At 40.3% G+C, this 57,671-nt stretch carries 54 protein-coding genes and 1 tRNA gene (2 of these 55 running past the window's edge); 18 read left to right on the forward strand and 37 right to left on the reverse strand.

From position 1 onward, the window contains the following. Nucleotides 1–1,149, forward strand: partial view of a PQQ-binding-like beta-propeller repeat protein gene (locus tag BUA11_RS01035; protein WP_072757400.1) — the 3' portion only. Its footprint begins 1,557 nt before the window's first position; only the last 1,149 of its 2,706 coding nucleotides appear in the window; its start codon lies off the left edge, out of view; the stop codon is at nucleotides 1,147–1,149. Between the two features lie 14 nt (nucleotides 1,150–1,163). After that, a complete protein-coding gene (locus tag BUA11_RS01040; RefSeq protein WP_072757401.1) occupies nucleotides 1,164–1,769 on the forward strand; it encodes a hypothetical protein in 606 nt (201 codons plus the stop codon). A 72-nt stretch (nucleotides 1,770–1,841) separates the two neighbouring features. On the opposite strand, the gene BUA11_RS01045 is transcribed toward BUA11_RS01040, so the two are convergent. From BUA11_RS01045 to BUA11_RS01055, 3 genes are read right to left on the reverse strand one after another with little or no spacing between them, the layout of a single operon-like run. Further along, nucleotides 1,842–2,945 carry an MFS transporter gene (locus BUA11_RS01045; protein ID WP_245789417.1) on the reverse strand — a complete coding sequence of 368 codons (1,104 nt, stop codon included), beginning with the start codon at nucleotides 2,943–2,945 and terminating at the stop codon, nucleotides 1,842–1,844. A 14-nt stretch (nucleotides 2,946–2,959) separates the two neighbouring features. Further along, nucleotides 2,960–4,663 (reverse strand): sigma-54 interaction domain-containing protein, encoded by a 1,704-nt coding sequence (locus BUA11_RS01050; protein ID WP_072757405.1) that lies wholly within the window; start codon nucleotides 4,661–4,663, stop codon nucleotides 2,960–2,962. Nucleotides 4,664–4,693: 30 nt separating this feature from the next. Further along, entirely contained in the window at nucleotides 4,694–5,104 is a 411-nt protein-coding gene (locus BUA11_RS01055; RefSeq protein ID WP_072757407.1) for a secondary thiamine-phosphate synthase enzyme YjbQ, read from the reverse strand. Nucleotides 5,105–5,336: 232 nt separating this feature from the next. Here BUA11_RS01055 and BUA11_RS01060 point away from each other — a divergent pair, with 232 nt between their 5' ends. Genes BUA11_RS01060 through BUA11_RS01080 form a run of 5 tightly spaced genes read left to right on the forward strand, consistent with a single transcriptional unit; the run spans nucleotide 5,337 to nucleotide 12,384 of the window. After that, nucleotides 5,337–7,310, forward strand: a complete 1,974-nt coding sequence (locus tag BUA11_RS01060; RefSeq protein ID WP_072757409.1) for a CHASE2 domain-containing protein — start codon at nucleotides 5,337–5,339, stop codon at nucleotides 7,308–7,310. Nucleotides 7,311–7,334: 24 nt separating this feature from the next. After that, nucleotides 7,335–8,270, forward strand: coding sequence for an HD domain-containing phosphohydrolase (locus BUA11_RS01065; RefSeq protein WP_084634287.1), 936 nt, complete (start codon nucleotides 7,335–7,337; stop codon nucleotides 8,268–8,270). A gap of 6 nt (nucleotides 8,271–8,276) precedes the next feature. Beyond that, the gene (locus tag BUA11_RS01070; protein ID WP_084634288.1) at nucleotides 8,277–8,912 is read left to right on the forward strand and encodes a DUF3307 domain-containing protein; all 636 of its coding nucleotides are present in this window, start codon (nucleotides 8,277–8,279) and stop codon (nucleotides 8,910–8,912) included. Then, the gene (locus BUA11_RS01075; protein ID WP_245789419.1) at nucleotides 8,909–11,077 is read left to right on the forward strand and encodes a FecR family protein; all 2,169 of its coding nucleotides are present in this window, start codon (nucleotides 8,909–8,911) and stop codon (nucleotides 11,075–11,077) included. The genes BUA11_RS01070 and BUA11_RS01075 overlap by 4 nt, the downstream gene beginning before the upstream one ends. A gap of 44 nt (nucleotides 11,078–11,121) precedes the next feature. Next, nucleotides 11,122–12,384, forward strand: coding sequence for an HD domain-containing phosphohydrolase (locus BUA11_RS01080; protein WP_072757411.1), 1,263 nt, complete (start codon nucleotides 11,122–11,124; stop codon nucleotides 12,382–12,384). 73 nt (nucleotides 12,385–12,457) lie between these two features. Here BUA11_RS01080 and BUA11_RS01085 read toward each other — a convergent pair whose 3' ends face one another. From BUA11_RS01085 to dnaA, 10 genes are all read right to left on the reverse strand, one after another. Next, the gene (locus BUA11_RS01085) at nucleotides 12,458–12,751 is read right to left on the reverse strand and encodes an HU family DNA-binding protein (protein WP_281246558.1); all 294 of its coding nucleotides are present in this window, start codon (nucleotides 12,749–12,751) and stop codon (nucleotides 12,458–12,460) included. Between the two features lie 106 nt (nucleotides 12,752–12,857). Further along, nucleotides 12,858–13,340, reverse strand: coding sequence for a shikimate kinase (locus BUA11_RS01090; RefSeq protein ID WP_072757415.1), 483 nt, complete (start codon nucleotides 13,338–13,340; stop codon nucleotides 12,858–12,860). Nucleotides 13,341–13,346: 6 nt separating this feature from the next. Further along, a complete protein-coding gene (locus BUA11_RS01095) occupies nucleotides 13,347–13,745 on the reverse strand; it encodes a secondary thiamine-phosphate synthase enzyme YjbQ (RefSeq protein ID WP_072757417.1) in 399 nt (132 codons plus the stop codon). 24 nt (nucleotides 13,746–13,769) lie between these two features. Next, nucleotides 13,770–14,723, reverse strand: coding sequence for an ABC transporter permease (locus BUA11_RS01100; protein ID WP_072757419.1), 954 nt, complete (start codon nucleotides 14,721–14,723; stop codon nucleotides 13,770–13,772). Continuing rightward, nucleotides 14,720–15,754: an ABC transporter permease gene (locus BUA11_RS01105; RefSeq protein ID WP_072757861.1), complete on the reverse strand. Its 1,035-nt coding sequence runs from the start codon at nucleotides 15,752–15,754 to the stop codon at nucleotides 14,720–14,722. The genes BUA11_RS01100 and BUA11_RS01105 overlap by 4 nt, the downstream gene beginning before the upstream one ends. Nucleotides 15,755–15,762: 8 nt before the next feature. Continuing rightward, nucleotides 15,763–17,277, reverse strand: coding sequence for an ABC transporter ATP-binding protein (locus tag BUA11_RS01110; protein ID WP_072757863.1), 1,515 nt, complete (start codon nucleotides 17,275–17,277; stop codon nucleotides 15,763–15,765). A 206-nt stretch (nucleotides 17,278–17,483) separates the two neighbouring features. Continuing rightward, on the reverse strand, nucleotides 17,484–18,584 hold the full coding sequence (locus BUA11_RS01115; protein ID WP_072757421.1) for a BMP family lipoprotein: 1,101 nt from the start codon (nucleotides 18,582–18,584) through the stop codon (nucleotides 17,484–17,486). Continuing rightward, on the reverse strand, nucleotides 18,581–20,461 hold the full coding sequence (locus BUA11_RS01120) for a hypothetical protein (RefSeq protein WP_072757423.1): 1,881 nt from the start codon (nucleotides 20,459–20,461) through the stop codon (nucleotides 18,581–18,583). Before BUA11_RS01120 ends, BUA11_RS01115 begins: the two co-directional genes overlap by 4 nt. Nucleotides 20,462–20,717: 256 nt before the next feature. Continuing rightward, complete coding sequence (locus BUA11_RS01125) at nucleotides 20,718–20,900, reverse strand: ferredoxin (RefSeq protein WP_072757425.1); 183 nt, start codon at nucleotides 20,898–20,900, stop codon at nucleotides 20,718–20,720. Between the two features lie 102 nt (nucleotides 20,901–21,002). Next, nucleotides 21,003–22,334 carry a chromosomal replication initiator protein DnaA gene (dnaA, locus tag BUA11_RS01130; RefSeq protein ID WP_072757427.1) on the reverse strand — a complete coding sequence of 444 codons (1,332 nt, stop codon included), beginning with the start codon at nucleotides 22,332–22,334 and terminating at the stop codon, nucleotides 21,003–21,005. A 375-nt stretch (nucleotides 22,335–22,709) separates the two neighbouring features. Here dnaA and BUA11_RS01135 point away from each other — a divergent pair, with 375 nt between their 5' ends. The 10 genes from BUA11_RS01135 (at nucleotide 22,710) to BUA11_RS01180 (ending at nucleotide 38,939) form a co-directional block, all read left to right on the forward strand. After that, nucleotides 22,710–23,537: a M55 family metallopeptidase gene (locus BUA11_RS01135; protein WP_072757429.1), complete on the forward strand. Its 828-nt coding sequence runs from the start codon at nucleotides 22,710–22,712 to the stop codon at nucleotides 23,535–23,537. 43 nt (nucleotides 23,538–23,580) lie between these two features. Continuing rightward, nucleotides 23,581–24,462: a bifunctional enoyl-CoA hydratase/phosphate acetyltransferase gene (locus BUA11_RS01140; RefSeq protein ID WP_072757431.1), complete on the forward strand. Its 882-nt coding sequence runs from the start codon at nucleotides 23,581–23,583 to the stop codon at nucleotides 24,460–24,462. A 50-nt stretch (nucleotides 24,463–24,512) separates the two neighbouring features. After that, the gene (gene arcC, locus BUA11_RS01145) at nucleotides 24,513–25,448 is read left to right on the forward strand and encodes a carbamate kinase (RefSeq protein ID WP_072757433.1); all 936 of its coding nucleotides are present in this window, start codon (nucleotides 24,513–24,515) and stop codon (nucleotides 25,446–25,448) included. 276 nt (nucleotides 25,449–25,724) lie between these two features. After that, complete coding sequence (gene rsmH, locus BUA11_RS01150; RefSeq protein WP_072757435.1) at nucleotides 25,725–26,609, forward strand: 16S rRNA (cytosine(1402)-N(4))-methyltransferase RsmH; 885 nt, start codon at nucleotides 25,725–25,727, stop codon at nucleotides 26,607–26,609. A 165-nt stretch (nucleotides 26,610–26,774) separates the two neighbouring features. Beyond that, a complete protein-coding gene (locus BUA11_RS01155) occupies nucleotides 26,775–27,041 on the forward strand; it encodes a hypothetical protein (RefSeq protein ID WP_072757437.1) in 267 nt (88 codons plus the stop codon). Further along, nucleotides 27,038–28,807, forward strand: a complete 1,770-nt coding sequence (locus BUA11_RS01160; RefSeq protein WP_072757439.1) for a peptidoglycan D,D-transpeptidase FtsI family protein — start codon at nucleotides 27,038–27,040, stop codon at nucleotides 28,805–28,807. The genes BUA11_RS01155 and BUA11_RS01160 overlap by 4 nt, the downstream gene beginning before the upstream one ends. 251 nt (nucleotides 28,808–29,058) lie before the next feature. Next, nucleotides 29,059–29,601, forward strand: coding sequence for a 50S ribosomal protein L10 (rplJ, locus tag BUA11_RS01165; RefSeq protein WP_072757865.1), 543 nt, complete (start codon nucleotides 29,059–29,061; stop codon nucleotides 29,599–29,601). A 56-nt stretch (nucleotides 29,602–29,657) separates the two neighbouring features. Beyond that, nucleotides 29,658–30,044, forward strand: a complete 387-nt coding sequence (gene rplL, locus BUA11_RS01170; RefSeq protein WP_072757441.1) for a 50S ribosomal protein L7/L12 — start codon at nucleotides 29,658–29,660, stop codon at nucleotides 30,042–30,044. A 283-nt stretch (nucleotides 30,045–30,327) separates the two neighbouring features. Beyond that, on the forward strand, nucleotides 30,328–33,876 hold the full coding sequence (gene rpoB / locus BUA11_RS01175) for a DNA-directed RNA polymerase subunit beta (RefSeq protein ID WP_072757443.1): 3,549 nt from the start codon (nucleotides 30,328–30,330) through the stop codon (nucleotides 33,874–33,876). Between the two features lie 110 nt (nucleotides 33,877–33,986). After that, entirely contained in the window at nucleotides 33,987–38,939 is a 4,953-nt protein-coding gene (locus tag BUA11_RS01180) for a DNA-directed RNA polymerase subunit beta' (protein WP_072757445.1), read from the forward strand. Nucleotides 38,940–39,016: 77 nt separating this feature from the next. Here BUA11_RS01180 and queD read toward each other — a convergent pair whose 3' ends face one another. The 4 genes from queD to BUA11_RS01200 all read right to left on the reverse strand — a co-directional run bounded on the left by queD (nucleotide 39,017) and on the right by BUA11_RS01200 (nucleotide 41,955). Continuing rightward, nucleotides 39,017–39,373, reverse strand: a complete 357-nt coding sequence (gene queD, locus BUA11_RS01185; RefSeq protein ID WP_072757447.1) for a 6-carboxytetrahydropterin synthase QueD — start codon at nucleotides 39,371–39,373, stop codon at nucleotides 39,017–39,019. Next, on the reverse strand, nucleotides 39,357–40,457 hold the full coding sequence (locus BUA11_RS01190; protein ID WP_072757449.1) for a Gfo/Idh/MocA family protein: 1,101 nt from the start codon (nucleotides 40,455–40,457) through the stop codon (nucleotides 39,357–39,359). Before BUA11_RS01190 ends, queD begins: the two co-directional genes overlap by 17 nt. Nucleotides 40,458–40,616: 159 nt before the next feature. Continuing rightward, nucleotides 40,617–41,258: a 16S rRNA (guanine(527)-N(7))-methyltransferase RsmG gene (gene rsmG, locus BUA11_RS01195; protein ID WP_072757451.1), complete on the reverse strand. Its 642-nt coding sequence runs from the start codon at nucleotides 41,256–41,258 to the stop codon at nucleotides 40,617–40,619. After that, entirely contained in the window at nucleotides 41,212–41,955 is a 744-nt protein-coding gene (locus BUA11_RS01200; protein ID WP_072757453.1) for a WecB/TagA/CpsF family glycosyltransferase, read from the reverse strand. The genes rsmG and BUA11_RS01200 overlap by 47 nt, the downstream gene beginning before the upstream one ends. A gap of 239 nt (nucleotides 41,956–42,194) precedes the next feature. Between BUA11_RS01200 and BUA11_RS01205 the strand changes: the two genes are divergently transcribed. After that, nucleotides 42,195–43,412, forward strand: a complete 1,218-nt coding sequence (locus BUA11_RS01205; protein WP_072757455.1) for an RNA-guided endonuclease InsQ/TnpB family protein — start codon at nucleotides 42,195–42,197, stop codon at nucleotides 43,410–43,412. 58 nt (nucleotides 43,413–43,470) lie between these two features. Here the strand turns inward: BUA11_RS01205 and BUA11_RS01210 are convergent. The 20 genes from BUA11_RS01210 to mfd all read right to left on the reverse strand — a co-directional run. Beyond that, nucleotides 43,471–43,555: transfer RNA gene (locus tag BUA11_RS01210), tRNA-Leu, on the reverse strand. Between the two features lie 109 nt (nucleotides 43,556–43,664). Then, nucleotides 43,665–44,174 carry a hypothetical protein gene (locus tag BUA11_RS01215; protein ID WP_072757457.1) on the reverse strand — a complete coding sequence of 170 codons (510 nt, stop codon included), beginning with the start codon at nucleotides 44,172–44,174 and terminating at the stop codon, nucleotides 43,665–43,667. A gap of 35 nt (nucleotides 44,175–44,209) precedes the next feature. Further along, the gene (locus BUA11_RS01220) at nucleotides 44,210–44,854 is read right to left on the reverse strand and encodes a hypothetical protein (protein WP_072757459.1); all 645 of its coding nucleotides are present in this window, start codon (nucleotides 44,852–44,854) and stop codon (nucleotides 44,210–44,212) included. A 57-nt stretch (nucleotides 44,855–44,911) separates the two neighbouring features. Continuing rightward, a complete protein-coding gene (locus BUA11_RS01225; protein WP_072757461.1) occupies nucleotides 44,912–46,087 on the reverse strand; it encodes an LCP family protein in 1,176 nt (391 codons plus the stop codon). A 1-nt stretch (nucleotide 46,088) separates the two neighbouring features. Further along, nucleotides 46,089–46,610 carry a hypoxanthine phosphoribosyltransferase gene (hpt, locus tag BUA11_RS01230; RefSeq protein WP_178137731.1) on the reverse strand — a complete coding sequence of 174 codons (522 nt, stop codon included), beginning with the start codon at nucleotides 46,608–46,610 and terminating at the stop codon, nucleotides 46,089–46,091. Nucleotides 46,611–46,655: 45 nt separating this feature from the next. Beyond that, nucleotides 46,656–47,720: a tRNA 2-thiouridine(34) synthase MnmA gene (gene mnmA, locus BUA11_RS01235; RefSeq protein ID WP_245789421.1), complete on the reverse strand. Its 1,065-nt coding sequence runs from the start codon at nucleotides 47,718–47,720 to the stop codon at nucleotides 46,656–46,658. Further along, a complete protein-coding gene (locus tag BUA11_RS01240) occupies nucleotides 47,717–48,145 on the reverse strand; it encodes an RrF2 family transcriptional regulator (RefSeq protein WP_072757463.1) in 429 nt (142 codons plus the stop codon). The genes mnmA and BUA11_RS01240 overlap by 4 nt, the downstream gene beginning before the upstream one ends. 25 nt (nucleotides 48,146–48,170) lie before the next feature. Then, the gene (locus BUA11_RS10525) at nucleotides 48,171–49,604 is read right to left on the reverse strand and encodes a 3D domain-containing protein (protein ID WP_072757466.1); all 1,434 of its coding nucleotides are present in this window, start codon (nucleotides 49,602–49,604) and stop codon (nucleotides 48,171–48,173) included. Beyond that, nucleotides 49,583–50,254: a DUF2225 domain-containing protein gene (locus tag BUA11_RS01250; protein ID WP_072757468.1), complete on the reverse strand. Its 672-nt coding sequence runs from the start codon at nucleotides 50,252–50,254 to the stop codon at nucleotides 49,583–49,585. The genes BUA11_RS10525 and BUA11_RS01250 overlap by 22 nt, the downstream gene beginning before the upstream one ends. Then, entirely contained in the window at nucleotides 50,220–51,149 is a 930-nt protein-coding gene (ftsY, locus tag BUA11_RS01255; protein ID WP_072757470.1) for a signal recognition particle-docking protein FtsY, read from the reverse strand. The genes BUA11_RS01250 and ftsY overlap by 35 nt, the downstream gene beginning before the upstream one ends. Before the next feature lie 29 nt (nucleotides 51,150–51,178). Next, complete coding sequence (locus BUA11_RS01260; RefSeq protein ID WP_178137732.1) at nucleotides 51,179–52,009, reverse strand: class I SAM-dependent methyltransferase; 831 nt, start codon at nucleotides 52,007–52,009, stop codon at nucleotides 51,179–51,181. After that, nucleotides 51,984–52,304 (reverse strand): hypothetical protein, encoded by a 321-nt coding sequence (locus BUA11_RS01265; RefSeq protein ID WP_072757472.1) that lies wholly within the window; start codon nucleotides 52,302–52,304, stop codon nucleotides 51,984–51,986. Before BUA11_RS01265 ends, BUA11_RS01260 begins: the two co-directional genes overlap by 26 nt. Nucleotides 52,305–52,340: 36 nt before the next feature. Then, nucleotides 52,341–53,084 (reverse strand): hypothetical protein, encoded by a 744-nt coding sequence (locus BUA11_RS01270; RefSeq protein WP_072757474.1) that lies wholly within the window; start codon nucleotides 53,082–53,084, stop codon nucleotides 52,341–52,343. A gap of 29 nt (nucleotides 53,085–53,113) precedes the next feature. Further along, on the reverse strand, nucleotides 53,114–53,389 hold the full coding sequence (locus BUA11_RS01275) for a trigger factor (RefSeq protein ID WP_072757476.1): 276 nt from the start codon (nucleotides 53,387–53,389) through the stop codon (nucleotides 53,114–53,116). A gap of 5 nt (nucleotides 53,390–53,394) precedes the next feature. After that, complete coding sequence (minD, locus tag BUA11_RS01280; protein ID WP_072757873.1) at nucleotides 53,395–54,204, reverse strand: septum site-determining protein MinD; 810 nt, start codon at nucleotides 54,202–54,204, stop codon at nucleotides 53,395–53,397. Between the two features lie 34 nt (nucleotides 54,205–54,238). Then, complete coding sequence (gene prfB / locus BUA11_RS01285) at nucleotides 54,239–55,348, reverse strand: peptide chain release factor 2 (protein WP_072757478.1); 1,110 nt, start codon at nucleotides 55,346–55,348, stop codon at nucleotides 54,239–54,241. 67 nt (nucleotides 55,349–55,415) lie between these two features. Continuing rightward, the gene (locus tag BUA11_RS01290) at nucleotides 55,416–56,369 is read right to left on the reverse strand and encodes a T9SS type B sorting domain-containing protein (RefSeq protein WP_245789423.1); all 954 of its coding nucleotides are present in this window, start codon (nucleotides 56,367–56,369) and stop codon (nucleotides 55,416–55,418) included. Between the two features lie 23 nt (nucleotides 56,370–56,392). Next, nucleotides 56,393–56,719: an EscU/YscU/HrcU family type III secretion system export apparatus switch protein gene (locus BUA11_RS01295; RefSeq protein ID WP_084634290.1), complete on the reverse strand. Its 327-nt coding sequence runs from the start codon at nucleotides 56,717–56,719 to the stop codon at nucleotides 56,393–56,395. After that, complete coding sequence (locus tag BUA11_RS01300; protein ID WP_072757483.1) at nucleotides 56,712–57,443, reverse strand: hypothetical protein; 732 nt, start codon at nucleotides 57,441–57,443, stop codon at nucleotides 56,712–56,714. The genes BUA11_RS01295 and BUA11_RS01300 overlap by 8 nt, the downstream gene beginning before the upstream one ends. Before the next feature lie 32 nt (nucleotides 57,444–57,475). Continuing rightward, nucleotides 57,476–57,671: the 3' end of a transcription-repair coupling factor gene (gene mfd / locus BUA11_RS01305; RefSeq protein WP_072757485.1), read on the reverse strand. 2,564 nt of this gene lie beyond the right edge of the window; only the last 196 of its 2,760 coding nucleotides appear in the window; the start codon falls outside the window, past its right edge — the gene reads right to left on this strand; the stop codon is at nucleotides 57,476–57,478.

Genomic DNA, 57,671 nt, shown 5'->3' on the forward strand with positions numbered 1-57,671 from the left:
GTAACTCCAAAAGGCGGCAGCTATCCAACAAGGGATGCCACATTCACGTTCAAGTATTGGAAAGTCATGCCACCGGATAATTATGAAGGTGCTGATGATGATAATCCAGCTACGTTGACATTCAAATTCAGCAATAGAACTGTGAAGTTATACACAAATGCCACATATACTTTCTACATATATCATAAGTACGCAACTGACGAAGCCACAGAAGAAAATGACGTGTTCTTTGACTATGAACAATACATAAACAATCCTTCTTCGGCTCAAACAACGATTAATGCTTCGCCAAATCAAGGTGGAGAAACGTGGTTCGCATACAAGTGGAAGATTTATCAGTGGAATCCAACTGCAAGTAGTAAATACAATTACACTGAAATAATTAATCAAGATAGAGATAGTGTAACGCTATATAGGAGTGGGCCTGCATACATCGAGATTTACTACGCTCAACTTAACGCTACTTTAACTTTGGTCGTCCCAGAATTTGCATACGGAAAGACAATGGCTTATATGTTCTTAGATGTTGCACCAAATTCGCTCGCTCAATTAATGAATATTAAGACAAAGAATGGTGTAACAATCGACAGAGTTGTTTCTGAAGAGTATGACGATTCTGTGTTGAAAATTGCTAACTTGTCCAAAACTTCGTCTACGGAAGTGAAAATCGCCATGAGGAGCTTTGAAAATCCTCCAGCTGTTGTGACAAGAGTTGCAACCATTGCTTTGTATTTAATGTTCCCAGAACAAGCAATGTTCCAGGGAACTGATCCTGAACAGTATGAAGAGTATTTTGACCTGTATGGTTATGCGCAAGTTTCTGGTCAACAAGTCGATCCTCAGTATTTGAGAGCTAAGATCGTTTACAGTGCAAATAAGTATCTGTATTTGGTGGGTGATTTCGATAATAATTATGCTGTTGATATTAATGACTGGGACATGTTTGCAACTGTCTTAGGATCGGAAGTAAGCGGTGAGAATATTAAGTACAATATTGGGCCACGCGAAGGTTTCAATTCGCCATATCCACTTACAAGCTACTCAGCTGGATACCTTACAGATGAAACAAACCTTGTAGATACCGATGACTTGTGGTACTTTGTTAGTATGTTCGGCACAGTTGTTCCAGAATCCGATAGGATCCAGTAATGGAGGTGATTGATATGAGAAAATTCTACCTTCTTTCCTTTATATTAGTTATTGTTCTTATAGTTTCAAGTTGCGGAATATTCAACCCAGGAGCTAATGGTCCTAAGGTCCGTACTAATGTAAACATCATCGATCCGTACGGAAATAAATTATTCGTTGATGGTACGATAAATGGGTTACCGTTGAAAGCTGATAAGAACGGTGTTCATGTGGAAGGAAAGATTGAAGCAATCAGAGAAGTCAAACTCGGCGAGGGAATAAGAGATGTCTTCTCAATGGAACCGCCAGAATTGGATAAAGATGTCATCACAATTTTCCTTGAGAAGAAAGCTGATAAGTTCATAAGGCTTTACAGAACAGCAGATGGTAAAGTTGTTTTCTATGCCGTCGGCTACGGAGATACTCCAAGTTTCCAAGTATGGCTCAAGGAACCTTTGGCCGGTTCGTTCTTTACTGAGCTCAATCCGAACCAAGTATTAATCGCCGGAAATTATCTCGTCGGAGTTGGTAAAGGTCTTGGAAAACCCGGGCTCGGTATTTCACCAAATGAAATCGTTGTTAAACTAAATATCCCAGCTACAAAAGTTCCACAGATTATAAAATTCGAAGAGGTTAAATAGTAACACTATCCATATAAAACAAAGGGGCAGGTTTAATAACCTGCCCCTTAATATTTTCGAATTTTAGGACTCTTATTTCACTGCTTTGGTTTTAAGACTTAGAGTTGTAATTAGACCTATTATTATAACAGGCACAAGAAGTGCTAATACAAAACTCTTTCCAATCAGCACACCTATCAGCGTACTTGCGATGTTTCCCCCAAGCGATGTGAACGCGTACGTAGCACCGTTGAAGAGCGGGATTATGTTATTATGAATGTTTCTCAGTGCATGTTTTTGTATGTAAGGAAAGAGCGGACCAAATAGGAAACCCGAAATAATGAAGTAAATGGGATTTTTTGTTGTAAATAAAAGAACTGTTGATACGATTAATAACAATGTGTTCGTTCTTAAAAGGTATCTGAATGTCTTTTCTAAGTATTCTACCGGGAACCTGCTAAGTGTAAATAACGCCCAGAATATCATGTACGCAGTGTATGTGCTTATAACTTTTGAATTCGATATCGTTCCTGCCCAGGTGATGACGCCGATTTCAGCCGAGGAATAGAGTATCAGCAACAACAAGAATATCCTAAACGAGTCAATCTTAAATGCTTGCCGAATTTCAGACAGCGAGAAACTTTCTCTTTTCTTTTCCGCTGAGAGCTCTTCTATCTTCAACAGTGTGTATGTTAAAAGGGATAAGAAGAGTGCACTGTAAATCAAGTACACAAACCTAAAGTCTTGCCATTTTCCCTGCACGACTTTTATCAAGAGCGGTGCGATTATGCCACCCAGTCCATACGCTCCGTGAAAGAGTCCAAATTTAGGTTTTTTGCTCTGCACAAGTAATGTTGTCGACGCTGTGAATCCAAAACCAGTTGAGAGACCAAAAAAGAAAAGTCCAACAAGCGATAAGAAAAGCCTGCCTGAAAAGGCAATGATCAAAGAGCCTAAGATTGTGAGTAAGTATCCAGTCATAAGGGCTCTCTTTAATCCCAGTCTGTTTAAATAAATACCTACGAAGATGTTTGAAAGCACCGTTCCCGTAAGTGAAAAGAACGGCAAGAGAGAGGAAAGCTCAACTGATATGTGGAACAGCTCGCGGAAAGATGACAAGAGCGGTGCCATGGAGTTCAGAACAAGCGAGTATGAGAATATAATGATCATTGGAAGAAGAGAAGACAATTTCTTCACACCTCCGTCTTTTGTTATTCTTCTATTCCATATCTTTCCATCTTATAATAAAGCGTCCTCACGCTTATATCCAACATCTTTGCTGCTTTCATTTTGTCTCCGCCGGATTGTTTGAGGGCATTTATGATTATCTGCCTTTCGTATTCTTCAACCATGTCCTTGAGAGGTCCAATCTTGTCTTGTCTATTCTCTGGCTCTCCAATTTCAGGCTTTTCAGTAGAAAACTCAGGAATGTGCTTGGGCTCGATGTATCTTTCTTCAGGTCCCATGTTTATCATGACTCGCCCGATGAAGTTTTCAAGTTCCCGCACATTCCCGCTCCAATGCTTTGAAACGATGTATTTTATTACCGCAGGGCTTATGCCCTCCACCATCCGTCCGTATTGCTGGTTGAGTTTTTTAACTATGTGAATCGCTATCTTTGGTATGTCTTCTTTTCTGTCTTTCAGCGACGGAAGGTATATCGGGAATACGTTCAGCCTGAAGTAGAGATCCGGTAGGAAGTCACCGTTTCTCATCATCTTTTCAAGGTCTAAATTCGTCGCCGCTATGATTCTCACATCGACTTTCTTTACGCTCCTGCCACCAACAGGTACGAATTCTTTGCTTTCGATAAATCTTAGTAATTTCGGTTGTAATGACAACGGCAGTTTGCCAACCTCGTCGAGGAACAGGGTTCCACCGTCCGCTTCTTCAACAAGCCCTCTTTTACCTTCTTGGAGTGCACCGGTGAATGAGCCACCCTCGTAGCCAAATAATTCTGCTTCCAAAATCGTTTCAGGAATCGCGGCACAGTTGACGCTGACAAATGGTTTGTTCTTCCTTGGGCTTGAATTGTGAATAGCGTGTGCGAAGAGCTCTTTTCCTGTTCCGCTCTCTCCTCTCAGTAAAACTGTTGCTGGAGTCTGAGCTACTTTTTTTGCTTGCTCTTTTGCTATTTGTATTAGCCTGCTTTCGCCTATGATATCATCAAATGTGTATTGAGCTCGCATGTGCCTTATTAGTCTTTTGACTTCTTCAAGCTCGTTGTTTAATTTCAGTATCTCTGAGACATCGTGGACAACTGCAACACTTCCTTTGAAAACACCTTTAACAAAGAGGGGCGTTGCATTTACGATCACATCTTTTTTCGCAGGTCCAACTTTAAGCCTTGCATTATAGATAGGCTGTCTGATTTTAGCAATAAGCATGTGGATACTCTCGCCTTCAGCTATGTCAACGGTTGCGGGTTTCCCAACTACTTCCTCAGGCGAATACCCTGTTATCTTTGTGTAGGCTTTGTTGACCAATCTCACAATACCGTTTTCGTCAGCTACGCTTATCGCATCGTTAGTGGAATCTATTATCGCCTTGAGTTGTGCTTCTATCTCTTTTAGGTTCGTAATTTCTTCCGCAAGCTTCCTGAGGCTTGTTATATCTCTGAAAACAGCAACCGCGCCTATTATATTGCCGTTTTCGTCTCTTATGGGAATGCGAGATGTTATGATAACAGCGTTTTCCGTGTGCTGGACTTGGTCGATTTCTGGAAGTCCCGTGCGCACAACGATGTGCAGTCTTGTGTTTTTAACTACTTCATCCACCTTTTTCCCAACAATGTCAGAAGGCAATCCGAGAAGTCGCTGTGCGTTTTTGTTGACGTATACAACACGAGCTTCTTTGTCAACTATTATTATTCCCTCTATAATAGAATCAAGAACTATTCTGAGAATTCTTTCCATAAAATCATCTCCAGCAAATTAAATCGCTTATCATTCACCTATTACCTTCACCACAACCCTTTTTCTCCTCTGCCCATCGTACTCAGCGTAGAATATCTCCTCCCAAGGTCCGAGGTCAAGTTTTCCGTCCGTAACAGGCAAGAGCACCTGATGATGCGTTAGGATTCTTTTTAAATGAGCATCTCCATTCGTTTCCCCCGTCCAATGATGTCTGTAATTTCCAGCTGGTGCGAGTTTTTCGAGCCACTCCCATATGTCTTGGTGTAGACCTGACTCGTTGTCGTTAACGATGATACCCGCCGTTATATGCATTGCTGAAACGAGGCAAAAGCCTTCTTTGATGCCACTTTTTTTGACAATTTCTTCTATTTTATCGGTGATTTGAACGAGTTCTCGCTTTTTGGATGTGTTGAACCAGAGATATTCTGTGTATGACTTCACAAAAACACCCCCATCTTGTTATTTGTATGTATCTTTGCTTAGTTTTAAACGTTTTCAAATTAAACGCAGTCTAAATACGTAGAATACATTTGTTAATTATAATTATACACGACTGAATGCACTTTTTGAATATCAACAAGCATTTTGAAATTTATGGAATTTTATTCTTACTTTGGTGGTAGAATAGGAACATAACTTTTGAAGCCTATAATAAAAGATATTGGAGGCGAAGATGAAAAAGATTCATATCCTTACCATATTTCTCACAGTCTTTATGGTTTGGGCTATAATGTTCAGGCTTGAGTTTACTAATGTGCCCGATTTGAAGATTATGGACATTTTTTATAAATTACGCGGTGAGATCAGAATCAACCCGCATGTTGTTATAGTTGGTATAGATGAGTATTCTTTGAGCACGTTGGAAGTGGAAGGCGATACTTGGCCCTGGAATCGGGAAGTTTATGGAAGACTCCTTGAGAAGGTTTTCGAGGATGGTGCGAAGGTAGTTGCCTTCGACGTATCGTTCACAGAACCAAATGAAGAGGAAGGGGATAGCTATTTTGCAAGCACTCTTTTGATGTATGGAAATGTTGTGCTCGGAACATACCTGATTAACGAAAAGCAGACTTACTTTCTTTATAACGAAAATCTCAGGAAAATAATCGAGGAGAACGTATCGTACCTCGATTATGCATACAAAATGAAAAATTTCAAAGAACTCGCACTTTTGAAACCATTCAAAGTTTACAAGATTAGGCCTATATATGAACCTTTTTCAGTCTCAGCATACAGCGCAACTTACGAAATTGGAAGCTTGGATGCGGATGGTGTTGTGAGAAGAATTCCTTTGCTTGTGATAGAAGAATGGGCAGTCGAGAATGGCGTTTCTTCCGGAATATTGCCACACATGAATGTTATTGCCGCTGCTTTGTATTTCGGTATATCGCCAAGTGATCTACTTTTGGATTTTTCTAAGAAGGTTATTGAAATGGATTCACAAAAGATTCCGTTTGATAACTCAGGATACATGCATTTATGGTATTACGGGAAAGGACCAAAGATCTTTAAAGAAGTACCATTTTACGATGCTTTAAATGGAAAATATGAAAAGGGAACTTTCAAAGACAAAGTCGTGCTTGTAGGTTACACCGCAACAGCTAAGGGGCTTTACGATCTAAGAATAACACCGTTTTCAAGCGAAGAAGCTGGAGTTTATGTCCACGCTACAGCGATAGAAAATATGATAAGCGGTGATTTTGTTAAGAGCCTAACACCTTTTTACAATGCATTGCTGGTTGTGATTATAATGGTCGGAATTACACCGCTTATGCGCTATAGGAGCAAGGTGTTTAACACGATTTTGGTGTTCTTACCAGTCGTTTATCTGACAGTATCGTACGTGCTATTCTTAAGGCACATTTATGTGACAACATTCTACCCTATTTTAGGATTAGTTGTCATTGGCTCAACAAAAGTCTTAGGAGACTTCCTTGCTGAAAATGCTGAAAAACGAAGGATGCGAGAATTCCTTTATAGATACGTGCCTGATAGGGTGGCGGATAATCTACTAAGCTCCGGCGAGCTAAAACTTGGTGGAGAGACAAAAGAAGTCGTTGTGCTTTTTTCTGATATTAAAGGGTTCACAAGCCGTTCGGAAAAGCTTTCACCTGAAGAGGTTGTTTCATTTTTAAATGTTTACCTTACAAAGATGAGCGAAATTATACGTTATAAGTACGACGGAACGATCGATAAATTTATCGGAGACGCGATAATGGCGATTTTCGGTGCCCCTGTTTCATACGAAAACGATATAGAGAGAGCGTTAAGGTGCGCATTAGATATGCGAAAAGGGCTCAAAGAACTTAATAAGGAGTATGGCTATAACCTCGACAGTGGAATAGGAATTCACTTCGGACCAGCAATTGTAGGAAATATAGGTGCGCCATTTAGAATGGATTACACTTGTATTGGCGATACTGTCAATACTGCCTCAAGGATTGAGCATCTCACAAGAGAACTTGACGCTGAAGTTATAGTGTCAGAAGAGGTAATGAAAAGGTCAAAAGAATTTGAGTTTGAGTATCTTGGAGAATATTCTGTGAAAGGAAAGAGCGATAAGTTAAAGCTATATAAGTTGTTGGGTGAAAAATCAACTGTTCAGAGCGAAGATAAGATCTCCGCATCGACGGAAGATAAAGATGTCTGAAATTTCGAATGGGGGTAGGATAGCTTGAAAGGAATTTCTATAGATTTTGACGGTACTATATGTGAAGTAGATTCTACTGGAAATTTCTATATATACGGTCAGTTACCATCGCAAGATGATGTTTATGAGATGGCTATTGTTTACGAACTGAAGATAGCAGAGAGTATTTTTGACTTAACGCATAATCTTCTGACCGCTGTTTCACTTGAAGAAATTCCAATAAAGGTAAGTACTTTTTTCAGGGAGAAATTCAATAAGAACGTAACCATGGAATACGATGAGGAATTGCACGAGTTCAGGATGAATAAGCAACAACTTGTTGTTCCGATAGTAAGTAAAAATTCCGGTACTCTCGGAAGTACAATAATAAAAGGAGATTTTTCTCTAGAAGAGGCGCTTGGATTCTTAGCTTTCTATGATTCTTTTGTTTCAATTGTTGAGGGGATGATTATAAGTCACAGGTTGGAGAACCTTTTGAGAAGTGCACTTGATACTATGTTTGTTACGTTAAACAAACGTGTTAAGTTGGAAGAAAGTGACTTAAAACTTATGGAAGAAATAGTTTCAAAGTTATCTGTTGTTGAAAATGTCAACCTTGAAGAGGCGAAGCTTGCACTTAGAACTATCAATGTAGGATTCGTGGGCTTGAAAGACGAACTCTTTGACAGGATAAAATCTGGTGCTGTGCGAGACGGAGATTACGAAGAGTTTTTGAAACACGTACAGTACGGATATGAGATTCTGAAGGATATGGACGCTCCGAATTTCATAATCGAAGCTTGTTTATACCATCACGATTTCGTAGATGGGAGTGGGCTAAGTAAATTAAGAGGGACTGAAATACCCAAACTGGCTTTAATTGTAGGTTTCGCAGAGAATGTTGTGTTGTTAGGAAAGCATAAGGAAGAAATGAAAGGGAAGTACCCTGATGAATACTTTAGGATAATATTTGAGGAGTGATTCAGATTGAGTGTTATCGACATTTTTCCTTATCTTTTTCTTGGACATCTTTTTGGCGATTATGTGCTTCAAACAGGATATATAGCGGCCAAAAAGTCAAAGGATATTAAAGTGCTTGGGATACATATTGGACTGCTCTTTTTGTCACAATTAGTCTTTGTTTTTGGGGAAGGATTTGGTATTAAACACTTTTTGGCTATTGCCATGCTTTCTGGAATACATTTCCTTATCGATTTGATAAAGTTTCACTGTAAAACAGCCTTTTGTAATTCTTGGAAGTATTACCTCATAGACCAGTTGTTTCATTTATTATCTTTGTTATCTGTTGCCCCATTTTTCGACAAAGTAGTCCCATTTTTACCTCGCACTGTGGTTACTGTAGGTGCGATCATGATTTTCAATGCATATTTTATCGGAATTCTATCTCATCTGATAGCAAGAAACGGTACTTACAAGAGAGACTACATCGGATATTTCATGAGGATGGTCGCACCAATAACTTATTTCATCTCTGTATGGTCTTTCTTAATCTATGCATTGCTATGCGGATTCTTGATATACAAGAAGAGATCTATGTTTAACTTACTTAATTATGTATTTACCATAATTGCGACAATAACCTTATTGGAGGTGATGTTATGATGTTCAAAAGTTTATTACGGTTGCTAACAACTCTTTTTGTTATGGTAACAATTATCGCCTTTGCTGAATTTAAGGTTGTGTCATCATCTGAGAGTGTCGTTATGGGTGGGAAGCTGCCTATCAGCATTGAGCTGACAGATAAGGACAACAAACCCCTCAGTTTCTCCCTAAAAGCGAAAGTTTCGCTAGGTGGTTTTGATAAGCCAGAAGTCTTGACAAAAGGCTTAGCAGTTAACGGAAAAATAACGCTCAACTTCCTGGCCCCAAAGAAAGTGGCTGAAGTAAAGGTTACTTTCACAGCAGAAACTCCTCAGAAAGAAGTTTTCACTCAAGAAATAGTCATAAAAGTCACTGAAAAGGACGAGAGCGAATTCTCAGAAGAGATGAAAGCATCTATCGACTCATTCAGGGGTAGTGTTGCCGTTAAAAAAGTCGGGAAGAAGGCATGGGAGTCCATTAAGAAAGATACGCTGCTTCAAGAAGGAGACGAAGTTTTAACACTTGAAAAATCATATATTATAGTCAAATTCCCTGACGGCTCAATGACAAAGATCACAGAAAACACGCAGGTACTTTTTGAAAAGCTGAGAAGATCCAAGGATGGAAAGATACTTGTTTCGATCGTTATACAAAAAGGTGGCACGTACAACGTTGTTCAAAAGATGGTTGCAGGTTCTTCATTTGAGGTCAGAGCGGGAAGCGTTACTGCTGGGGTGCGCGGTACAACTTTCGGTGTTGAGAGTTTCGATGATAAACCTGTTGTAAAGGTTTGGGAAGGCGAAGTGTTTGCGTTCTTTGGAGAGAATTTTGTCATACCTGTCTTTGAAGGTCAATCCTTAGCATACGAACTTGGTATGGAACTTGTTGAAGATGTATCACAGTTATTCGATGCTGCTGAGTTTGAACCTTTAAAAGAAAAATTGCCAGATTTAGAAAAGATGTTCGAGGAGATAGAAGTTGAACCTGAGAAGCCAACTGAACCGGAAAAGCCAAAACCTGAGCAAGAACCAACACCTCAGCAACCAAGCCAACCAAAGGCATTCATACCACCACTTGGCGTTGAAACAGCCCAGAAGGATAATCAAAAGTATATCGTGTACTCTATTTCGCCTGAATTTACCATTGGTCCTGTTACGTTAGGTGTAGGCTTGACAGCTTATGCGACAGAAGTTGGCGGTACGTTGTATTACGGTGTTCCTTCCACAGAGCCGAGCACAAATATCATCAACATGATTACTATCAATCATGTTGCCTTAAACCTCGGAAACTTCTATCTGAGGTATGGTAATATGCCGCCTATATCCTTAGGAATGGGATTTTCAGTTAGGGATTACTTCAAACCATATGCTAAATCGATCGATACGAGACTCGGCTTTGGAAATGTGCGATTGTATCTCCACTTACCATATGAAATCACAAAGATTTGGTTCCCAGAAGTTGTTCAGTCCGACTCAGTCTTTGCAGGTGAATTCGAGCTGAAATCAGTTTTTGCTGGTATGGATCTCGGAATTGGTGCTCTGTATGACACGGAAGTATCCACAACAAATACTCTCGGAAATGCGACACCAGTCAATCTCTCGCTTTCTGGTTTCGTACGCTATCCTCTCATGAGCAACTTCTATCTCGGTGCTGAAGTAGGTGGGCAATTCTTAGAAGATATGTCCAAGTATGGTTTAGGAGCATTCGTAGGCTTGAGCGGTAAAATCGCGGTTTTTGATGTAATAGCAGGTGCGTTTGGAACATGGAACGGCTTCAGACCTTTCCATTTCGGAAGAATATACACCGTTCAAAAGCTTAAGAATGAGTTACCTACTCTTGAAAGTGAAGAAATCTCATTCGGTTTCTTGATCGGAACCAGCCTTTACACCGATATAGCAACCGGTAGGTTATACCTGTACGGAAACTTCGAAGGAGATATGAATGCTCTTGGAGAAATAAGAGTGGTTATACCACAGATAGGAGCATTAGCAGGATTGTTCATCTACGGTTATTATTTCGACTCAACGCCATTTTCAAACAACACAGTTCTTGATAACGATACGATATGCTTCTTGAGAATTACATATCCTGTTATGGAACAGAATCTTGTCGCTGGCATGGTGTACACTTGGGATGGAACTCAATGGATCCAAAGCGTTTATATTGGAAGTGAGTCGAGCTGGTAATTAAATTGGTAGTTCAGTCGTAATTTAAAAGGAGCGTGCTAAGTTTGAATATTTCTCAGAAAAGGATTGTAGAATCACCAACTTGGCTGAGCGGATATTTGTATGAAGGGAATTTGTTCGGCAGACCTTCAAAGATCAAGCTCAGCATTGAGAACATAGAGTTCTATGTTCTTGAAGGTTATTCTGACAAGTTCTTGAAAAAACTTGCAAATCTTATAAAACAAGGTGTATACGTGAATCCGGCAAATTTACGTGACCAAGTTGTGTACATTGCAGCAAAGCTAAATAGTAATCTGAGGCTGAATGAACTACTAAAGGACATTCAGAGTGAAATCTGCAACATTCTTAATGCCGACGCAGCATCGATATTGATGTATGAGCAGGACCACCTCAGATTTCTGGTAACCGTCGGTAAGGCAAGTGGAAAAATAGAAAGTATCCCAGTACCTATGGAGTCTATAGCTGGTAAGATATTCACGGAAGGAAAAGTTTTGATTTTTAACGATCTTGAGAAAAATCCAATCCATTTTAAAGGTGTTGACAAAGCGGCTAAGTTCAAAACAGAAAACATCGTTGGTTCACCAATTTGGGTCGAAAATGAGAAAATCGGTGTTATTGAAGTACTCAATAAATCAGGAGGATTTGACAAAGACGATGCTGAAATTGTAGAACTATTTGCAAAACTGATCGGTAGAAAATTACTTAGTACTTGGCAGTATGAAAAGTTCTCAGACGCATTTAAAAAAGTGCTTTTAGCAATTGCAACCGCAATAGATAAGAGGGACAATTATACCCATCAACATTCAAGGAATGTAGCCCGTTATTCTGTAGAACTTGGTAGAAAGATGAATTTGAGCCAACAACTCCTGGAAAAGCTTGAATTCTCAGCTATCTTGCATGATGTTGGAAAAATTGGAATCCCAGACAGCATACTTCTAAAACCTGGAAAATTAACGGATGAGGAGTACCAAACTATCAAGAATCACACAGTATACGGTGCTGAGATTCTCTCTCAGATTAAATACGTCGACAGAGATATAATGAACGGTGCCCTGGAACATCATGAAAGATTGGACGGTAGTGGGTATCCTTACGGAAAAAGAGACGGCGAAATCTCTTTATTCGGAAGAATAATTGGAATTGCAGATGTATTCGACGCACTCTCGACAAAAAGAACCTATAAAGAAGCTTGGACTTTATCGGATGTCTTAAGAGTAATTGGTGAAGATGTTAAGAAAGGGAAATTCTCAGAGGAACTGTACGAGAAGCTTGTTGAACTTGCAAATGATTTGAATTTTGAGACTTAGAATGGAATAAGACAACAGAGAAAACAAAAACCGGGGCCTTGAGCCCCGGTTCCTAATTTTCGGTTTGCTCTTCTTATTTGTTTACCTTTGCCTTGAGAACTTTTCCAGGTCTGAATTTTGGAACCTTTCTTGAAGGAATCTTAATCTTTGCTTTTGTTCTTGGGTTAACGCCTGTTCTTCCTTCCATCTTCTTGACTTCAAATGTACCAAAGTCTACAAGTTGTACTTTTTCTCCCTTTTCGAGAGCTGCTGTAATGGTCTCAAAGAGAGTGTCGATAACAAGTTTTACGTCTTTCTTCTTGAGTTGTGTCTTTTCCGCTACCGCGTTAACAAGTGTCTTTTTGTTCATATAATCCCCCTCCTTCACATGGTGGTGTAAAAATCAAGTATATAATAGCACTTTCAGCATCAGAAAATCAAGAGTGTGTTAAATACTAATCTGTTTGAATTATACCACAAAACATCTGAAAAAATCAAGTATTTTGATGATGTAGTATATTTTTCTTGAAAAAATCGGCTATAATCATCGCAATTTCGTATTTTGTTTTGTGCTCAATGGATATTACCAGTTCTGAATTCTTGCTATAGTAATGGTGAAATTGCAAATAATGCTCTTCAAGATGCTGAAACTTAATATACTTCCTCATCCTTTGGATAAACTTGTCCTTCGGAACTTTCAAGTAGATTTTTAGAAATTCCTCAAACTCCACATCATGCAACATTCCACAGCCTACAAGTATTTTATCACAAGTTTTTGCAAATCTGTCAATTATTCTTCGTTCCATTTTCGAAACTTGATTTATACCATATAATCTCAATAGCGTATAAAAATCTTTACCCGTTTCAACTTCGAGTATTTTTTCAACCTCTATCACGTTGTAGCCAAAATCATCTCTCAATATTTTTACTATCGTACTCTTGCCACTGCCCGGAAGTCCTGTGATGAACAAATTCATACTCTTTCATCCCGCTATGATTTTCATATATACGTCCCTTGTCCTTGGTCCATCGAACTCGCAAAGAAAAACACCTTGCCAAGTTCCCAATACTAAATTTCCGCCGCTGATTATCAAAGTTAAGCTGCTTCCAATGATTGAAGTCTTGATGTGAGCATCGGAATTCCCTTCTAAATGGCTGTATCCTGCATCCTCTGGAATAAGTTTTCCCAAATGTCTAATCATATCACCTACAACCGAAGGATCTGCATGTTCGTTCACCGTAACACCACACGTAGTGTGCGGAACATAAATTACAACTATACCTTCCCGAATGCCACTTTCACTGACAAATTTTCTCACTTCATTTGTTATCTCAATGAACTCAACACGTTTTGAAGTTTTGACACTTGTTTTCTTGAGCACCAAGGCTCACCTCGAGAACTAACATCATTTTTCGTACGGTACACCATCAGCTGCCGGGGCTCTAGATTTGCCAACAAATCCTGCGACAACGATGATAGTTAGTATGAAAGGAATCGTGTCGAAAAGCGATTTAACGTTAGATGCAACAGTTATTTCTTGCAAGCTCTGGAGTTGGTTCGATAAAGCGCCGAATAGTCCGAAGAATAGGCTTGCAAACATAGCACCTACAGGATTCCATTTTCCTATAATCATAGCAGCCAATCCGATGAATCCTCTTCCGCCTGACATCAGTTCTTTGAACTGCCCAATTTCACCAACGCTTAGATATGCACCAGCCAAAGATGCAAATACACCACTCATTATAACACCAAAGTATCTGATGGCGTAAACATTAACACCCAATGTGTCCGCCGCTTCCGGGTTCTCACCAACTGACCTCATTCTAAGTCCAAGTTTTGTTTTGTATATGAGCCACCAGCCGAAGAACACACATGCAAAAGCGATGTACACGAATGGACTAATTTCACCTATTATCTCACCTATGAATGGAACTTTAACAAGCCCGGGTATTGTCAGTTCGTCTATCTTTCCAACAAAATCAGTTTGTCCCGGTTGTCCAAATATTGGCTCCATCAAGAAGCCTGTCAAACCTTGCGAAAGGAGTATTATCGACGTGCCGAGGACAACTTGGTTACCAGCCCACTTTATACTACCCCACGCATGGAGTAGAGCTATTAAGATACCACTTACTACTGCCATTAATACACCAAACCATACATTACCCGTAAGGTATGTAAAAACAACCGATGTGAATGCCCCCATCAGAATTATTCCCTCAAGTGCTATATTTACAACACCGGTTATTTCACTGAAAACTCCTCCGAGTGAGGCGAAGATAAGTGGTGTAGCAGTAGTGAGCGCAATTTTGTAAAAAAGTGGATTTATGAATATGGAAAGTATCGCTGTCAGTGTTCTCATGCTTTCACCTTCTTTCTTGCATATATTGCTTTCACTATTCTATCAGCTGCAACAAGGAATATAACGATAGCCTGGACGATTATGACTATATATTTAGAAACACCCATGAATTGCATCTCATTACTACCTGTTCTCAGTGCTCCAATCAAAAGCGCAGCAAAGATTATACCAATTGGGTTGTTTTGACCAATCAGCGCAATACTGATACCGTCAAATCCTTTCCCACCGGACAATTCACCGAGGAACCTGTGATGAACGCCCATCAGTTCAGTAACGCCAGCAAGACCAGCTAACGCTCCGCTTATCGCCATTGCAAGCACTACGTTTTTTGCAATGCTTATTCCACCGTATTCAGCGGCGTAAGGATTGAAACCGACGGCTTTTATTTCATAACCAATCGTTGTTTTATTTAGAAAGACATACATGAAGACAGCTGCTGCAATAGATATTAGTATTCCTGCGCTGAGTTCCAACGCTCCAACTCTCATCAAGATTGGCAACTGCGCCGAAGTCGATATCTCGGGGCTTTTGGGTGTTCCAGAACCGGTTGCAAGCGGACCAGTGACCATGAAGGAAGCAATGTACGTAGTTGTCCAGTTGAGCATTATTGTTGTGACAACTTCATGCGCACCCGTTTTTGCTTTCAAGTATCCCGCTATGGCAGCCCAACCTGCGCCCGCGCCCATGCCTATCAGCATAGTTAGTGGTATTGCAACTGCTGGTGGTAGTCCACCAAAATTGCTTGCGAATGTTGCAGCCATGAGTGCGCCCATCGCCATCTGACCTTCCGCACCTATGTTAAAGACACCCGCTCTAAATCCAAAACCGACAGCAAGACCCGTAAGGATCAATGGTGTTGTTTTTATTAAGGTATCTATTATAGCTTGCTGGTTTCCAAACGCACCGTGCAAAAGTGCACCGTATGCTTGGATTGGGTTCTTTCCAATTGCAAGAATAACAAATGCAGAGATGAGCAATGCTATCAAAACAGCTGTTACTGGCACTGCGATACTCTGTAGCAATTTCTTCATTTGCTCCTTCATCTCTTACCACCTCTGATTTCTTCGAGTTTCTTACCAGCCATCATTAAACCAACCTCTTCTATCGTTGTTTCTTCTGGTTTCACTTCACCCATAATCTGCCCTTCATACATCACAAGGATTCTATCACTTAGTGAGAATATCTCTTCAAGTTCCATAGATATAAGCAGTATGCCAACGTCTTGCTCACGCATCCTTAAAATTTGCCTATGTATAAATTCGATCGCTCCAACATCCAAACCTCTTGTAGGTTGAGCAACGACCATGAATTTTGGACCCGCTTTTATTTCCCTTCCAACAACTAATTTCTGTTGGTTTCCTCCAGAAAAGTTCCCGCCCAGGTGCTCTATAATCCTCGGACGAACGTCGAACTCTTCCATCAGCTCTGCTGTATATCTCTTAATTTCCTTATGATTCAAGAAAGCACCATTAGCAAATGGTCTTTTGTAATGTCTTCCGAGGACAACATTATAGTAAGCTGGGAAAGGCTTAATTAAGGCGTGTTTCAATCTATCTTCAGCGATATGTGTCATTCCCATCTCTCTAAGTATCTTCGGATGTTTATTTGTTACTTCAATACCTTCGAAAATTGTCTGACCTTTTTCTGCTTTACGAAGCCCTGTAATAGCTTCAACCAGCTCGGTCTGACCATTTCCAGCAACACCCGCTATGCCAACTACCTCGCCTCTTCTGACTTGGAACGATACACCCCTTACAGCATCCAGATGCCTGTTATCTTTGACCCACAGATCTTTTACTTCAAACACGACGTCTTTCGGCTTATGCGGCGCCTTGTCAAGTTTTAAAACAACATCTCGGCCAACCATTGCACGCGCAATTTCTCTTTCGTTCGTCTCTTTTGTTATTAATTCACCAGTAACTCGACCACCGCGCATAACAGTTATTCTATCACTTATTTCCATAACCTCGTTTAATTTGTGAGAAATGAAAAGTATAGTCTTTCCACTGCTTTGCAGATTTCTCATTATGACAAAGAGTTCTTCAACTTCTTGAGGTGTTAAAACAGCTGTTGGTTCGTCCAAAATTATTATATTCGCACCTCTGTAAAGCGTTTTTATGATTTCAACTCTCTGCTGCATTCCAACTGGTATATCTTCTATTTTGGCATCGACATCGACGTACAAGCCGTACTTTTCGGACAATTCTTTGACTTCTTGACGAGCTTTTTTCAAGTCAAAGTTCAGTCCTTTAACCGGTTCATTACCCAAAACAACGTTTTCTGCAACAGTTAGAGTGTTGACAAGCATGAAGTGCTGATGTACCATTCCGATTCCTGCCTTAATCGCGTCACGTGGACCAGTGAAGACCTTTTTCTGACCGTGTATGCGTATCTCTCCGCTATCTGGATGGTACAACCCATAAAGCTGGTTCATCAATGTACTTTTACCTGCACCGTTTTCGCCGACGATAGCGTGTATCTCGCCTTTCTTAATCCTAACGGTTACCCTGTCATTTGCCAAAACACCAGGGAAGCGTTTCGTTATCTCAACCATTTCAACAGCGTACTCTTCGTGGTGCCTAACATCTTTCGTGACTTCTCCGACAACTTCGTTCACTATACGTCCACCTCCAAATCGTTATAAACATATCCGCTTTTCCGCTTTGACAAGCCAGCTTACAATCTGGCAACTGACTTATCAAAACGGGGGCATCCCGCCCCCGGAAGATCAAAACTCGTCAAGCTTTAAAAACACGAAGATTATTTTGGAAGCTTTACGCCCTTTACTGTAAATGCCTTGAGCGCATCTTCTGAATCTGGAACTACTACTTTACCTTCTATAATGAGCTGCTTCAGGTAATCGAGTTCTTTTAATACATTTGGTGCAAGTTTATCAACAATTTCCTTTGTGTATTTCATTTCTGACATCCTTACGCCTTGTTCCTTAAGGCCGAGATTCTTAACTCCACCTTTGAACTGGCCTGTGAATGCCCACTTGACACCGTAGTATCCTGCCATGTCAACACCCTTCATCGCGCTTGTAAGAACAACTCCTGGTGCCATGTAGTCTTGGTCAACGTCAACACCGATTGCGTAGTAAAGAGATTTACCTGCCAATGCATATTTCTTTATGTTTTCTAAGCCTTTACCTGCGAGTTTTTCTGATCTTTCCTTTGCTGCTTCGATAACACCATTACCGCAAGCTCCAGCTGCTGCAAAAATTATGTCAGCACCTTGTGAGAATTGTGAAACAGCGAGGTCTTTACCCTTCTTTGGATCGCTGAATTCATTTGTGTAACCTCTTAAAATAGTTATTTTCTTTCCTTTGAGATCTGTGTAAGCCTTTATACCTGCTTCGTAACCGTATCTGAATCTTTCAACTGGAGGAATAGCAATACCGCCTATGAAACCTACTTTTCCTGTTCTTGTCATCGCAGCTGCTATGTATCCAACTAAGAACGCTGATTCTTGTTCTTTGAAGAGGAAGTTGATAACGTTTGGAAGTTCTTTATCAAACGCTATATCGATTCCCGCAAAGTATACTGTTGGATACTGTTGTGCTACTTTCATGAGTGCATCTGTCATCATGAATCCAACTGCGAATACTATACCACCATCTTTTTCTTTCATAACTTCTTCCGCTGCTTTTGTAAGGTTTGGTATGTAGTCTGACTGTTCTTGGGACATGATAACCTTTGATTCAACCTTGAGTTCTTTCGCTGCCCTTTCGATACCGGCCCACGTGCCGTCGTTGAAAGACTTGTCGCCAAGTCCGCCCGTGTCAGTAACCATAATAGCTTTGAATGAGAATCCAAGTGTCAGAACAACTGCCAAAAGTGCGAAAACCAAAAGTTTCTTCATACTCTCTCCCTCCTCCTTAGGATGTGGTTTTTGTACAGCCAGTAAATACCGAAACCTAATGACACTGCAAGAATGTATGGAACTAACCAATTAACATACATACTTATCGATGGTACACCAACTTGGATAAATACTGTTTGTGTCTTTAACAACGTTAGCAGAGAAACTGCTACAGAGCCTATAAGTGGTACGAAAGCTTCCTCCCTTTTGAGTGCTGTTAAGAATAGTGCCAAAGCCAAGAGTATTGAAGCGGATAAGCCATAAAAGACTTTGTAAGTAGGAAGCAGCACGTACGAGGACTTCTTTGTTTTCGCAACAGTGTCAACCAACATCTTTGCGTGCGAACTTTGGAAATTCGACTCGATGAAATCTATGATGTAATTTCTGAAACCATCAGAGCCAACTGATGCGAATTTTGCAAAATCTTTTTCGAAAGCTCTTAAAAGTTTCTGCACTTTGGAAAATCTCTTCGATTCGAAGTATATGAAGTCTTCGATTTCCTTTTTGTGATCCTTTTCATCCGCTCCTATACTTTTTGCATATTGAATCCTTTTTTCAAAATTCTCTGGTACGAACAATTCTTCTGGGAGGTCAAAAGTGTCTATTTCCAAATCGCTTAACAGCGTACTGAACTTCGATACAGATTCGTTTACAATCGTATTATAATCTTTGAGTCTTATTTTTATAACAGAAAGGTCATCTTTGAAGATATCTTCAATTAAACTTCGGTAAAATGGCGAGTTTTCAAATTGTTCTTGCATCAATAAATCTCTTGTTGCAAACGATGGAATGAAAAGAACAACACCAAGAGCGAGGGAAAAAACAAAATATACGTATTCCTTCTTGACTAAGAAATAGAAGAGAGAGAAAAATATGGCAATGGCAAGTACAATTCCATATATCATTCCATCGACTGTCGACTGAATGCTGAAGAACGTTCCTATGTATACAGTTTCAGCTGAAATCATTAATAAGAGAGGAATTTTTACGTTCTTGAATCCAAAGTACCAAACCAAGAATAATATAATGTATGCAACCCATCTAAGCCAGAGATAATTAGCCTTGACAGGTGTTAGGCGAACAAATTCTTTCGCAATCTCATTTTTCAGACCAGCTATCAAACCAAATGTGCTTCTAAAAATTGTTCCACGTGTTCGCATTATCAGTGTTTCCGGGTCAAACTGTTCTGAATTTTGCTGAGCCTCGGTTATTATCTCTGAAATGCTCTTAATTACTTCTGGTTCTTTGATAAGTAAAGCTATAACTTCCTCTTCTTCACCATTGTAGACTGGAGTATAAACGTAATCGCCGATTACGTTCTTTCTCAATTTTTGGAGTTCCTCAGGAATATGTTCTAAATTAATATCCGCACCAAACAAGTACGCTGAAAGATCCTGCGCGTAATTTCCAAAAGCTCCAACTATTCTGAATTGATAATCATTAAAGAAGTCGTTGAAAATTGGGGAACTCTTTATCAATTCACTATCAAACTTTCTGTTGTTAAGTTTTGCTTCCCAGTAGGCAAGAAACATCGCTTTTGCTAACTTTTCCTCATCTGAAGATGCATTTTCGAATGGTTTCAAAGCTTCCAAGTAATCTCCTGTCTTTTTCGTTGTTTCGGTCTTTTCTTTGGAACCTACGAAATATATTTTGAAGAACCTGTAGAGAGGTAGATCTAAATTCACCAAAGAAGAGGTTTCTTTGTAATAATCAGAACTAACTGAAAGGTACGACTTGTAAATCTCTGCTGCCTTCGAAATATCAAGTGCGAAGTTGAGATTTGCGAGTGAAACAAGTATCAGCAATGACACAAAAATAACGTAGGAAAATCTTAGTGAGACTCCTTTACAAGCTCTCTTTTCAAATCCTTCTTTCACTACCTACACCTTCCTTTTCTATGTATTAAATTTCATATTTTGTTCGGCTGTTAGCTCAACGATTATATTATATCACATATGTTCTTTTCAAGTTAACTATTTACGTGATTTGTTATAATGAGTAGTAATGTATAGGTGAAATATCGAGCTTTTTGCAAATATAAGTTCAAAAACAGTAAAAAATCAATTTCCTCTAAAAATAATGGGGGCATGTGCCCCCAAACTTTTAATTTTCCGTCTTCGTTGTGTTTAAAACTCACTCTTCAATTATTATAGCTGCCGTTGGACAGCTGTCCGCAGCATCTTTTGCGCATTCGAGGTCTGTCTCAGGTTGTAATACTTTTGCTTTCATATCGTCGCCAAGTTTGAACACGTCTGGACAGAGATTCTCACAAACACCACAGCCAATGCATGTTGCTTCATCAACTCTAACCTTCATGCTTTAGCACCTCCTTTTCAAAATCAAAAGTATTATAGCACAACTTTTTCTATTGGCAAATGGTACTCATTACTCTACAAATTAAACACATAAAGAAAACGCTTACGAAGATGCATTTCCCGCCTTCTTTTGGAGTTCAATTTCGATTAACTTCATGTGGCCAATCAATCTTTTATCTTCTTGCATTTTCTCTTCGATATTTTTCACAGCACTTATAACCGCAGGGTGACTCTTGGAGAAAATTTCACCAACTTTTCTAGTCGACATACCGAATTTCCTCACCATCAAGTACATGCACAGCTGTCTAGCCATTGCAGTTTTCTTGTCTCTTGAATTCGAAACTAACTCTTCCTTGCTTACACCGAATATTTTAGATGCAGCATCTAATATGTCATGGTCTGTACTCCTTGTGTCCTCGATAAGTACGTCTTTAAGTATAGATTTAGCCGTTGAGACTGTAACCTCTCCATACATGCTCTTGTAAGCAATTAATTTGACAACGGCACCTTTCAATATTCTTATGCTTCCTTTTAGATGTCTTGCCACGTATTCAAGAACCTCATCTGGTACATCAGCTTTTTCTTCATCAACAATTTTCTTCGATATTTTGTACATGGCTTCTTGCGATGGGGTCTTGATTTGAACAACTATTCCCATTTGGAAGCGTGAGATAACCCTGTCTTGGAATTCTTTGAGTTCTTTTGGAGATCTATCTGAGCAGACTATAATCTGTTTTCCTGATTCGTACAGAGTATTAAACGTGTGGAAGAGTTCTATCTGAACTCCTTTTTTTCCAGCAAGGAACTGAATATCGTCTATGACAAGTACGTCTATTTTTTTTCTATATCTCTCCCTAAATTCTTCCATGTTTCCTGTCTTCAGCTTTGTCACAAGTTCGTTCATAAAGCTTTCGCTTGTGAGATATGCATATCTCAGATCAGGGTTGTTTGAAAGCAAGTAATTGCCATAGGCCTGCACAAGGTGTGTCTTCCCCATCCCCGCCTCACTATGTATAAATATCGGGTTGTAAGTCCCAGGTTTTTTCGCAGCTTCGAGCAATACATTATATGCAAATTGGTTGAATTCATCGACAACAAAGTTGTCAAAAGTGTATTTTGGATTGAGCGGTGTTATCAAAACTGGTTTTTTTCTGACAAGTGCTACGTTGTCAGAAACAATCTCAGAGTTGTCAGAAAGGCTTATCGGTGCGTCAACTATTTCATACGTTGCACCGGGACCAAGTACCTCACCGACAACTTTTCTCAATATCTTATCGAACTTTTTTTCGATATATCCTTTAATAAAGAGATTGCCCACCTCAAAAACAACGTGGTTCTCTTCTATTCTTTTGACAGAAAAATCAATAAACCAGTGTTCCCATTGCTGTCTGCTGACTTTTTCTTTTAACAAGGAGAGCAATTTTTCTTTGTTCATAAAAACACCTCGAAGATTACATAAATTTAACTCATCAAAATGTATAAGGATGGGGCATTGAGTATTATCTCACAGGTGCGTGTTAAAATTCAAGACAAATTTTATGTTAACATATGAATGATATCTTCCTAATGAAAATGCCATATGACAATGTATTACGATTTTGTTTAACGCAGCTAACTATATATGCTCCATCTTATCCGTATTGATATTTTGCAAATAGAAAATTAAACATAAAATGTTTCTATTTTCCGTTAGAGGGATTCATTCGCAGACGAACTCTTGATTATGCTCAAGTATGCAATTGTATGCTCTGCTTTGCCTGACTTTATATCGTAAATCGAATACGCTATAATTATCTAAGGGGTGGGGTGTATGAAAAGGATTTATATCTCTTTCGATTTCGAAGGACTTGCTGGTATAACAAGCTGGAGCGATGTCGATAAGAGGAGCCCTGATTACAAGAGAAAAGAAATGCTAACTCAATTACGCGCATTTTTAAGTGGGCTTGGTGACTGTGAGATAACGCTTGTAGATTCTCATGCCAGTGGTGACAACATCCCTTGGGAAATAACAGATGAGTTTCCAAATGTAAATCTTGTAAGTGGTGGTATTAGACCTTACTATATGATGTACGGAATTGATAGTTCTTTTGATTTTGCCGTTTTCTTCGGCTATCACGCCGGAATTGGAACGTTGAATGCAAATATGGATCACACTTATTCAAGTTCTTCCATACACAACATATGGATCAACGGAATAGCGATGAACGAAGCTTTAATAAATGCAGCATACGCTGGGCTTTATGGTGTGCCTGTTGGATGTATTGTTGGGGATGACAAAGTTGTTGAGCAAACCAAACCATTGCTGAATAAGACGATTTATATTCAAACCAAGACATCTATTGGACGACACAGCGCTATTATGAAGCCTATGAAGAATCTTCTTCAAGAAATAGAAGAAACAGCAAAGGTACTTTCAAAGAAAGAACGAAGCAACTTTGAGATTTTCACATTCAAATCGCCAGTAGAAATGCTTGTAGAGTTTTCTGACACGCTGAGAGCAGATTTAGTTTCATCAATGCCACTTGTGGAAAGGTTAGATGGCAGAAGAGTAAGAATTATGAATGATGACTACAAGGTAATCTTTGAAGCGCTTCTCGCAATGACGTACATATGTGCTGCTGCTCGAATACTCATTTAACGAAATTATTTGCTAAGACTATACAACTTGGAGGTGTTGTTGAATGCTTAGGAGCCTAAACGACATCATTGAGATGGCAAAGGGCAAGAATAAGGTAATTGCGATCGCTGGTGCTGAAGACAAAGAAGCTATAAAAGCTGTACATGAAGCTAGTGAGCTCGGCGTTTCCGCACTGTTGTTTGGTAAGAAGGAGATTATAGAGAAGAACCTGGCAGAAGTCGGCGCCGATTTTCCAATAATAGACTGCAGAACAGACGAGGAATCTTCAAAAGAAGCTGTGAAAGCTGTTGTCGAAGGAAGAGCGCACATAGTAATGAAAGGGCTCGTAAAGACTTCAACGCTTTTGAAAGCTGTTCTTGACAAAGAATGTGGCTTGAGAACTGATAGGTTGCTCTCACACGTTGCAGTCGTTGAAGTGCCTGGTGTGAATAGGTTGATCTTCATAACCGATGGCGGAATGGTTATTAAACCAACTTTGGAGCAGAAAGTTCAAATCATTGAAAATGCAGTTTCAGTGGCAAAAAAACTTGGATACGAGATGCCGAAAGTCGGGCTCATCGCTGCTGTTGAGACTGTAAACCCAGATATGCCTGAGACACTCGAAGCATCTGTAATTGCGAAGATGAATGAAAGGGGCCAGATTAAGAATTGTAAGATAGATGGGCCTCTCGGAATCGACAACGCTTTGAGTGTCTACGCTGCGGAAGTAAAAGGTGTTAAGGGTGATGTTGCGGGACATGCTGATATATTGGTTGTTCCTGATATACACAGCGGAAACTTCCTCGGAAAATCCGCTGTATATTTTGCAAACGGCAGAATTGCAGGTATAATAGCTGGAGCCAAAGCACCTGTAATCGTCATATCAAGAGCTGATACAAGCGATTCAAAGTTTGCTTCCATAGCTCTTGCTATCGCTCTTTCGTGAACTGATATAATAATCTGATTGATAACCACAGAGTACACGGAGGTGTTTCGATGAAAAAGTTGGCAGTTGTTGCAATAGGTGGTAACGCGGTAAACAGACCTGGTGAAGAAGCTACGGCGGAAAACATGATGAAGAATCTTTCAGAAACGGCGCACTTCTTGGTGTCGATGTTAGATGAATACGATATCGTAATAACTCATGGCAACGGTCCTCAAGTTGGCAATATACTCGTACAACAAGACCTCGCAAAACATGTTATACCACCATTCCCACTTGACGTTAATGATGCGCAAACACAAGGAAGTCTTGGTTACATGATAGCACTGACATTGGGCAACGAGCTTAGGAAAAAGAATATCGAAAGGCAGATTGCTGCAGTAGTAACGCAAATCGTTGTTGACAAGAACGACCCAGGTTTCCAAAAACCAAGTAAGCCGGTGGGACCGTTCTATTCAAAAGAAGAGGCGGAGAAACTCCATCAAGAGAAAGGATGGATAATGAAAGAGGACGCTGGTCGTGGTTGGAGAAGAGTTGTTCCATCTCCAATTCCTCTTGATATAGTAGAGAAAGATGTCATAAAAACGTTGGTCGAAAAAGATGTTATCGTCATCGCAGCTGGTGGCGGAGGTATACCAGTCATTCAAGAAAATGGCGCGCTTAAGGGTGTCGAAGCGGTTATAGACAAAGACAGAGCAAGTGCACTTTTGGCAAAAGAGATCGAAGCGGATATATTGATAATACTTACAGGCGTTGAAAAGGTATGCGTAAACTTCAAAAAGCCAGATCAAAGAGAACTCGACCATCTGACAGTTGAAGAAGCAAAGAAATATCTTGATGAAGGACAGTTCCCATCTGGAAGCATGGGTCCAAAGGTTGAAGCAGCTATCGATTTTGTGACCTCTACAGGTAGAGAATGTCTTATTACCGATATGGCTGTTCTCGATAAGGCTTTGAAAGGTCTTACAGGAACAAGAATAACAAAATAGTATGCTTAAGTAGACATTTTACAACTAAAAGCAGGGCAGGTTAGCACCTCCCTGCTTTTTTGTTTTGTTCATCAAAATACCGTTAATCTCAAATGTAAACATTATGTTAAATTATACTATACTTCAGTATATATCTCATAAATGTCTGAAAATAGCATAAATACTATATTTTCGAACGTATACTCAAATATATGAAAATTGCAATTTGCACACGATTTGTTCTACAATGTAGATAGGTTTTTTCTAATTAGCGGAGCGGAGTTGAGTACAGAAGATATGAATAGGCTGTATAGTGAGCGTCACATCCCGGTTTTGTTGAACGAAGTTGTTGACAACTTAGTGTGGAAGCCGGACGGGGTGTACGTAGATTGTACGGTAGGAGAAGGGGGACACACCCAAGCGATAGCGGAGCGGATAGCAGCAAGTGGTGGTAAAGTTATTGGTTTAGACGTTGATAGCGAAGTGTTGCAGATAGCGGAGCGAAATCTGGAAGCCCACCCGAATGTCCAGCTCTTTAAATTCTCCTACGTTGAATTGCCCGTCTTGCTGAACCTATTGCAAGTCCATAAAGTTGATGGACTTCTTGTTGATTTAGGGGTGTCTACCTACCAGCTTAAAGCAGAAGGTAGAGGTTTTTCGTTTAACCAAGACGAACCTCTCGATATGAGGATGAACCTCGAAAATGACTTGACCGCCTATGATGTTGTTAATACCTACCCGGAAGAAAAATTAGCCGATATTATATATTCATATGGCGAAGAGAATTTTGCGCGCAGGATCGCACGCTCCATTGTGCAGAGTAGGCCTATACATACCACTCGAGAACTTGTTGAAGCGATAAGACGCGCTTTGCCATACAAGGAAATTCATGGTAGAAAAAGGCATTTTGCAACAAAAACATTCCAAGCAATTCGAATAGAAGTGAATAAAGAACTGGAAAATATAACGAAGTTTTTGTCTTTTGCTCCAGACTTTTTGTCACACGGAGGAAAGCTTGCAATAATATCGTTCCATTCACTTGAAGATAGGCTTGTTAAGCATGCGTTTAAGGATGATCCGAGACTAAAACCATTGGGAGATTTCATTGCACCAAGCTTGGAAGAAATATCAGTTAATCCAAGATCCAGGAGTGCAAAACTCAGAATAGCGGAGAGGGTATAGAGGATTATTTCTTAGAAAGCTTTTTGTTTTCTTTTGTTTATTGAGTGTTTAAGATTAAAAAAGAACTTTCAGCGGAGAGGGTGTTTCTGCCATCTTTGTTTTTCGGCAGAGATTTTGGGTACTTAATTAAGGAACATATCAGCGGAGCGAAGGGGGATATGTAGTATGACACTTGTCAGGAGCAAGCGGAGAGAAGAAGCTCTGGAAGGTTTGCGTGAGGAGCGAAGGGTTCTCGTAACTTTCAAACTTGTTTTACCATGGGTTTTACTACTTTCACTTATTGTCGTAACTTATGCTCTAAACGTCAAGACAGCCGAACTTTCGAGGCAGGTTGAGATGTACAGGAAGAACTTAGGCGTTTTAGAAGAACAGACAGAGGCACTTGATGTACAGATCTCGAAATTAATCTTAGGACGTGATGTGGTAAATTGAGCAGACTTCGCTACAAACTCGTATTAGTCTTACTAACAGCATTTATATCGTTCTTAAATCTAAAGGTATATATTAATATCTCGACTAATCAGTATGCCGTTAAGAGCGTTACGCCTGCTCTACGCGGGAGCATTTATGACTCACGTGGCCGATTGTTAGCCACTAGTGAGATAGTGTACACCGCATACCTTGATTTAGATTATCTAAGAAGTTTTGCCGGTAATGGTTTCAAAAAGGATCCGGATTTTGTAAAGATGCTCATGAATTTTGGAATTGCTGAAAAGATTTCCGAACTCGACAGCAGAAAGATCTTGCGCCTTGGAAGTGTCCAAAAAAGGGAAGAGGCTATCAAAAAGATTCCAACCATATATTTAAAATTCGTCTCGATAGAGCCGGAAGAAAGGCGGAACAGTATTTCAGATTTTGGGCTTTCAATGATTATCGGAAAGACAGATCAAAGATATGGAATATCTGGAGTTGAAGCGTACTTTGACAAGATATTGAGACCTGTAAGAAACGGTATAGTCCAGATGAATTACTCAGGTTTCTTGGGTAGAAGAATAAACACTTTGTCCATCGATCCTCAAAATGGAAAGAATGTGCGGATTACAATAGATAGTGGTCTCCAACGCGAACTGTACAAGCTCGCCAGTGATTACAAGGAAAAGAAGCAAGCAACAGAAGTTGGAATACTCATAATGGAAAGTAAGACAGGTAAACTCCGCGTAGCACTCACCACTCAAAGTTGGCCCACATACTACATGGGTTATATCGAACCGGGTTCTACGATAAAACCTATCCTCTTTGCATCAGCTATAGAGCTTGGGTTGGTCAACAGCGATAGCCATTTCTACTGCCCGGGTTACGTTCAGCCAATTGAAGGTCTTGATCTGAAAATAAAAGACCTCGAGGTGCATAAGGACATTAACCTCTACGATGGTTTAGTCCATTCTTGTAATGTTGCCTCCGTTTTAACGGTTAAGAAGATAGTCGATACATTCGGTACCGAAAAATTGTACGAAGTCCTCTCGTCATTCGGCTTTGGAAAAGAAACCGGAATAGAGCTTTCAGGAGAGATACCTGGCAAACTGAATCCACCCGACAAGTGGTACAGAGCTGACTGGGCATTTATTGGTATAGGCCAATCGATAGGTGTTACACCAATTCAGCTGCTCGCGGCTTTTAATACGATCGTAAACGATGGCGAATATGTCCAGCCAACGTTAGACGATGAGAAGGTCCCAAACAAGAAAAGACTCCTTTCGAAAAACACCACTAACATAGTTAAAAATATGCTTTTTGATGTCGTAGAGAAAGGTACAGGTATCAATGCGAGAATTGAGGGAATCAAGATATTGGGAAAGACGGGAACGGCTCAGAAGAATCAGAAGAAAGACGTTACAGCGATCTTTGTCGGGCAAGTGTATTTAGATATACCCTATACTGTAATGGTATGGGTTGATTCACCGCAGAGTGAGAAGCTAAGCAGTATAGTCGCTGCACCGTTTTTCAAAGATGTGGTACTGAAAATCAAAGAATTTCAGGATAAATATGAGAAGAAAAACATCAGCGATTTTTCCTCTCTTCCGGATATGAAAGGCTGGACACTTAAACATGTAAATGAATTTTTGAAGTCAAGCACAACAACGGACATAGCAGTTCGAATTCATTCGCGTGGCCTATATGTTTCCAACTATACATTATCAACCACGAACGAAGCAACGGTTATCGACCTGTGGTTAACACCCACCCCACCAATAGATTAATAATGACTTCTTGTTCATCAATATCTACGATTTACAAAATAGTTACACAATTTTCACCATGAAAATTCCTTATTTGATAAAATATCCAATGTATATTGCCGTAGATTGCAGGTAAAATAAAGTCCACTAAGGACGCCTGCAGGAGGCACAGAAGGTTGGAACTGCTCAGCACTTCATATAGTGTGGCAGTTTTTGTATCCTTCTGTATGCCTCGAAAAGAGGCATTTTTTATTTCTATGGGAGGTGAAGATGTGCTTAGAAGACCTGAAAAGGAGCAGTTAGTTAGTGAATTGACAGAAGAGTTTAAAGGTGCTTCCTTGGTTCTTTTTACCGATTTCACAGGACTGAGCGTTGCACAGATGACCAAACTTAGAAGAGCTTTAAGAGAGAGGTTCGGAAACGACGCGAGGCTCACAGTTGTAAAGAACACACTTTTGAGAATGGCTCTTAAGGATGCAGAGTACGATGTTGAACACGAAAAAGTATTCTTCGGACCAACAGCTGTACTCTACGTCAAAGCCGGTGACCCCGTTGAAGCTATAAAAGTTTTCTACAACTTCGTAAAAGAGAACAAGGGTACGCCTGTCTGCAAGGGATTGTATCTCGAGAAGAAGTTCTTCGCGGGCGAACAGCTTGAAGACCTTTCAAAGCTTCCTTCAAGAGAGCAGCTCCTCGCAATGGTCGTTGGTGGTATCCAAGGTCCAATCAGAGGGCTTGTCAATTCTCTCGCAGGTGTGCTTAGAAGTGTGCTTTACGCTCTTAACGCAATTAAGGAAAAGAAAGAAAATCAGTAAGTGGTAAGAAAAATCAAACCTTAAGGAAGGTTCAAAACTTATAGGAGGTGTATATTATGACATTGGAAGAACTCGTAAAAGCTATTGAGTCTTTGACGGTTGCAGAACTTGCGGAACTCGTTAAGATGCTCGAAGAAAGATTTGGCGTAAGCGCAGCAGCTCCAGTAATGGCAGCAATGCCAGTGGCAGCAGCGGCAGCACCAGCAGCGGCAGTAGAAGAAAAGGATACATTTGACGTTCTCCTCAAGAGCTTCGGTGCAAAGAAAGTCGAAGTCATCAAAGTTGTAAGAGAAATCACAGGACTTGGCCTTAAGGAAGCAAAAGACCTTGTTGAAAAAGCAGGCGCAGCAGATGCATTCATTAAACAGGGTGTAAAGAAGGAAGAAGCAGAAGACATCAAGAAGAAGATTACAGAAGTCGGCGGAGAAGTTGAAATAAAGTAACAGATTTTTCTAAACAAAGAATATTATGTATCAAACCCCGCACAAGACTGTACAGTGCGGGGTTTTTGTGTTTTAATATATAATTGGCATATTATTGACCTCATAATCTGTGATTTCTGCCACAAGTAGTTCAGATATCGCTTAAAAACACAATCCTTGAAATTTGCCGTTCATAAGTAAGGCATTTTTTCTGACGGCTTTTTATTTTTTGAGCAATTCTTTTCCCCCTCAAAATGTAATTGCCAACCACTTACGTATCGACACTAAGGAAGAGGTGATCGTGTTGAAAACCTATCAAGTTGGTAAGAGAACAAGGTATTCCTTCGGCAGGGTAGATGAGATTATTGAAGTCCCCGACCTCGTGGAAATCCAGCACAAATCCTTCAAGGAGCTCTTAGACAAGGGCATTTTGCGCATTCTCAAGAAGTTCAGTCCCATCACATCAGCAAAGACAGAAGGTCGACGCGAAAAAGGTTTTAGTCTCGAATTCGTTGGATTTCGTGTGGGAGAACCACTTCACTCTGTTGAGGAATGTAAACAGAGACTTTTAACATATGTTGCCCCATTCTATGCAACAGTCCGCGTGACAGATCTTTCAACCGGTGAAATGCGTGAAGAGGAAGTTAGTCTCGGTAATTATCCAATCATGACCCAAAACCAAACATTTGTTATAAATGGTGTTGAAAGAGTTGTGGTGAGCCAGCTCGTCAGGAGTCCTGGCGTGTACTTTGTAGAAGAGCCTACAAAGAACATCGGTTCGAAACCAATATATTTAGCTCACTTCTTGCCGGTAAGAGGTGTTTGGCTCGAAATATTACTCAACCTCAACGATGAAACGCTATACGCTCGAATAGATAGAAGAAAGAAACTGAATCTTTTCTTGGTTTTGAAGACCTTAGGTTACCAAAATGACTTGGATATTCTTTCGTTGTTCCCAAGCTACATAGATGTTGAAGATGACTATACTTTAAAACATTCCGAAGGAATAATCATTTTGGAAAATGTTGTTTCCAAATCAGGTGACATCCTTGCGGAAAAAGGTTCTATACTTACCCCTACACTTATAGATGTGTTGCGTGAACATGGAATAGATAAGATAAAAGTTGTTAACAAGTACATTTTTAAGACATATGCGAAACTGAAAGAACGCCTGAAAATGCCGTTAGAGGAAAATATAAGCGAGCTGAGGGCGTATATGGAAATATACAAGGAACTGCGCCCTGGCGAAGTATTCAGATACAATGCAGCCAAGTCTTACTGGAACAACCTTTACTTCAACGATGAGCGCTTTGAGTTGACAGAAGTCGGACGTTATAAGATGAACAAGAAACTTACAAATAGCTACAGAAAGTTCCTTGTAGAAATTGAAAATAGATCCCCGAAGAGCGTTGAGAATATAGAGTACAACGAGAACTCCAATGCCTTGACACCGATGGATATAGTACTCGTTGTAAGAATGCTTCTTGATGTAGAGAAACATCCAGAAACTCTTGATACGAAAGACCATTTGGCGAATAAGAGAGTTAAAGATGTCGGTGAACTGATAGGCTCTGAATTTGAAAGAGCGTTCTCTAAGTCGGTCCACCAGATACAAGAAAAGCTTGCAACTTACACAAGCTTAGATAAGATTTCTATTCCAAGTCTTATAAACCTTAGAAATGTAATCGCTTCTTTGAACAGTTTCTTTGCCACGAATCCGCTGTCTCAGTTCATGGACCAAGTAAACCCGATCGCTGAATTGACACACAAAAGAAGGCTTACGGCTGTTGGTCCTGGCGGTTTGAAGAGAGAAAGGGCGAGGTTCGAAGTTCGTGACGTTCACCACTCGCATTATGGAAGAATGTGTCCGATCGAAACGCCAGAAGGTGGAAATATAGGTCTTATTACATCGCTTTCTGTTTATGCGACAACCGATAAGTTTGGTTTCTTGGTAACACCGTACAGACGCGTTGTGAACGGTAAGATTACAAATGAAGTTGTCTATCTCGCAGCGGACGAAGAAGAAAATTACAAAATTGCATCATCAACAATTGCAAGAAATGATGAAGGCAACATTCTCCAAGAGAGAGTGCCGGTCAGGTACCTCGAAAAGATTGTCTACGTGCATAGAGACGAGGTTGAATTCGTCGATATTTCACCAAAACAAATCGTCAGCGTCACAACTGCTCTTATTCCGTTCCTTGAACACGATGACGCTAACCGTGCCCTTATGGGTTCAAACATGCAAAGGCAGGCTGTTCCTCTCATAAAACCGCAAGCACCTCTCGTAGGAACTGGAATGGAATATCCTGCAGCTATCTACTCAGGACATGTGGTACTGGCGAAAAACGATGGAATAGTTAAAAAAGTCGACGGAAGGAAAATAATTGTCCACAGAACGGATGAAAACGGTAACCCAATGTACGATAGAAACGGTAACCCGGTTATAGATGAGTACACATTGTTGAAGTACGTGAGATCTAACCAAGACACATGCATCAACCAAAAACCTATAGTAGACGCTGGAGAGTTCGTCAAGAAGGGCACGCCGATAGCCGATGGCCCAGCGACAGATAACGGAGAACTTGCACTCGGTAGGAACGTGTTAGTCGCGTTCTTGCCATGGGAAGGCTACAACTTTGAAGACGCTATACTCGTAAGCGAAGAGCTCCTTGAAGACGATGCATTCACATCTGTACACGTTGAAGTTTACGAAACAACGGCACGCGAAACGCGAGTCGGTCCAGAGGAAATAACCTCAGAAATACCCAACGTTTCAAAAGAAAACCTCAGAAATCTCGATGAGAACGGAATAATAAGGATAGGTGCTTACGTTGGTAAGCAGAAATACTTTACATCGCAAGACATCCTTGTTGGTAAAGTAACACCAAAAGGTGAAAGCGACGCAAGTCCTGAAGAAAAGATAATGAGATCCGTCTTCGGTGAAAAAGGTAAAGACGTTAAAGATTCTTCATTGAGAGTCCCACACGGCGTTGAAGGAAGAATCATTGGCGTTCACGTGTTCCATAAGGAAGAAGTTGGAGACTTAGGACCTGGTGTGAATACGCTTGTTAGAGTCTATCTGGCAACTAGGAAACCGCTTGACGTTGGTGATAAGCTCGCAGGTAGGCACGGTAACAAAGGTGTTGTATCGATGATATTACCGAAAGAAGACATGCCGTTCTTACCAGACGGAACTCCGGTCCAAATAGTGCTCAGTCCACTTGGCGTTCCATCACGTATGAACATCGGTCAGGTGCTTGAGACATCTCTCGGTTGGCTTGCCAAGTTGACGAACAGGCACTTCGCGACGCCAGTGTTTGACGGTGCAAAAGAAGATCAAATTTTGCCTGAACTGTACAAAGTAAGGGAACAGCTCAACTTGCACCATGGTGATGATCCAGCAAATCCTACGGGTAAGGTGATTTTGAGAGATGGAAGGACGGGTAAAGAATTCGATTCACCTGTGCTCGTCGGCTATATGTACATTATGAAGCTCATACACATAGCAAGAGACAAGATACACGCACGCGCAACAGGTCCATACTCACTTATTCACCAACAACCACTCGGTGGTAAGGCTCAATTCGGTGGTCAAAGGTTCGGTGAAATGGAAGTTTGGGCACTTGAAGCTTACGGAGCATCCTACACGCTGAATGAAATGCTCACGGTAAAAAGTGATGATATCAGAGGTCGTACAGAAGTTTACAAGGCAATCATGAAAGGCAAGAACTTGCCAGAACCAGGATTGCCAGAAAGCTTCAAAGTTCTTGTCAGAGAATTGAAAGGTCTTGCTTTGGATGTGCGTGTCTACGATGAGCATGGAAATGAAATAGATGTCGAAAAGCTATAATATATTGTTCAAAACACGAGTCTTTTAAAAGGCGCTTGTAAATAGTAACTTCTTAATCGGAAAGCGAACCGTTTAACTTTTTTACCCGACGTTAAGAGGAGGGAAAATGAATGAGTTCTTCTTTTAAGAGAAAAATCGCAAAAGTGAAAGTTTCCGTAGCATCGCCCGATGTTGTCAGGATATGGTCAAGCGGAGAAGTTAAGAAAGCCGAGACGATCAATTACCGTACCTTTAAGCCAGAAAAAGAAGGTTTGTTCTGTGAAAGGATATTCGGACCTGTAAAAGACTACGAATGTGCTTGTGGAAAGTACAGCGGAAAGAAGTACGAAGGTACGGTTTGTGAAAAGTGTGGTGTAAGGGTCGAGTCAAAAGAAGCAAGAAGGAGAAGATTCGGTCATATAGAGCTTGCTGCACCTGTTACACACGTTTGGTATCTTAAAAACACCCCAAGTGTCATAGCGACACTTTTGGATATGACCGTAAAAGATATTGAAAACATAGTCTACTTTGGCAGCAGGCGTGTGAATGAAAGGGTCGTCATCGTAACCGATCCAAAAAATACGTTATTTGTCAAAGGTTCCATACTGAACCAAACGGAATACGAAATATATGCTAAAAAGTGGGATTTTGAAGTCTCGCCAGCATATATTGTCAAAGAACCAAGGACACCGCTTATCTCTGATATAGACGGGGAAGTCCACCTCAAGCACGAAAGAACGCACACAGACAGGGATTTAACTTGGATCACAGTCAAGAACGTTATGCGAACTGAACTCAGGCTTTACACTGGTATGGAATTGAAAGTAAAAGACGGGGATTTTGTAAACCAAGGTGACGAGATAGTTCCAGAAAAGCACGTTAACGCAATATTTGCACCATTCGACGGAACAGTTGAAGTGGATCAGTTCTCAGAAAGTGTAACGATTAATCCTTTGCCAACGAGTAAGAATACACCAATAACGTTCTCTTTACCTTATGGCGTAAGAGCTCTTGTCAAAAACGGAGATAAGGTAAAGAAAGGGCAGCAATTGACAACGGAAACGATACTGCCAAGGTTGATAGCACCTGTTTCCGGTACTATTAGATACAGTAAGCAACTCAATTTGAGGCCACTGGAAAATGGCTCGTATGAAGTTATAACCACTGGTGAGCTGTACATAGAAAACGTTCAGCATACAAAGACCTATCCCGTCTTTGAAGGTGCTCTTGTCTACGTACAAGACGGTGAAACAGTAAGAGCTGGCGATGTACTGGCTGATAGATTCTTATTTGAAGATGAAAAATTAACGGCAGAGGAGTACAAGCTTTTCAGCCAGCACTACCATGGAATGTTCGTTGTTGAAGAGCAAATCGAAAACGATAAACCAATAATGGTAATTACACAAATAGACTCAGACGTTGCACAAGAAACAGGATTAACGAAAGGGCAGATAATTACTCAACAGGACTACGAAGCATACAGCATGATATACCCTGGGAAGATAGAAGCAGAGACAGGTGCTGCCGCAATTAAGAAATTACTCCAACAGCTCGATCTCGAAGTGATGAAGGCAGAGATAGAGAACGAACTCAACAACATACCAAAGAGCAGTGTTAGGGCTAAGAAGTTATTGAAGAAATTGAAGATAGTGAAGGATCTTATCGACAGTGAAACGAAACCTGAATGGATGGTCCTCGAAGTCTTGCCAGTCGTTCCACCGGAAATCCGTCCGATGATTCAGATCGACGGTGGAAGGTTTGCAACGACTGACCTAAATGACCTTTACAGAAGAGTACTGATGAGAAACAACAGGCTCAGAAGATTGTATGAAATGAACGCACCTGAAGTTATAGTAAGAAACGAAAAGCGTATGCTTCAAGAAGCTGTCGATAATTTGATCTTCAATGGAAAGATAGGTAAGGCTTACGCAGATAGAAATGGCAGACCTTTAAAATCGCTCACAGACTTGATAAGAGGTAAGAAAGGTAGATTCAGAAGAAATCTCTTAGGTAAGCGTGTCGACTACTCCGGACGTGCTGTCATAGTCGTCGGTCCGCACCTCAAGATACATGAGTGTGGTTTGCCAAAGAAGATGGCACTCGAGCTCTTTGAGCCATTTGTGATCGCAGAACTTTCAAAAGAAGAAAACGTTGAAGCAACACAGACAAAAGTCAAGAAATACAGAAAAGAGCTCCAAAGAGAAGACCCGAAGGCTTGGGAAAAGCTCGAAAAAGTTATCCAAGGTAAGGTCGTCCTTCTCAACCGTGCTCCAACACTTCATAGAATGTCAATACAAGCCTTCGAACCGAAATTAATTGAAGGCAATGCTATACAGCTGCATCCGCTTGTATGTCCACCGTTTAACGCAGACTTCGATGGTGACCAGATGGCAGTCCACCTACCACTTTCACCTGCTGCACAAGCGGAAGCAAGGTTATTGATGCTTTCAAGGTACAACATAATCTCTCCAGCGCACGGAAAACCGATATCGATGCCAGGTAAGGATATCGTAGCTGGTGTTTACTACTTAACGATGGTCGGAAAAGACTACGACAAAATTCAACCAGAAGAGATCAAATGGAAATTCGCAAGCTCCGAAGAAGCGGAAATAGCTTATGAATTTGGATATATAAAACTACACGAACCTTTACTAATTAACATCGATGGCAAAGTAATAAAAACAACGTTTGGAAGGGTCATATTCAACGCCATATTGCCAGAAGAACTCAGAGACTACAACAAGACGATTGGTAAGAACGGAATCAAGGATGTCGTGTACAAAACATTCAAAACGCACGGAATCGATAGAACAGCGGACTTGCTCGATGACATAAAAACTCTTGGTTTCCACTACGCAACAGTATCCGGTCTTACTATAAGTTTGAAAGACTTCTTGATTTCGCCTAAGAAAGACGAAATAATAGGCGAAGCTATGAAGAAGATAGAAGAAATAGAAAGGCTCTACGAAGAAGGTCTTCTTAGCGATGATGAAAGATACAAGGAAACGATCAAGATTTGGACGAAGACTACGGATCTTGTCCAGGAAGAAACATACAAATACCTCGGTGAGAATCCGTTCAACCCAGTATACATAATGGTCGATTCTGGAGCAAGAGGTAACAAAGACCAGCTTAAGCAGCTTTCAGGTATGCGCGGTCTTATGGCTGACCCATCAGGAAGAACGATCGAGATTCCAATTATCTCTAACTTCCGCGAAGGATTGTCAGTTCTTGAGTTCTTCATCAGTACGCACGGTGCAAGAAAGGGATCCGCAGACACGGCATTGAGGACAAGTTCTGCAGGATATCTTACAAGAAGGCTCGTGGATGTTGTTCAAAGTGTCGTCGTCTCACAACCTGACTGTGGTACTCACGAAGGCGTTAGAGCTTCCAAGATGAAGAGCTCTGACAACTTCGTAGTTGAAAAGATCGAAGACTTCATATTCGGCAGATTACTCGCAAAACCTGTTTATGATCCAGGTACGGGTGACGTACTCGTTAATCCTGAAACAGGAAAAGTGTATGTCAAAGATACTGTTATCTATGATGAAGATGCTAAGTTCCTTTCAAATTACAAGAAGCGCGTGCCAGTTGCTGAAGAAAGAATCTTAGATTTGACAAAGGTAGAATTGCCTGAGGTATATGCTGAGCTCGCAGAAGATGTCGATCTGGGTTCTGAAACGTTAGTTAGCGAAACAGAAATTGACTGGGAAGTAATAAAGAAACTTAGAGAAGCGAATGTAAAATCCGTAAAGATAAGACTCTATCCAATCGTTGGAAACGTCGTTGCAGAAGAAATCATATGGGATAAAGATAGAAAGAGACAATTAGCTGTTGAAGAGGAACAAATCGATTCGAACCTTGCAAAATTGCTCGCAGAAAACAACATCGAAAGCATAGTTGTTAGGCCGGAGATATACGTCAGGTCACCACTTACATGTGAGTCAGAGCATGGCATTTGTGCTAAGTGTTACGGATTGGACCTTTCAAACCACAAAGTTGTGAACGTTGGCGAATCAGTAGGTATCATCGCTGCACAATCAATCGGTGAACCAGGTACACAGCTCACAATGAGAACTTTCCACACTGGTGGTATCGCAACAACAGCAGACATCACGCAAGGTTTGCCAAGGGTCGAAGAGCTATTCGAAGCTCGAAAGAAGACAAAGGATCCAGAAGGTATATTCTCCAAAGTAAAAGGTACAGTTGTCGACATCTCTCAAGACGAACCAAAGAAGATATACGTACAAGACGAACTTGGATCCATACATGAATACGTTGTACCTTCAAGAGTGAGAATTAACGTAACCGTTGGGCAAAAAGTTCTCCCTGGTCAGTCACTTACAAGCGGCTCACTCAAGGTGAGAAGGATACTTGAAGAACTTGGTGTTGAAGACACAGCAACGTATCTGCTTAAAGAAATCAAGAAGGTTTACGTACAACAAGGTGTCGATATTCACGACAAACACTTTGAGCTTATAATCAAACAGATGCTCAACAAGGTCGAAGTCATCGAGTCCGGTGACACCGACTTCTTGCCAGGTGATCTTGTGCCAATCGCTCTGATCAACAAAGTGAACAAGGAAATCATGGAAAACAACGCAAAGATAGAGCTTAACAGAAAGAGACTCATTGAAAAAACTATAGCAAGGCACATATTAATAAAGAACGAAGAAGGCATTGTCGAAGAAATAGCCAAAGAAGGCGATGAGGTGACGGAAGAACTGCTCGAAAAACTCATCAACTTCGGAGTAAAAGAGGTTGTTGTACTAAACCATGACAAAGAGAAAGAAGTATACCAGATACTTCCAAAAGAAACAGCAAAATACAGAAGGAAATTGCTCAGAATCACACAAGCATCGCTTGAATACGAAGGCTGGCTGAGTGCGGCAAGTTTCCAGCAGACACAACAGGTCCTTACCGATGCGGCAATCAAAGGTGCGTTAGACACGCTAAGAGGTCTCAAAGAAAACGTCATCGTAGGACAGCTGATACCAGCAGGTACAGGATTTGAAATCTTCGCAAACGTCCAGTATGAGGAAACACCAAGACATGCAAAAGAAGAAAAGGAAAAATTAGCATGATTGACACAACAACTTTCGAAGAAATTTTAGAGCAAAAAATTAAAATTAAGCGGTACCCAGCAGGGTACCGCTTTTGCTCATTTTCTATAAATTACAAAAGAAGTTGGCGTTTCCCATAGTCTTATTTCTGAGAGTTTGTACCTTTCATTGCTCAGATGTGGTTCAAGCTTTTTCCATATCCACTCAGCAATATTCTCGGCACTTGGCTGAGGGATTATCTCATTTATGTACGCATGGTCAAGATAGTTCAGCACTTCTCTCTTAACAATTTCCTTAAGCTCGACAAAATCAATTACCATACCCTCTCTGTCTTTTTCACCACACACCATGATTTGAAGTTTGTAAGTATGCCCATGCAATTTCTCACATTTTCCGTGATACTCAACTAAATTATGTGCAGCATCGAAAGTGAATTCTTTAACCACGCACAACATAATGTCCATTCCACCCTTTCATTATGTTCGTATCGAACTCGAACGGGAATTTAACAGGTGCATTCTCAAGTGCCGATTTGTAAATTGCGAGGACTATCTCTACTGCCTTTCTTCCTTCTCTTCCCGGTATTTTCGGTTCCCTATTGTATACAATAGACTCGTAGAAGTCTCTGTAAAGCGGAACGTGTCCTGAACCGTAAACTGTGTCTGGATCGGGTAGTTCCATAAAAGGATGAGAATTTTCATCTGGGAATTTCCAGACTTGTATTCTATTTACAGCGAGCCCGCCTATAACAACGGTACCGTACTCGCCAAAGATAGACAACGTCTCTTCAAGATTGCGCGGGTAGATTGTCGATGTTCCTTCTATGATTCCAACACTGCCATTTTTGAACTTTATGATAGCACCGCCGAAGTCTTCAGCTTCAATGTACGGGTGCTGGAAGTTGCGAATAACACCGTAGACCTCTTCAATTTCACCACCGAGCATCCATTGTAGAAGGTCGATGTTGTGTGTGCATTGATTCATCAGAGAACCGCCATCAAGTTGCCAAGTCCCCCTCCAGTTAGCCTGTTCATAATAATTCTTATCTCTATTCCAGCGTATATTTGCAATACCATAGTTTATCTTCCCAAAAGACCCATTTTCGACCTTTTTCCTCAACTCTTGTATCGGAGGGTTAAACCTATTCTGGAAACACACTCCTAACTTCACATTCTTATTCTGTGCAGTTTCTATCATCTCATCGATGTGCTTTGTCGACAAAGCCATAGGTTTCTCTACAAGTACGTTTATTCCTTTTTTGAGGAACTCCATCGAAATCTCGTAGTGATAACCGCTCTCCGTTGCTATCGCGACAAAATCTATCTCTTCATTATCTAATATCTTTGTATAATCGGTGTATATTCTTGGTTCGTATCCGAGAACATTCTTAACCTTCTCAGCGCACGCTTGCGCTTTTTCGGGTACGATATCACAAAAAGCAACAGCCTCAATGATATCAGCATTTTTCACTATCGCTTCGACATGTTTCGAAGAACCTATCCTTCCGCATCCTATAAGCGCCATCTTTAGCTTTCTCATTACTCCACCTTCCTCCAGTGCATACTCTCAGTGCATCTTTTCACGTTTTTTCATTCACTGAATGAATTGATTAACTAAATTATACCACAAAAGGCGGAGCGTTCAATATTCCAAACTTTGCTTTGAATAGCTCCGCCTTCGATAATTTGTCGATTTTTATTATCTTATCGGTCTTTTTTCTGGAATTCCAACCTTCCTTGGGTATTTCTCCGGAGTCTTATCAAATTTTTCAAACACAATTAGGAATCTGTCCTTACCTTTTATAGTATATTTTCTCACTTCCGAGAGCTTGACGCCAAGTTCCTTCATTGCGTTCACAGATTGACCGAGTTCTTCCGTATACCCTGGACCTTTGTACAGCAATATCTTTCCACCGACTTTTACATACGGAGCTGTTAATTCAAGTACCGTTGCTATTTTCGAGACAGCCCTCGAAACCGCGCTGTCAAAATATTCTCTGTACGGTCCTTTGTCCTTTAGTTCCTCAGCTCTTATGCACAAGAACTCCAAGTTCTCTATCTTTAGTTCTTCACATTTATTCTTTACGTATTCTATTTTCTTGCAGACACTATCTATCAAAAAGCCGGATGCTCCGAATTCTATGGCCAAAAATACACCGGGCACCCCACCACCAGTGCCAACGTCTATGAACTTCTGTCCCAAGTCCTCCGCCTTCATGGGAAGTGTTGAATCTATGTAGAGAAAATGATAAGCCTCTTCAAAATTATCGTACCCAACAAGATTTATTGGCGAACTAATCAATGTTTCTATGTACCGTTTTACAAGCTCCTGCTTTTCCATCGAGGACCACCTTAAAGTAGAATTTCATAACGTCAACGGGAACCCTTGAACGAGAAATAGGCTCTGTGAGCCATCTATAAAACCATTCAAGTCTCATCTTCTGAAAAAAGACTGGTGCACGTTTTTTAACACCAGCAATGACATCAAAGCTTCCGCCAACACCCATTGCCAACTTAAAGGGTAGATGCATGTGCTGTGCAATCCACAATTCTTGCCTCGGTGCCCCCATACCGACGAAGAGCAAGTCTGGCTTCAACTTTTGTATTTCTTTGGCTGGTGTTTGGTCTTCAAAATATCCGTGGTGATATCCTACGATCTTAACTCCGCGCTTTTTTAATATGTCAGCAGCTTTTTTCACAACGTCAGGCTTTGCACCCAGAAGATAAACGGTCCAGTTCCTCTTAACAGCCTCATCGCAAAGGTAATCCATTGTATCTATTCCAGGAATCCTATCACTTTTTATATTGCAGTGTTTCTTAATAGCCCAAACTATTCCAGCACCGTCTGGTAAATGGAAGTCCGCTTTTCTTAAGGCTTTCATGTAATCTGGAATCTGCTCGGCTCTCAAGAATATCTGGCTGTTCAGTGTGACTATGAAGAGCTTTTTACCATTCTCAATTTGTTCAATAAGGTAGTTCCTGACTTCATCAGCTTTTCCACAAAGTATGGGATAGTTGTAGAACTTAATCTCTGTCAAGTTTTCACCACCGCTTATCTATGAAATACTGTAATTTCACAGTTTTTTTAGCCTTTAATACCAGTCTAAGTTATTTTACCATAAATTGTGAATGATTAAAAGAAAAAATAAAAAAGGAGATCAGTTTGTACTGACAGAAAATGAAGCCCCGCAAGCCAATCTCCTTTAGAGGATTGGTAAGGGGCTTAATTAATGAGCAATACCTTTGGTATAATTCTTGTAGAAGGTGAGAACAAGGAATGTCGGAATGCCATGTTAGAACATACAAGTTGGCTGTTCCGTCTGAGCTAAATGCCATCTGTGAAAGACTAAACAAAGAAGCAGCAAGAATATACAACAAAACCATGTCGTTAATCAGAAAAGTTAAAAATAAAAAAGGCTTTTGGCTTTCAGAAGGCACTGTTCAAAAGTATATCCTTAGATGGTACGAAGGCATCGATATGCATACTCACTCAAAGCAAGCTATAATGCAAAGGTATTTCCAAGCTTTGAGGAGCTATTTTGCAAACATCAAATCAAATCCAAATGCTAAACCACCTTACAAACGAAGAAGATACGTTCCATTCGTTTGGAAGTCGACAGCAATCAAGCTATTAGAAGATGGAACACTCAGACTGTCTATGGGCGGGAAAGCTGAGCCATTGGAGATTAAAACAAACCTGTTGCCAAGCACAATTATCAAACAAGCAACGCTTGTGTACGATTCTTGTAGGTATTATCTCCACCTTGCGATAGAGGTGGAGAAGCAAGAGCAGGCAGGCTCGAAGGTAATGGCTGTAGACCTTGGAGTACTCCGTCCCATCACAACTTTCGATGGTGAGCAAGTTGTTATCTACAGCGGTGGTGCACTTAACAGTGTTCTGAGATATCGCAACAAAGAATATGCCAAATTTCAGCAGATGCTCAGTAAATGCAAAGAAGGTTCGAAACGATACAAGAAACTCAACAGAGCTAAAAGGAATATGCTCAGAAAGACAAGCAACCAAATAAAAGACATCATGCACAAAATCACGAGCCATTTCATAGGGATGTGTCTTAAGAAAAACGTTGGAACTATCGTACTTGGCGAATTAACAAATATACGTGAGAATGTAGAAGGAAACGACAATGCGAGGCAAAAGATTCACCAGTGGCAGTTTAGGAAACTAACGCAGATGATTGAGCATAAAGCTGAGTTATTTGGCATCTCAGTTATCAAAATCTCAGAAGCATACACAAGCAAGACATGTCCAGTTTGCGGAACACAGAATAAGCCAAATGGAAGAAACTACAGATGTCAATCTTGTGGCTTTGAATACCATCGGGACGGAGTAGGAGCGATAAATATCTACAAAAGGTATCTGGGAGACATCCCAGTAGTTGAGAGATTGGCCTCCTCCGTGGGTGTAAGATACAATCCACACCTACGTGGCCATGAGTTTAACACGAGCCCATGGAGGGTAGCCATGAGCTACTAAGAATCCCATCCCCTTCAGGGGATTGGGAGTGGGTCAACTCCTGCGCTTGTTCCTCAACTGGTGCCGAGGGCGGGATTTGAACCCGCACGGGAAACCCCACATGATCCTGAGTCATGCGCGTCTGCCAATTCCGCCACCTCGGCATAACCATCGGCATAATCAAAATCTGATTTTTGCACAAGTATTATATCACGAATATCGTTATTTTCAAGTCTTGAATGTATTAACAGCTATAACGTTGTTGATAGCTCTCTAAGGTTCGAGAAGCCCGACAATTATTTTAAAATTCCCTCCATAGTACTGACCTTCTAAGTAAAGTTTGTCTCTCATTTTCATGCCTGGTGGGTCTGGAACATAGAACCTCAACACTGCAAATATACCTTTTGAAATGTCTTGAAATTGAGTAAAATCCGTTAAATAACCAATCTGAGCGAAGATTTGTTTTGTAGTAAAGCCAATAACCGGACCGTAGATGACTGAAAAGTCATTAGCGGAAATGTTGTAAGTTCCAAAGATGAATGGACCTACTTTAAACCCGACTTCTGTGCTGAAGTAAACACCGCCTATGATATTCCATGAGTTATTTATTAGGTAGTCAGCATTTAGCGAAAATGTCTCGTCTTCAATTCCGATCCGAAGTGTCCAGCTGTTTGCCGTTCCGTACACAAAACCTGCACCAAAATTGAAGTATCCAAAACTTAGCGAAGATAGAAGTATTGCGATAAGTAGTGATATAATCTTGAAGTTTCTTACAGCTTTCAATGTTCATCCCCCCGTCAACATCAATTATGCTCCACTTAATTGCTCACGTCGAATTTTGGAAATTCCATAGTTATCTTTTCATCGCTTTTGTCGTTGACTATTTCTATCTTTTTCGGTAGAGATCTTTCTATGTAAAGTTTCACGGTTATGGGCTGGACTCCGAACCTCGCAAGGACTGCAGCGTTCTTCGGCTTGAATTCAATATGTCCTTCCTTTTGCATTGTTTCGAACAGAGGTGATGACAAGAAATCGGTAATTGATGTTAAGAGATCCCCAACTTGCTGTGAACTGAGCGATGCATCTCTCAGCTCTTCAGTCGAAGAGAATTTCTTGTATGAGTACGTGACCTTTTTCGATATGATGTCATAGTTAATTACTATGTCTTCAAATACTTTTGGGCTTTTGATATAAAATGTGAAAATCTCAAGATTTTTCACCTTCAAATCGAAGGTGATTTCAATTTTCTTCCTTTGTTGTCCGTCCTGCACATCAAATGTCAGAATAGTTGAAATGAAGTAGTTTCTGCTACCGGATATTTTCTCTATAAAATCGTAAACACTTATGGATAAATCATTCACAGAACTTTTGGAATTCGTTTGTGCAAAAGCAAACTCAACCATTACGAGAAAAGTTATTGAGATGATAAGAATAGTCACTGTCCTGATGAATTTGATACACATCGCCTAATTAACACCGCCTTATTAATCTACTTTCAGTATGCTTCTTGCACTGGCTTTTCATTTGAGTATTATCAAGAAATCGATTGGAAAGACTATTTTCTTCCCTTGTTTTGTGAGTTCTCCAATTATGGTTATGTATTTACTTACGTATTCGATATTGTTTTCCACGTAGACTACATTGAATTTTTTGTCAGGGAAGACCTGAGAAAGCATTTGGTCAATGTATTCGTCAAGGGATTCTTTTTTTGTTAGCACGAAAACCGTATCTTTTCTAATGTCAACGTCTACGCCTTCGTAGAAAATGTTATTCGGTTGGTATCCTTTTGACTTGAACAGTTCTTCTATCCTCTTGCTTTCACTTGCCGTTCTTTGGGAAGAATTGTTTATCACATAGAAACGGTATTTTTCCTCTAATTTTTTATCACCTGACGAAAAACTTGCTATGTAGTCTTTGTGCTTTGATTCATCGATGTACAAGTTGCCGTCATCACCTATGAAATACGGAAATGGCACGGTGTCTATCTTGAAGTTCGTTTTTACCTTGGAGAATATATAGACGACCTCGCCTATGTCCATGTTAAACTCAGTTCTTTTTCTGATTTCCCTGTAAAGCTCAGTTAACGAGAAAACATTTTTATTCAATGCTTTCTGAGCCAATTTTTCTATGATCACTCTTTGTTTATCTAACCTTCCGATGTCACCTTCCGCCGTTTTTCTAAATCTGAGATAGGCAAGAAGCTCTTTCCCTTTCATTTTGTAGTACCCGGGTGAAAAGTTTATTTCCAATCCTTGTGCGGCATCTTTGTAATACATCGGTCTGTCGACAAAAACCTCGATAGGTCCGAGCTCGTCACCCAGAAATTTGAATATTTCGTAATCTACGATGAAGTGTCTTTTAATTTCTAAACCTGTCAATTTCTCAATTCTTTCAGTAAACTTCTCAATTCCTTCAGATTGATAATAAGCGTTTATTTTCTTACCATCTACGATAAGGTCTCGCGGTATGCTGGACATAAGCATTTTTTTATTCTCGAGATCTATGCTTGCAACAAGTATGACATCGGTCCTTCTTGTTCTCCCAATGTCTTTGTCAAGCCCGAGAACAAGTATATTCACCGGATCTTCCGTTTGGATAAAGAAAATGCGTATGAAGACCTCTATCCAAATCGCCGATACAAAGAGAGCGGCGGCAATACCTGTGAAGATAATAAAGACATAAAGCACGTTCTTCATTTTACTTGATTTCCCCTTTTACCCACCCTATGTAAGGAAGATTTCTGTATTTTTCGTTGTAGTCGAGTCCATAACCGATAACAAATTTATCCTCAATCTCGAATCCAACAAATTCGGGTTTAACCTGCGGATTTCTTCCAAGCTTCTTTAGCAATGTTACTACTTTCAAATCGGCTGGTCTGTATCTTCTCAGGTAATCCAATATGTAAGAGAGTGTAAGTCCAGTGTCGAGGATATCTTCCACAACTATGACGTGCCTTCCTTCTATCGGCTCGTCTATCCAACTCTTCACCCTTATTCTACCCGTTGAAGAAACACCTGAATAGCTCGAAACTTGGATAAAAGAATATTCTACATTCAAGTCTATATTCTGAACAAGCTCACTGAAGAAGTGGATTGAGCCCTTAAGCACACACACTGCATGGAGTGTGTCGGTCTTATCTTTGTAGTAGTCCGTAATTTCTTTACCGAGTTGTTTGATCCGTTCGTTAAGTTGCTCTTTTGATATCATAACTTCTATCAAATAAATCCCCTCCTAAGGATTGATTGATTTCTTTCTCTTCTTTCCCTATTTTTCAATTACCCCAGCGCAGATAACTCTTGGACTATCGTAAAAAACCGCAATCTGACCAGGAGTTACAGCAAAGGCGGGTTCTTCAAATTGGACGTAAAGTTTATCATTTTCTACAGTCACAGTACATTTTATCTCATTAAATTTCTTTCTTATCTTCACCGTTGCCTCGAACTTTTCTGGCAGTTCTTCGTAGGCATTAACGTTTGAAACAACCATATCCTTTTCATAAACCTCATCTAACGGTGTGGCAAGAATAAAGTTTCCTTCCACGTTCTTTGATTTTATGTACAACCTACCCCCTGTGGCAATTCCAAATTTTCTTTGACCAATCGTGTAAAATGGCAGTCCTTCATGCTTTCCAATTATTTTACCATCCGTTGTAATTATATTTCCCGGCTGAACTCTTATACCATTGTCTTCAAAAAAGCCCTTCAAGTCGTTGTCTGGCAGGAAACACAAGTCCTGAGAGTCTATTTTCTGCGCAACATGGATGCCTTGTTCTTGCGCTATTCTTCTTATCTCATCTTTTGAGTAATTGCCATTTGGGAGCAAAATTCTTGAAAGTTTTTCTTTTCTTATAGACGCAAGGAAGTAAGACTGGTCCTTGCTTTCATCAACCGCTTTGTAAAGCTTCCCGTCGATTATCCTTGCATAGTGACCTGAGGCAACGTAGTCCATTCCGTCCGATAATGCAACATCCATCACAGCACCGAATTTTATGTAGTCGTTACAAAAAAAACATGGGTTTGGTGTCTTTCCGGCGAGATTTTCGTTGATGAAATAGTCTATGATCTTCTCTCTGAAAGTGTCCTCTATGTGAACTATCTTAAATGGCACGTTGAATTTTTTCGCAATTAACTGTGCATCGTAAGTATCGGATGGACTGCAGCAGACTTTGTGCTTAATTTGTTTAGTCAAATAGAGTTGATCGCTAACTGTTTTCATGTGGTATGCCGTAACATCAAAGCCTTCTTTTAAAAGCAAGTAGAGTGCTACAGCGCTATCTACACCACCGCTGAGAAGTATACCGACTTTTTTTCCATTGTTTATATTGTTCAAACAAGATTGCACCTCGCTTTGTAATCTTCTATTAGGTTTTTCAACTTAATGCTTTTGAGAGTCCCTTCCATCTGTTCAAGGACAACTTCCCATATTCTATTCACCGTACAAGCTTCTGGTGTTGTTTCATCTTCGTCTACGTTTACAAAACATTTTATCGCATCAGTAGGGTTGTCGACAGCAGCTACTATGTCGTAAACTGTTATATCATCTATGCTTTTCGAAAGTTCGTATCCACCGCCTCTGCCACGATAAGCACGTAATATCCCGTTCCGAGCTAAGTCTGCTAAAATCTTTTCTGCAAATTCGAGTGGCAATTTCGCTCGGCACTTTTTAACAATTTCGCGTGCGTTAACACGCTTGTTTTCAAGGCTTATCAATATCATTATCTTTATAGCGTACTCACTCTTCATTGTGATTGCCATATTCAACCTCCGTGATCACACTTTCTTATCTGTTCGTGACAGGATTAATTACATATACAGGATGTGGGGTTATTCCCTGACTCAACGCAAGTCTAACATCGCTTACGTACACGTCTATCCTATTACCCTTGATCGCACTTCCAGTATCTTCGGCTATAAATACCGTATTTGCAAGTGTCGGTATGTAAACAAGTGAACCGAGCGGTATGACAGCTGGGTCAACTGCTATCGACAAGAATTGCTGAGGTACTCGTCCGTTCCTCGCTATCCTGAACGTTGGGTGCATCGGAACTTTCCCGTCATCCCACTCAGAATAGAATGTGACGGTGAAGACACCTTTATACTCCGTGAATAGCCTTAACGGGTCTCTAGGCTCGCCTTCTATGTATAATTCAAAATGAAATACATCCAGACACTGCCCCAATGGTTTATCGTTTGATATAAATGTTCCTGTCTTGAGCGACGTGTTCACTCCACTGTACACAGCCATAATCATGTTGCCGTGGTCAACTGTCACAGTATTATTCTCAACTTTGAGAACTTTTCCAGGTAATATCGGGTATATATCCTTGCCACGTGCGTAAATGTCCATGCCTATTTGCCTTATTCCGTTCTTATCTTGTCCATGGTACGAGAGAATATCGGCTGGATTAATTTTCACAGGCACTTTCACGTACGATTTCGGATCATTTACGGGAATCTTTACCACCTGTCCAACAGCTAATTTCGATGGGTCGGCAATATTATTTAATTCTACAAGAGAACTCAAATTGACCTTGTAGGCTGATGCAATTGAACTAAGTGTATCACCAGACTTCACAATGTAGTAAATGTAGCCGGTATCAAGTTTTAAAAGTGATACGGGATCTAAGTTTTGAATTGTGGCTTTTATTTCGCTGATTTGCTGCTGGAGCTGTTTCAAAAATTCTACGTCGCTTTGATTGATCTGCGTTGGGATACTCTGCTGTACGTTCCTCAACTGCGAACTGAGAGCATCTAAATCTTTACGAACAACATCGATTTGCTTTAATTGACTCTCCAACGTCGCAACTTTGTTCTGTATCGACGTCTGGGTTTTTGAAATTTTGTCTAAATCGCTCTTTATCGATGTTAGGTTCTTTTCCAAGTCGGATACTTTCGTGCTTGTTTTTGTTAGTTCTTGGTCGTACGATTTTACCGAATTGCTAATGGAAGTCACAGTTTGCTCGAGTTTTGCAACTTTTGAATCCACATTTTTGATTTCTTGCTTAATCTCTTGCTGATCGCTGGGTTGAGGTTGTGGTTTTGTGCTTGAACGCTCGAGTTTATCGACCTTCTCCTGTATATCATCGATCCTCATCGAAAGCTCAAGATAATTCCCGATTGGAAGACAAGAGTTAAGCATCAATAAAATAGCAATTACAATAAGAAAAGAGATTTTAGTAAACAAAGAGTTTCCTATCCTTTTATTTCTTGCCATCTATCTCTCCCTGCCTTGACATAGAAAGAATTCGAGTTTTTGTATTTAGTAACCAACATTGAAAACCATTTTCGAGCTTCCTCCATCTTTCCGAACCTCGCTGAAAGCTCTCCAAGATAAAAGAGTATCATGGGTTCTTTCTCTGTATCTATGTACGAGTGCATGAAGCATTCTTCGAAACTCGCCAATGCTTTTGCAAGAGCTTTTAGTTCGTTTTCGGAATCGGAAAGTTCTCTGTAGAGCCAGCCTATTCTCAAATACAGTTCTGCAACTCTGCAGATCTGCTTCTTGGCTTTGTAAAAAAGCGTGCCGAGCGCACATGAAAGTATCGCGGTTCTGTGATCACGTTCTTTTGAAAATTGTACATCCTTTGGAACTTTCAATTCGTTTTGTATCTTCCTGATCTCTTCCATGTAAATTGGCGAGATGTTGTTTTCAAAGTCCGATTCAAGTGCAGAATAATGACAATTTTCGCAAGTTACTACTGAGTACAGCATTGGATTAATTCCTTCGTAATTCGGCTTCATATCAGGATCATAATTTTTTACCCTGACTCTGTCAGTTATTACTTTTTTGGTTGTCACGATACTTCCACAAGCTGGGCAGGTGTACTTCTTATCCCACAGCTGAGGTACCTGTGTCTGATCCATCGCTTTCATCTCCTGACATGAGAGCTTCGACAAAGTCTCTGGGGTCAAAAGGTTTCAAATCTTCAATACCTTCTCCTACGCCAATAAACTTTATCGGTATACCGAGTTCTTTAGCTATCGCAATAGCTATACCACCCTTTGCTGTTCCATCGAGTTTTGTAAGAACTATGCCTGTCACGTTTACAACCTCTTTGAAAATCTTTGCTTGCTGAAGTCCATTTTGTCCGGTTACCGCATCCATCACCAATAGAACTTCGTGTGGAGCATCTGGCACCAATTTTTGAACAACTCTGTTGACCTTTTGGAGTTCGTCCATAAGATGCTTCTTATTATGCAATCTTCCAGCCGTGTCTAAGATCACAACATCTTTTCCTTTACTAATTGCGTGATTCACAGCATCGTACGCGACAGCACCTGCGTCTGCACCTTCCATGTGTGCAATGAAAGTCGCACCACTTCTATCTGCCCAAACTTTGAGTTGATCAATAGCCGCTGCTCTGAATGTATCACAAGCCCCGACTACCACTTGCTTACCTTCGCTTTTGAATATATGCGCCAACTTACCACATGTCGTCGTCTTACCCGAACCGTTCACTCCAACCATACTTATGACGAAAGGTTTAGTCTGCGGTATGTTAAGGTTATTGTCCTTTGAAAGTATCTCAACGAGTATTTCTTTAAGTGCTCTGAATGCATCCTCAGGCTTCATTTCTTCAAGTCTTTCCAGTATATACTCCGTCGCCTCAACACCTACATCTGCTAATATCAATAACTCTTCTATTTCCTCGCGAGTTTCCTTGTCAAACTTTTTGATCTTCAAAATCTGTCCTATTTTATTAAAAAACGTATCTCTACTCTTCTTTAATCCTTCTTTCAGCTTATCAAAAAATCCCATACTTAACCTCCTTAGTTCGTTCTTTTGAACTAAACTAAATCTATACAAGCAAAGATTAAACCATTCTTCTTGCTCACTATGACTCTGTCAAAATTAATTCCCTCTTTATTTAATCGCTCCAGTAACCCATCCTTTGCAAGCGTTTTTATCACGACTCTTTTCTTAGCTATCCTTATCAATTCGTTCACTGTCGTTCCATCTATTGTATCGTAACTTGCCAAAGGACGTATGGGATTGAGTGCGGAGCTCTCAAAAACGGGATTTTCGAACATAGGATCGCAATAGACTATATCGTAACTTCTATCAGGTTGCTTTTTTACAAACTCTTTCATGTCTTCATTAAATAAGACAATCCTTTTCAACGCTCTGTTGATCCACTCTTCTTTTGATTTGTAATTTGCAATTCCGTAAGAAACGACACGGTATATATGTTCAGATACTTCCGTACCGACGACCTGACTCACGAAATTGGCTATAAACACAGCATCCATTCCGAGCCCGAATGTACCGTCGTAGACTATATCTGTACTCTCTGGTCTTAAGGCTTCGAGGAGAAAATCTCGTCCTTCCCTTTTATAATTTTCCATCCTTATTTTCGAAATCCCTGGATGAAAGAACAACTTTTGGCCATCTATAACAACACTCAGGTTCTTATTGCTGTCTACTACGTAATACATCTTTAGCGTACCATCTTTCAGTCTCTCGGATATATGACGTCTGTTGTAATACGGAACATTAAACTTTGCGGACAACTCTTTAGCAAGCTCAACAGTTTCCTTAGAGGCGTTGTGTGAAGTCGTGATTACAATACTAACGCCGTTTTCCATTACGTGATTAATTCCCTTGTGTGCTTGTTCCATCTGTTGTGTCTGTTACCTCCTTGTTCTCTTCACGGTTTCCGTTTTGGTTTTCATTCCTCTCGTTTTCCATATTATTTTCAACAATTCTTTGGAGTTTCTCTATCATTTTTTCGAGTTCCTTGTACTGCCTTCTTTCCTGTTCATACGCATTTTTCAGTGTTTCGTATTCTTTCGACAGTGCTTTGTATCGCAAATAGCTCGTCATAAAATACGACAAGAAAACAACAACAAGCACTATATACGAAATTACAAGAATGTTAATCTCTTTCTTTTTCGGTTTTTCTCTGATTTTCATACGAGGCACCCCGTCGAAAAAAGAAAAAATCTTTACTTACTGTCCCGATAAATCTACTATTTCTCCATCCTTATCAGTATTCTGCGGGACTGGTATCGTTTTTTGATTACCAGAACTTTCAAAAGTGTAGGTTTTCCCTTTCTCTCCAATAAAAACACACTGGTATTTTCCATCGATATTCTCTGATATAAGCCTGTAACCCTTTTCATTGTCAAAAACGTCTACATAATCGCGCTTTGAAGTTATAACAGTAAATTTGTATCCTTTGGAATAAGGGACAACAGTTAGCATCCCCTCATCAGAATCTGTTGAGAAATCAAAGATCATGTAAAATTTTCCTTCAGATAGTGGGAAACTTTTTTCAAACTCGAAAGATACACTAGATGAAGCAGCCGTAAAAGTCGTATCGGTGCTATAAGTTATTGTGAGGCTACTTGAGATTCCTATACTTCCAGTAGGTTGAGTAATAATATTAATATTATCCTCTATAGGTTTGTTGAACAAGTCGTTAAGATCTTTTCTTGGTACTTCTCGTTTTAGAGCTGATCCAACAAAAAATTTTGCCGAAAAAGAACCTTTGTAGCTCACTTCTGCTGCTGTTGATAAATTCAAATCTTCTACCATCTTCTTCGGCATGCCGTTTATATATACCCATACTGTGTAGGTCACATTTCCGCTGCCCGATACTATATTGCTTAGCAAAAAAGCACAACTTGAGAGGAATATAGAAATGATTACTATAACTAACAGCGTAACACTAAACATGATCGATAATCTCAATAAAATCCCCCGCCTATGTACTTAATCGCTTACTTGAAGTTGACATTAGTCACAATTACTACATAACCATTCTGTTCATGGTAATCCACTCTGACTTTTTCAGGTGGGATGTTGAACCTTCTCGAAATCGTCTCGATAACGGCGTACTTAATCTCTTCGGAATTGGCTTGGAATTCCTCTATCGGTATTCTCTGGACGAATTCTCTTCTTCTTGTAAGCATCGTCTGTAATCTTTCGGCGGCTTCTTCCTTTGGTGATTTAGTGTTCTTATGCTTTTTCTTTTTGAATATATCTACGATCCACATCACTATCACCTCTTCTTAAACATCGAAAGCAACGAAGAAATGAATCCCTTTGAGACTCCCTTTAAATCTTCATCGATGGGAATCTCTTCCCCCTTCACCCGCTTAACGATGTTTTCAAAACTTTTACCGATTACAACGCCATCTTCCAATACCGCTGGAATACCTTTGTTGGTTGCAACGATAACTTCTTCGGAATCCGGGATGACTCCTATCAACCTCATTGCCAAAGCCTTTTCAACGTCCGTCTTATCAAGCATATCTCCACGTTTTGCCATGTGAATCTTGAATTTGTTGAGAACTATGTACATTCTGTCTTCGGTAAAACCATAGTTTTCCAAGAGCCCTATAACTCTGTCAGCATCCGATATAGCAGGTAATTCCGGTGTTGTAACTATGAATGCCGCCTCCGCTGGTGCCACGGAATTTCTAAAACCTCTTTCGATACCAGCCGGTGAGTCAATAAGTATGTAATCAAAATCATCGTATAACTCTTGAACAATCCGCTTCATATCTTCTGGAGAAATCATTTCTTTAGTGGCAACTTGAGAAGCTGCTAATAAATACAGATTCTTTAGCTGCTTATGTTTTACCAGTGCTTCTTTTGCAGATACTGTCCCGTTTACAACGTCAAACGACGTGTATATAATCCTGTTTTCAAGTCCGAGTACCACATCTAAGTTTTTGAGCCCTATGTCCGCGTCGATCAGACACACCCTTTCCCCCATCTTCGCCAGTGTACAGCCGAGATTGGAGGTGAATGTGGTCTTACCAACCCCGCCCTTTCCAGATGTTACGACAAACACTTTTGGTCTCATTCCGTTCGCCACAAACCCCACCCCTTTGGATTCCTTATTCATTTATCCCAAGCTTTGCGTAGTAAACAAGTTCGCTTTCAATGAATATATCAATTTCTCCGTCCATGACAGCTTCGATGTTTCCAGTTTCAACATCGGTTCTGTGGTCCTTAACCATCGTGTACGGCTGAAACACGTAGGATCTAATCTGGTTACCCCAGCTGATGTCTCTGAGTTCTCCTTGAATCTGCTCTATCTGTTTCCTACGCTTTTCAATCTCAAGCTGATAAAGCCTTGCTTTAAGCATCTTCATAGCTGTTTCTCTATTTTGGAGCTGCGATCTTTCAGTTTGACACGTTACAACGATACCAGTTGGGATATGTGTAATTCTTATTGCGGATTCTGTTTTGTTGACGTACTGTCCGCCAGCTCCACTCGCTCTGTAAGTATCAACCCTTATGTCTTCAGGTCTGACTTCTATATCTATATCGTCCTCTATCTCAGGTAACACGTTGACAGATGCGAAAGAAGTATGCCTTCTTTTGTTCGCGTCGAATGGTGAAATTCGAACAAGCCTGTGGACACCCCGCTCATGCTTCAAATACCCGTAAGCGAAATCGCCTTTTATGTAGAGCGTCGCACTCTTTATACCAGCTTCTTCACCTTCTTGATAATCCACTATTTCAACTGAATAACCCTTCTTCTCAGCCCAGCGCATGTACATGCGCAATAGCATAGATGCCCAGTCCTGCGATTCCGTACCGCCAGCACCTGGGTGGATAGAAAGGTATGCGTTTGAACCATCGAATTTCCCATTCAGGATGAGTTCGAGTTCGAACTCTCTAATCTTTTTCGAGACTTCTTCAATAATCTCGTCCAAATGTTCTTCCATTGAAGGATCCTCTTCAGCAAGTTCTATGCCGACTTCGATATCATCAAACAAGTTCTTTATCTTCTCCATGTCTTCGATGATCTTTCTTATCCTTTGAATCTCCCTGTTGACTTGCTGTGCTTTCTTCTGGTCGCTCCAAAAGTCAGGCTTCAGGCTCTCTTCTTCCAACTCTTTGAGTTTTTCTCTCTTATCTTCCGGATGGAAGACTTCGATGATGTCATCGTACTTCTTCTTGAGTTCTTCGATTCGTTGTTTCTGCTCGTAAGTAATCACAAGTTACACCTCTCTTCAAACCGTATCTTTCTTATTTAATCATCTTTCTAATCGTACATTTAACAAACTACATACTACTCCATATCATATATCCTATGAACAACATCATTCCTATAATTGTTCCGATAACTATCTCTTTCTTGTAAGTGTAGACACTTCTGTCTAAGGATGTCTGTGCTACTCGTTCTTCTGTAGCTATACCATCTGATAACAAAACTTTGACGGTATATAGACCGTCAGCCTTACCTTGTCCGTCCCAATTAATTTGTGTTGTTCCGGCACCAACTTTTATTGATTTCTCATATACAATTATACCAGATGGATCGAGAATTTGAATACTGCCAGTTGCCGGTCTTGAAGAGTATATTTTGATAACACATTCATCTTCGTGCCAGTCGCCATTGGGTGAGAATTTATCCATTACAACCAGTTCAAGCTTGAAAGGAACAGGCTTAAACTCGAGCCAGACAGGTGTTTCTTTCGCGTAAAGCACGTTCACTGTTTGCTTCTGGTCGGCAAAGCCTGGGCAAGTAAATATCAGTTCCTGATTTCCGAGGGGTGCCAAAACCTTTTCACCGTTCTTTTCAACTGTTCCGAGCAACTTGCCACTCGTTGTGTAAACCGAAACGGGATATACATTTGAAAAGACTGTGACTTCACCCAGTCTTGTAGAAGGGACATAGACTATTCGTGGAGTCTTTTCTACACGGAAGTAGTATCTGTCATAAATCACGTATTTGTTGGAAGTAACTACCCAGACTGTGTGGTATCCTTCAGTGCTGAATCGGACAACCAATCTGCCAAACGAATCCGTTGTCCCTGCGTAAGTTCCGTCGATATACACCGCAGAAAACGGTTCGTCGGTATATATGACAACAGAGTAATCTGGCAGGTCACCCAAGGAAATAGCCGGCACATTTCCAAATCCTATTATGATTTGAAATGAAATTTCTGCGAGTCCAAAAGAAGTTACTAATAGCAACAAAAATACTAGAGATATTTTTGAAAGCCTGATTTTCATGTCAACCCCTCCTTTGAGAAACATTACTTTTCCAATCCCAGCTGGATAAAAGCAAGCACTTCAGCAACAGCTACATAAAGTTTTGTTGGTATCGGCTCGAGTACTTCGAGTTTGAAAAGTTCTTTCACAAGCTCTTCTGATTTTACGATTGGAACATTGCTCTCCTCAGCTTTCTTGATTATAAGCTCTGCTAAGTGACATTTGCCTTTTGCAACCACAAAGGGTACGTAATCCTTTCCCGGTTGATATCTCAGAGCAACAGCAAGTTTCTTGGTGCATTCTTGGTTGCTTTTCTTCGCGTCTGAATCAATAGAACCGAAAGTGTCGAAGTTATCGAAGTTATCAAACATAGGTTCCGTCATCCATCCCTTTAAGTTTTATGTGTACCTGTCGAAATACTCTCTTCAACCTTCTTTCTAACTGCTCAACTCCATCCGGTATTTTTTCAAAATACAAAGTTAGGTTCTGACCATCAGTTTTGGCAAATATGTGGTTACCAACAACAAATACTTCGAACGTTCCTAATTCGCGGTCTACGAATACCAAACCTTCATTAATAATTAGACCATATCTCCCAGACAGAATGTTCAAATACTTTTCGAACTCAGCGTACTTATCGGCCTTATCTGAATTATCAGCATGATTTCCAGGAAATAATATACCTGTTCCACCGATAACTTCTCCTGAATCACTTCTTCTGCCTATTCTTTCATTAAGTAGTGATTTGAATCTTGTCAGCAATTTCTTGTCAATGTCTCTTCTCTTAGATACCTCTTCAAGAAAAAGGCCTATTGCAATAGCTAATCTGTTTTTCACATGTTCGTTCCAAATTTCTTGACTAGCTAAGAGTTCTTCTGCCATTTGCACGAACTTCACACTTGGCAGCTCGTTGAATTCGTAAGGCTTCTTTGCGACTACCTTTGCAAAGTAGTCACCGCTTCCAAAATTTTTTAGCTCGAGCTTCGTACCCTCTTTTGGAGGTCTTTTATCACTCTTGATTATATATTCACCATCTTGGGTTCTGACCTTTACATATTTTCCATAAGATTCAAGAACGTAGCCGAATATTTTCACATAAATTCACCTTTCTGAATACAAAGGATCAATTAAGTTTTCAACACAGTACTCCGTGTATTTACTAATTCATCGATGTCCATAAAGAATATATACGTGTCTTCCTTCTCGTTGTATATGTACCTTGGCGACAGCTCTTCGAAGTGTGCTTTCTTAAATTTTACCACCAAACCAACGTCGGATATCGTTGCTTTTGAAACGTTCTTGTTCCACAACATGACTCTCAGA

This window comes from Fervidobacterium gondwanense DSM 13020 (assembly GCF_900143265.1).
GTDB classification, from domain to species: Bacteria; Thermotogota; Thermotogae; order Thermotogales; family Fervidobacteriaceae; genus Fervidobacterium; species Fervidobacterium gondwanense.

What these genes read in the sequence shown, in the direction of transcription:
- BUA11_RS01140 (WP_072757431.1), top strand. Translation starts at nt 23,581, where the DNA reads ATGCTTAGGAGCCTAAACGACATCATTGAGATGGCAAAGGGCAAGAAT.
- BUA11_RS01110 (WP_072757863.1), bottom strand. Translation starts at nt 17,277, where the DNA reads ATGGTTGAGATAACGAAACGCTTCCCTGGTGTTTTGGCAAATGACAGG.
- BUA11_RS01205 (WP_072757455.1), top strand. Translation starts at nt 42,195, where the DNA reads ATGTCGGAATGCCATGTTAGAACATACAAGTTGGCTGTTCCGTCTGAG.
- ftsY (WP_072757470.1), bottom strand. Translation starts at nt 51,149, where the DNA reads ATGGGATTTTTTGATAAGCTGAAAGAAGGATTAAAGAAGAGTAGAGAT.
- BUA11_RS01135 (WP_072757429.1), top strand. Translation starts at nt 22,710, where the DNA reads ATGAAAAGGATTTATATCTCTTTCGATTTCGAAGGACTTGCTGGTATA.
- BUA11_RS01275 (WP_072757476.1), bottom strand. Translation starts at nt 53,389, where the DNA reads ATGTGGATCGTAGATATATTCAAAAAGAAAAAGCATAAGAACACTAAA.
- BUA11_RS01265 (WP_072757472.1), bottom strand. Translation starts at nt 52,304, where the DNA reads ATGAAAATCAGAGAAAAACCGAAAAAGAAAGAGATTAACATTCTTGTA.
- BUA11_RS01115 (WP_072757421.1), bottom strand. Translation starts at nt 18,584, where the DNA reads ATGAAGAAACTTTTGGTTTTCGCACTTTTGGCAGTTGTTCTGACACTT.
- arcC (WP_072757433.1), top strand. Translation starts at nt 24,513, where the DNA reads ATGAAAAAGTTGGCAGTTGTTGCAATAGGTGGTAACGCGGTAAACAGA.
- BUA11_RS01155 (WP_072757437.1), top strand. Translation starts at nt 26,775, where the DNA reads ATGACACTTGTCAGGAGCAAGCGGAGAGAAGAAGCTCTGGAAGGTTTG.
- rplL (WP_072757441.1), top strand. Translation starts at nt 29,658, where the DNA reads ATGACATTGGAAGAACTCGTAAAAGCTATTGAGTCTTTGACGGTTGCA.
- BUA11_RS01220 (WP_072757459.1), bottom strand. Translation starts at nt 44,854, where the DNA reads ATGTGTATCAAATTCATCAGGACAGTGACTATTCTTATCATCTCAATA.
- BUA11_RS01060 (WP_072757409.1), top strand. Translation starts at nt 5,337, where the DNA reads ATGAAAAAGATTCATATCCTTACCATATTTCTCACAGTCTTTATGGTT.
- BUA11_RS01260 (WP_178137732.1), bottom strand. Translation starts at nt 52,009, where the DNA reads ATGGAACAAGCACACAAGGGAATTAATCACGTAATGGAAAACGGCGTT.
- BUA11_RS10525 (WP_072757466.1), bottom strand. Translation starts at nt 49,604, where the DNA reads ATGGCAAGAAATAAAAGGATAGGAAACTCTTTGTTTACTAAAATCTCT.
- BUA11_RS01190 (WP_072757449.1), bottom strand. Translation starts at nt 40,457, where the DNA reads ATGAGAAAGCTAAAGATGGCGCTTATAGGATGCGGAAGGATAGGTTCT.
- minD (WP_072757873.1), bottom strand. Translation starts at nt 54,204, where the DNA reads ATGAGACCAAAAGTGTTTGTCGTAACATCTGGAAAGGGCGGGGTTGGT.
- BUA11_RS01250 (WP_072757468.1), bottom strand. Translation starts at nt 50,254, where the DNA reads ATGGATCAGACACAGGTACCTCAGCTGTGGGATAAGAAGTACACCTGC.
- BUA11_RS01105 (WP_072757861.1), bottom strand. Translation starts at nt 15,754, where the DNA reads ATGAAGAAATTGCTACAGAGTATCGCAGTGCCAGTAACAGCTGTTTTG.
- BUA11_RS01290 (WP_245789423.1), bottom strand. Translation starts at nt 56,369, where the DNA reads ATGAAAATCAGGCTTTCAAAAATATCTCTAGTATTTTTGTTGCTATTA.
- queD (WP_072757447.1), bottom strand. Translation starts at nt 39,373, where the DNA reads ATGTTGTGCGTGGTTAAAGAATTCACTTTCGATGCTGCACATAATTTA.
- BUA11_RS01125 (WP_072757425.1), bottom strand. Translation starts at nt 20,900, where the DNA reads ATGAAGGTTAGAGTTGATGAAGCAACATGCATTGGCTGTGGTGTTTGT.
- rsmG (WP_072757451.1), bottom strand. Translation starts at nt 41,258, where the DNA reads ATGGAAAAGCAGGAGCTTGTAAAACGGTACATAGAAACATTGATTAGT.
- BUA11_RS01040 (WP_072757401.1), top strand. Translation starts at nt 1,164, where the DNA reads ATGAGAAAATTCTACCTTCTTTCCTTTATATTAGTTATTGTTCTTATA.
- BUA11_RS01100 (WP_072757419.1), bottom strand. Translation starts at nt 14,723, where the DNA reads ATGAGAACACTGACAGCGATACTTTCCATATTCATAAATCCACTTTTT.
- BUA11_RS01050 (WP_072757405.1), bottom strand. Translation starts at nt 4,663, where the DNA reads ATGGAAAGAATTCTCAGAATAGTTCTTGATTCTATTATAGAGGGAATA.
- BUA11_RS01180 (WP_072757445.1), top strand. Translation starts at nt 33,987, where the DNA reads ATGAGTTCTTCTTTTAAGAGAAAAATCGCAAAAGTGAAAGTTTCCGTA.
- BUA11_RS01090 (WP_072757415.1), bottom strand. Translation starts at nt 13,340, where the DNA reads ATGAATTTGTTCATCACAGGACTTCCGGGCAGTGGCAAGAGTACGATA.
- BUA11_RS01295 (WP_084634290.1), bottom strand. Translation starts at nt 56,719, where the DNA reads ATGTTTGATAACTTCGATAACTTCGACACTTTCGGTTCTATTGATTCA.
- BUA11_RS01225 (WP_072757461.1), bottom strand. Translation starts at nt 46,087, where the DNA reads ATGAAGAACGTGCTTTATGTCTTTATTATCTTCACAGGTATTGCCGCC.
- BUA11_RS01240 (WP_072757463.1), bottom strand. Translation starts at nt 48,145, where the DNA reads ATGGCAATCACAATGAAGAGTGAGTACGCTATAAAGATAATGATATTG.
- BUA11_RS01075 (WP_245789419.1), top strand. Translation starts at nt 8,909, where the DNA reads ATGATGTTCAAAAGTTTATTACGGTTGCTAACAACTCTTTTTGTTATG.
- dnaA (WP_072757427.1), bottom strand. Translation starts at nt 22,334, where the DNA reads ATGAACAAAGAAAAATTGCTCTCCTTGTTAAAAGAAAAAGTCAGCAGA.
- rsmH (WP_072757435.1), top strand. Translation starts at nt 25,725, where the DNA reads ATGAATAGGCTGTATAGTGAGCGTCACATCCCGGTTTTGTTGAACGAA.